53 protein-coding genes, 1 tRNA gene and 1 pseudogene (1 of these 55 only partly in view) are annotated in these 55,476 nt (G+C 60.3%); 29 read left to right on the top strand and 26 right to left on the bottom strand.

Annotation, left to right across the window (positions count from 1 at the left end; genetic code table 11):
- Positions 1-719, top strand: partial view of a cytochrome c oxidase subunit 3 gene (locus tag IB248_RS25875; protein WP_018858997.1) — the 3' portion only. Its footprint begins 160 nt before the window's first position; 719 of the gene's 879 nt are visible here — the last part of the coding sequence; its start codon lies off the left edge, out of view; its stop codon occupies positions 717-719.
- 62 nt (positions 720-781) lie between these two features.
- On the opposite strand, the gene IB248_RS25870 is transcribed toward IB248_RS25875, so the two are convergent.
- Positions 782-1,423, bottom strand: a complete 642-nt coding sequence (locus IB248_RS25870) for a chloramphenicol phosphotransferase (RefSeq protein WP_018858998.1) — start codon at positions 1,421-1,423, stop codon at positions 782-784.
- Between the two features lie 131 nt (positions 1,424-1,554).
- Between IB248_RS25870 and IB248_RS25865 the strand changes: the two genes are divergently transcribed.
- From IB248_RS25865 to IB248_RS25840, 6 genes are all read left to right on the top strand, one after another.
- Positions 1,555-1,938, top strand: a complete 384-nt coding sequence (locus IB248_RS25865) for a DUF983 domain-containing protein (RefSeq protein WP_192241879.1) — start codon at positions 1,555-1,557, stop codon at positions 1,936-1,938.
- Complete coding sequence (locus IB248_RS25860; RefSeq protein ID WP_025661099.1) at positions 1,931-2,680, top strand: SURF1 family protein; 750 nt, start codon at positions 1,931-1,933, stop codon at positions 2,678-2,680. Before IB248_RS25865 ends, IB248_RS25860 begins: the two co-directional genes overlap by 8 nt.
- A gap of 62 nt (positions 2,681-2,742) precedes the next feature.
- The gene (gene ispH / locus IB248_RS25855) at positions 2,743-3,744 is read left to right on the top strand and encodes a 4-hydroxy-3-methylbut-2-enyl diphosphate reductase (RefSeq protein WP_192241878.1); all 1,002 of its coding nucleotides are present in this window, start codon (positions 2,743-2,745) and stop codon (positions 3,742-3,744) included.
- Positions 3,745-3,851: 107 nt separating this feature from the next.
- Positions 3,852-4,817, top strand: coding sequence for a homoserine kinase (locus IB248_RS25850; protein ID WP_025661100.1), 966 nt, complete (start codon positions 3,852-3,854; stop codon positions 4,815-4,817).
- A complete protein-coding gene (gene rnhA, locus IB248_RS25845) occupies positions 4,814-5,254 on the top strand; it encodes a ribonuclease HI (protein ID WP_018859003.1) in 441 nt (146 codons plus the stop codon). Before IB248_RS25850 ends, rnhA begins: the two co-directional genes overlap by 4 nt.
- A 91-nt stretch (positions 5,255-5,345) precedes the next feature.
- Positions 5,346-6,149 (top strand): endonuclease/exonuclease/phosphatase family protein, encoded by an 804-nt coding sequence (locus IB248_RS25840; protein WP_192241877.1) that lies wholly within the window; start codon positions 5,346-5,348, stop codon positions 6,147-6,149.
- Positions 6,150-6,215: 66 nt separating this feature from the next.
- Here IB248_RS25840 and fdhA read toward each other — a convergent pair whose 3' ends face one another.
- Positions 6,216-7,406 (bottom strand): formaldehyde dehydrogenase, glutathione-independent, encoded by a 1,191-nt coding sequence (gene fdhA / locus IB248_RS25835; RefSeq protein ID WP_025661102.1) that lies wholly within the window; start codon positions 7,404-7,406, stop codon positions 6,216-6,218.
- Positions 7,407-7,664: 258 nt separating this feature from the next.
- Here fdhA and IB248_RS25830 point away from each other — a divergent pair, with 258 nt between their 5' ends.
- Positions 7,665-7,973: a Dabb family protein gene (locus tag IB248_RS25830; protein WP_018859006.1), complete on the top strand. Its 309-nt coding sequence runs from the start codon at positions 7,665-7,667 to the stop codon at positions 7,971-7,973.
- Between the two features lie 37 nt (positions 7,974-8,010).
- Here IB248_RS25830 and IB248_RS25825 read toward each other — a convergent pair whose 3' ends face one another.
- The 6 genes from IB248_RS25825 to IB248_RS25805 form a co-directional block, all read right to left on the bottom strand.
- A complete protein-coding gene (locus IB248_RS25825) occupies positions 8,011-8,910 on the bottom strand; it encodes a metal ABC transporter substrate-binding protein (RefSeq protein WP_192241876.1) in 900 nt (299 codons plus the stop codon).
- A 16-nt stretch (positions 8,911-8,926) separates the two neighbouring features.
- Positions 8,927-9,799, bottom strand: coding sequence for a metal ABC transporter permease (locus tag IB248_RS25820; RefSeq protein ID WP_025661105.1), 873 nt, complete (start codon positions 9,797-9,799; stop codon positions 8,927-8,929).
- The gene (locus IB248_RS25815; RefSeq protein ID WP_018859009.1) at positions 9,796-10,536 is read right to left on the bottom strand and encodes an ABC transporter ATP-binding protein; all 741 of its coding nucleotides are present in this window, start codon (positions 10,534-10,536) and stop codon (positions 9,796-9,798) included. The genes IB248_RS25820 and IB248_RS25815 overlap by 4 nt, the downstream gene beginning before the upstream one ends.
- On the bottom strand, positions 10,533-10,661 hold the full coding sequence (locus IB248_RS32230) for a hypothetical protein (protein ID WP_272481253.1): 129 nt from the start codon (positions 10,659-10,661) through the stop codon (positions 10,533-10,535). Before IB248_RS32230 ends, IB248_RS25815 begins: the two co-directional genes overlap by 4 nt.
- Before the next feature lie 135 nt (positions 10,662-10,796).
- On the bottom strand, positions 10,797-11,282 hold the full coding sequence (locus tag IB248_RS25810; protein ID WP_192241875.1) for a peroxiredoxin: 486 nt from the start codon (positions 11,280-11,282) through the stop codon (positions 10,797-10,799).
- Positions 11,283-11,344: 62 nt separating this feature from the next.
- Positions 11,345-12,181 (bottom strand): protein-disulfide reductase DsbD domain-containing protein, encoded by an 837-nt coding sequence (locus IB248_RS25805; RefSeq protein ID WP_018859012.1) that lies wholly within the window; start codon positions 12,179-12,181, stop codon positions 11,345-11,347.
- A gap of 140 nt (positions 12,182-12,321) precedes the next feature.
- Here IB248_RS25805 and IB248_RS25800 point away from each other — a divergent pair, with 140 nt between their 5' ends.
- Together IB248_RS25800 and IB248_RS25795 are read left to right on the top strand one after the other, a co-directional pair.
- On the top strand, positions 12,322-12,921 hold the full coding sequence (locus IB248_RS25800; RefSeq protein WP_018859013.1) for a YqgE/AlgH family protein: 600 nt from the start codon (positions 12,322-12,324) through the stop codon (positions 12,919-12,921).
- Positions 12,922-13,076: 155 nt separating this feature from the next.
- Positions 13,077-14,144 (top strand): putative zinc-binding metallopeptidase, encoded by a 1,068-nt coding sequence (locus tag IB248_RS25795; protein ID WP_192241874.1) that lies wholly within the window; start codon positions 13,077-13,079, stop codon positions 14,142-14,144.
- A gap of 29 nt (positions 14,145-14,173) precedes the next feature.
- Here the strand turns inward: IB248_RS25795 and IB248_RS25790 are convergent, their stop codons facing one another.
- From IB248_RS25790 to thrC, 4 genes are read right to left on the bottom strand one after another with little or no spacing between them, the layout of a single operon-like run.
- Entirely contained in the window at positions 14,174-17,086 is a 2,913-nt protein-coding gene (locus IB248_RS25790; protein WP_192241873.1) for an EAL domain-containing protein, read from the bottom strand.
- Entirely contained in the window at positions 17,083-17,697 is a 615-nt protein-coding gene (locus tag IB248_RS25785; RefSeq protein WP_062370482.1) for a GNAT family protein, read from the bottom strand. The genes IB248_RS25790 and IB248_RS25785 overlap by 4 nt, the downstream gene beginning before the upstream one ends.
- Positions 17,698-17,726: 29 nt before the next feature.
- Positions 17,727-19,025, bottom strand: coding sequence for a pitrilysin family protein (locus tag IB248_RS25780; RefSeq protein WP_025661111.1), 1,299 nt, complete (start codon positions 19,023-19,025; stop codon positions 17,727-17,729).
- Between the two features lie 26 nt (positions 19,026-19,051).
- Positions 19,052-20,452, bottom strand: a complete 1,401-nt coding sequence (thrC, locus tag IB248_RS25775; RefSeq protein WP_192241872.1) for a threonine synthase — start codon at positions 20,450-20,452, stop codon at positions 19,052-19,054.
- Positions 20,453-20,680: 228 nt separating this feature from the next.
- Between thrC and IB248_RS25770 the strand changes: the two genes are divergently transcribed.
- Together IB248_RS25770 and IB248_RS25765 are read left to right on the top strand one after the other, a co-directional pair.
- Entirely contained in the window at positions 20,681-21,325 is a 645-nt protein-coding gene (locus IB248_RS25770) for a hypothetical protein (protein ID WP_025661113.1), read from the top strand.
- Positions 21,326-21,374: 49 nt separating this feature from the next.
- Positions 21,375-22,295: a diacylglycerol kinase family protein gene (locus tag IB248_RS25765; RefSeq protein WP_025661114.1), complete on the top strand. Its 921-nt coding sequence runs from the start codon at positions 21,375-21,377 to the stop codon at positions 22,293-22,295.
- 43 nt (positions 22,296-22,338) lie between these two features.
- Here the strand turns inward: IB248_RS25765 and IB248_RS25760 are convergent, their stop codons facing one another.
- The 3 genes from IB248_RS25760 to IB248_RS25750 all read right to left on the bottom strand — a co-directional run bounded on the left by IB248_RS25760 (position 22,339) and on the right by IB248_RS25750 (position 24,907).
- Positions 22,339-23,220 (bottom strand): MBL fold metallo-hydrolase, encoded by an 882-nt coding sequence (locus IB248_RS25760; RefSeq protein ID WP_192241871.1) that lies wholly within the window; start codon positions 23,218-23,220, stop codon positions 22,339-22,341.
- A 190-nt stretch (positions 23,221-23,410) separates the two neighbouring features.
- Entirely contained in the window at positions 23,411-24,100 is a 690-nt protein-coding gene (locus tag IB248_RS25755) for an HAD family hydrolase (protein ID WP_018859022.1), read from the bottom strand.
- A gap of 120 nt (positions 24,101-24,220) precedes the next feature.
- The gene (locus tag IB248_RS25750) at positions 24,221-24,907 is read right to left on the bottom strand and encodes a helix-turn-helix transcriptional regulator (RefSeq protein WP_062370477.1); all 687 of its coding nucleotides are present in this window, start codon (positions 24,905-24,907) and stop codon (positions 24,221-24,223) included.
- 72 nt (positions 24,908-24,979) lie between these two features.
- Between IB248_RS25750 and IB248_RS25745 the strand changes: the two genes are divergently transcribed.
- The 4 genes from IB248_RS25745 to IB248_RS25730 all read left to right on the top strand — a co-directional run bounded on the left by IB248_RS25745 (position 24,980) and on the right by IB248_RS25730 (position 27,596).
- Entirely contained in the window at positions 24,980-25,309 is a 330-nt protein-coding gene (locus IB248_RS25745) for an NIPSNAP family protein (RefSeq protein WP_018859024.1), read from the top strand.
- The gene (locus IB248_RS25740; RefSeq protein WP_192241870.1) at positions 25,306-25,659 is read left to right on the top strand and encodes an antibiotic biosynthesis monooxygenase; all 354 of its coding nucleotides are present in this window, start codon (positions 25,306-25,308) and stop codon (positions 25,657-25,659) included. Before IB248_RS25745 ends, IB248_RS25740 begins: the two co-directional genes overlap by 4 nt.
- Positions 25,660-25,820: 161 nt before the next feature.
- On the top strand, positions 25,821-26,951 hold the full coding sequence (locus IB248_RS25735) for a site-specific DNA-methyltransferase (RefSeq protein WP_016553038.1): 1,131 nt from the start codon (positions 25,821-25,823) through the stop codon (positions 26,949-26,951).
- Between the two features lie 177 nt (positions 26,952-27,128).
- Complete coding sequence (locus tag IB248_RS25730; RefSeq protein WP_169682675.1) at positions 27,129-27,596, top strand: DUF6790 family protein; 468 nt, start codon at positions 27,129-27,131, stop codon at positions 27,594-27,596.
- On the opposite strand, the gene IB248_RS25725 is transcribed toward IB248_RS25730, so the two are convergent.
- The 3 genes from IB248_RS25725 to mutY are packed head-to-tail and all read right to left on the bottom strand — an operon-like array spanning position 27,584 to position 29,655.
- Positions 27,584-27,949 (bottom strand): nuclear transport factor 2 family protein, encoded by a 366-nt coding sequence (locus IB248_RS25725; RefSeq protein WP_025661121.1) that lies wholly within the window; start codon positions 27,947-27,949, stop codon positions 27,584-27,586. The genes IB248_RS25730 and IB248_RS25725 overlap by 13 nt on opposite strands.
- A gap of 2 nt (positions 27,950-27,951) precedes the next feature.
- Positions 27,952-28,560: an HAD family phosphatase gene (locus IB248_RS25720; protein WP_192241869.1), complete on the bottom strand. Its 609-nt coding sequence runs from the start codon at positions 28,558-28,560 to the stop codon at positions 27,952-27,954.
- Between the two features lie 3 nt (positions 28,561-28,563).
- Positions 28,564-29,655, bottom strand: a complete 1,092-nt coding sequence (mutY, locus tag IB248_RS25715; protein ID WP_026372017.1) for an A/G-specific adenine glycosylase — start codon at positions 29,653-29,655, stop codon at positions 28,564-28,566.
- Between the two features lie 97 nt (positions 29,656-29,752).
- Between mutY and IB248_RS25710 the strand changes: the two genes are divergently transcribed.
- The 4 genes from IB248_RS25710 to ppdK all read left to right on the top strand — a co-directional run bounded on the left by IB248_RS25710 (position 29,753) and on the right by ppdK (position 37,749).
- Positions 29,753-30,241: a DUF721 domain-containing protein gene (locus IB248_RS25710; RefSeq protein ID WP_192241868.1), complete on the top strand. Its 489-nt coding sequence runs from the start codon at positions 29,753-29,755 to the stop codon at positions 30,239-30,241.
- A 160-nt stretch (positions 30,242-30,401) separates the two neighbouring features.
- On the top strand, positions 30,402-31,094 hold the full coding sequence (locus IB248_RS25705) for a DsbA family protein (protein ID WP_169682671.1): 693 nt from the start codon (positions 30,402-30,404) through the stop codon (positions 31,092-31,094).
- Between the two features lie 78 nt (positions 31,095-31,172).
- Positions 31,173-34,634 carry a chromosome segregation SMC family protein gene (locus IB248_RS25700; RefSeq protein ID WP_113471807.1) on the top strand — a complete coding sequence of 1,154 codons (3,462 nt, stop codon included), beginning with the start codon at positions 31,173-31,175 and terminating at the stop codon, positions 34,632-34,634.
- Between the two features lie 397 nt (positions 34,635-35,031).
- Positions 35,032-37,749, top strand: a complete 2,718-nt coding sequence (ppdK, locus tag IB248_RS25695) for a pyruvate, phosphate dikinase (protein WP_018859032.1) — start codon at positions 35,032-35,034, stop codon at positions 37,747-37,749.
- Here ppdK and IB248_RS25690 read toward each other — a convergent pair.
- Positions 37,682-37,957 carry a hypothetical protein gene (locus tag IB248_RS25690; RefSeq protein ID WP_083929893.1) on the bottom strand — a complete coding sequence of 92 codons (276 nt, stop codon included), beginning with the start codon at positions 37,955-37,957 and terminating at the stop codon, positions 37,682-37,684. The genes ppdK and IB248_RS25690 overlap by 68 nt on opposite strands.
- 182 nt (positions 37,958-38,139) lie before the next feature.
- Here IB248_RS25690 and IB248_RS25685 point away from each other — a divergent pair, with 182 nt between their 5' ends.
- Positions 38,140-38,385, top strand: a complete 246-nt coding sequence (locus tag IB248_RS25685; protein WP_018116436.1) for a hypothetical protein — start codon at positions 38,140-38,142, stop codon at positions 38,383-38,385.
- A gap of 17 nt (positions 38,386-38,402) precedes the next feature.
- On the opposite strand, the gene IB248_RS25680 is transcribed toward IB248_RS25685, so the two are convergent.
- A complete protein-coding gene (locus IB248_RS25680) occupies positions 38,403-38,789 on the bottom strand; it encodes a hypothetical protein (protein WP_018860461.1) in 387 nt (128 codons plus the stop codon).
- A gap of 218 nt (positions 38,790-39,007) precedes the next feature.
- Here IB248_RS25680 and IB248_RS25675 point away from each other — a divergent pair, with 218 nt between their 5' ends.
- Complete coding sequence (locus IB248_RS25675; RefSeq protein ID WP_192241867.1) at positions 39,008-39,913, top strand: DUF1499 domain-containing protein; 906 nt, start codon at positions 39,008-39,010, stop codon at positions 39,911-39,913.
- 74 nt (positions 39,914-39,987) lie between these two features.
- Here the strand turns inward: IB248_RS25675 and IB248_RS25670 are convergent, their stop codons facing one another.
- Together IB248_RS25670 and IB248_RS25665 are read right to left on the bottom strand one after the other, a co-directional pair.
- Complete coding sequence (locus tag IB248_RS25670; protein ID WP_018860463.1) at positions 39,988-40,905, bottom strand: MBL fold metallo-hydrolase; 918 nt, start codon at positions 40,903-40,905, stop codon at positions 39,988-39,990.
- Positions 40,906-41,202: a cupin domain-containing protein gene (locus tag IB248_RS25665; RefSeq protein WP_018860464.1), complete on the bottom strand. Its 297-nt coding sequence runs from the start codon at positions 41,200-41,202 to the stop codon at positions 40,906-40,908.
- 161 nt (positions 41,203-41,363) lie between these two features.
- Between IB248_RS25665 and IB248_RS25660 the strand changes: the two genes are divergently transcribed.
- The 7 genes from IB248_RS25660 to IB248_RS25630 all read left to right on the top strand — a co-directional run bounded on the left by IB248_RS25660 (position 41,364) and on the right by IB248_RS25630 (position 49,931).
- A tRNA-Gln gene (locus tag IB248_RS25660) sits at positions 41,364-41,438 on the top strand.
- Between the two features lie 164 nt (positions 41,439-41,602).
- Positions 41,603-43,171, top strand: coding sequence for a class I SAM-dependent DNA methyltransferase (locus IB248_RS25655; RefSeq protein ID WP_192241866.1), 1,569 nt, complete (start codon positions 41,603-41,605; stop codon positions 43,169-43,171).
- Positions 43,152-44,447, top strand: a complete 1,296-nt coding sequence (locus IB248_RS25650) for a restriction endonuclease subunit S (RefSeq protein ID WP_192241865.1) — start codon at positions 43,152-43,154, stop codon at positions 44,445-44,447. The genes IB248_RS25655 and IB248_RS25650 overlap by 20 nt, the downstream gene beginning before the upstream one ends.
- Complete coding sequence (locus tag IB248_RS25645) at positions 44,444-44,833, top strand: hypothetical protein (protein WP_192241864.1); 390 nt, start codon at positions 44,444-44,446, stop codon at positions 44,831-44,833. The genes IB248_RS25650 and IB248_RS25645 overlap by 4 nt, the downstream gene beginning before the upstream one ends.
- Positions 44,830-45,261, top strand: a complete 432-nt coding sequence (locus tag IB248_RS25640) for a hypothetical protein (RefSeq protein WP_192241863.1) — start codon at positions 44,830-44,832, stop codon at positions 45,259-45,261. Before IB248_RS25645 ends, IB248_RS25640 begins: the two co-directional genes overlap by 4 nt.
- On the top strand, positions 45,261-48,452 hold the full coding sequence (locus IB248_RS25635; protein ID WP_192241884.1) for a type I restriction endonuclease subunit R: 3,192 nt from the start codon (positions 45,261-45,263) through the stop codon (positions 48,450-48,452). Before IB248_RS25640 ends, IB248_RS25635 begins: the two co-directional genes overlap by 1 nt.
- Positions 48,453-48,569: 117 nt before the next feature.
- Positions 48,570-49,931 carry a hypothetical protein gene (locus tag IB248_RS25630; RefSeq protein ID WP_192241862.1) on the top strand — a complete coding sequence of 454 codons (1,362 nt, stop codon included), beginning with the start codon at positions 48,570-48,572 and terminating at the stop codon, positions 49,929-49,931.
- A gap of 135 nt (positions 49,932-50,066) precedes the next feature.
- Here IB248_RS25630 and IB248_RS25625 read toward each other — a convergent pair whose 3' ends face one another.
- The 4 genes and pseudogenes from IB248_RS25625 to IB248_RS25610 form a co-directional block, all read right to left on the bottom strand.
- The gene (locus tag IB248_RS25625) at positions 50,067-50,693 is read right to left on the bottom strand and encodes a recombinase family protein (protein WP_192241883.1); all 627 of its coding nucleotides are present in this window, start codon (positions 50,691-50,693) and stop codon (positions 50,067-50,069) included.
- Between the two features lie 668 nt (positions 50,694-51,361).
- The gene (locus IB248_RS25620; RefSeq protein ID WP_192241861.1) at positions 51,362-52,006 is read right to left on the bottom strand and encodes a winged helix-turn-helix domain-containing protein; all 645 of its coding nucleotides are present in this window, start codon (positions 52,004-52,006) and stop codon (positions 51,362-51,364) included.
- Positions 52,007-53,366: 1,360 nt separating this feature from the next.
- Positions 53,367-54,926, bottom strand: a complete 1,560-nt coding sequence (locus IB248_RS25615) for a site-specific integrase (protein WP_192241860.1) — start codon at positions 54,924-54,926, stop codon at positions 53,367-53,369.
- A gap of 160 nt (positions 54,927-55,086) precedes the next feature.
- A pseudogene (locus IB248_RS25610) lies at positions 55,087-55,476 on the bottom strand (integrase); the annotation flags it as partial.

The raw sequence follows: 55,476 nt of genomic DNA, 5'->3' as shown, positions 1-55,476 counted from the left end.
CGCATCCGTGGCTGTTCTTCATCGGCCTCGCGCTCATCCTCTACGTCATGTTCGGCTGGTGGTCGGACACGGTGAAGGAAGCGAATGAGGGCGCTCATACGCGCGTCGTCTCGCTGCACCTTCGCTACGGCATGATCATGTTTATCGCTTCCGAAGTGATGTTCTTCGTCGCCTGGTTCTGGGCCTACTTCGACGCCAGCCTGTTCCCGAATGAAGCGATCCAGGCCTCGCGCGTTGCCTTCACCGGTGGCCAGTGGCCGCCGAAGGGCATCGAAGTCCTCGACCCCTGGCACCTGCCGATCTACAACACCGTCATCCTGCTGCTGTCGGGCACGACCGTCACCTGGGCGCATCACGCGCTGCTGCATAACGACCGCAGGGGCCTGATCCAGGGCCTGACGCTGACCGTTCTGCTCGGTGTCCTATTCTCGAGCGTGCAGGCCTACGAATACGCGCACGCTCCGTTCGCCTTCAAGAACTCGATCTACGGCGCGACCTTCTTCATGGCGACCGGTTTCCACGGCTTCCACGTTCTGGTCGGTACGATCTTCCTGCTGGTCTGCCTGCTGCGCGCGATCCGCGGCGACTTCACGCCGAAGCAGCATTTCGGCTTCGAAGCGGCGGCCTGGTACTGGCACTTCGTTGACGTCGTCTGGCTCTTCCTGTTCTTCTGCATCTACGTCTGGGGCGGCTGGGGCGCTCCGTTGGCGGCAGGCTGAGCGGGCTGTCTGGAATTTGAATAGGGCGGGTGCCACGGCACCCGCCCTATTCGTTTTGGGGATTAGCGCATGGCGGCGATGCGCTCGAACGCGGAGGGTTCCGGAATGCCGAGGTCCAGGCGTTGCCGGATCGCCTCGGCGCATTCGAAAGGCGTCAATACAGAGGTATCGACCTCCAGGTCGTAGATGCCGGGGATATGCACCTGCTCCTGCCAGAGCTGGACCGGATGGGGGACGGCGTCGTGTTCGTCGGCGCGCACATACAGCGTATGCCGTCCGGGCGCAGGAATGTTTCGCCTTTTCATGATGACCTTGATTGGACATTTGACGCCGACGAAAAGCACCGGCAATCCCTCAAGCCGACGCGCGCAATCGGAAAGAATACCGAGCGGCCGAGAGTAGCTGTCGTGATGACCGAGGTCAGCCACCACATTGAGCCCGAGGCCGGCATGGATTGCAATCGACTCGTAAAGCGCAGCATAGAAGAACGGCACCATCTCCTCGAGGTCGGGACGTTCCCCACCCGGGCGGAGCCCGATGCCCGGCAGATAGCGTTCCGGGGTCATGTCGTTGTAGGTGTCGACGCCGAGGTTCATCCAGGGACCGTCGAAGTGCTCCTGGATCGTGTTGGCGATCGACGATTTTCCACTGCGCGGGGCGCCGTTCAGAATGACGATCTGTCCGGCCGAGCTGTCGTATGTCATCAGTTTTCTTCTTCTGTTTGGCGCGAATCGCTGAGGCGAAAGAGCGCAGGTATTTCCTTTCCCTCTGCGAATACTTTATGGGTGAGTTAAGGCAGACGCACAGGTTGGCCATAGGCAATTGGAAGGATGGCATGAACGAGGACAGCGCGCATTTTCCACCGGTCGATCCGCTGAAGACAGGCATCAGGGGATGCTGCCCGCGCTGCGGCCAGGGGAAGCTCTTTGATGGCCTGCTCGCGCTGAAGCCCCGCTGCTCGGCCTGTGGTCTGGACTACGCCTTTGCCGATGCTGGCGATGGCCCCGCCGTGTTCGTCATTTTGATCGTCGGCTTCATTATCATCGGCTCGGTGTTGTGGCTGGAAGTCAACTACGCGCCGCCGATCTGGCTGCACATTATGCTGTTCGGCCCCCTGACCGTCATTCTCTCCCTGCTTGCCCTTCGCTGGTGCAAGGGGATTCTGATCGCGATGCAGTATCGCCACAACGCCAGCGAGGGGCGCATTTCCCGTGACTGAATTTCATGTTTCGGCGTCACGCCGAAAGCGACCGGTCCTCACCGGCATCGCGGTGGTCATTGCGCTTGCCATCCTCCTCTCGCTCGGCACCTGGCAGGTCGAACGGCTGCACTGGAAGGAAAAGCTGTTGGCCAATATCACCGAGCGCCGGCAGGCGTCGCCGGCATCGCTTGCCGATATCGAAGGAATGGCCGCGACGGGCGAGGATATCGACTATCGCCACATCACGGTCAGCGGCGAATACGTCAACAGCAAGGAGCGGCACTTCTTTGCGACCTGGCATGGCCAGACGGGTTTCTATGTCTACACCCCGCTGCAGTTTGCCGATCGTCGCTATCTCTTCGTCAACAGAGGTTTCGTTCCTTACGACAACAAGGAGCCGGAAATGCGGATGCAGGGCCAGCTCACCGATCAGCAAACGGTGACCGGCCTTGCTCGTGCAAAACTTCCGGGCAAGCCGTCCTGGGTGGTGCCTGATAATGATGTCGCCAAGAATATCTTCTACTGGAAGGACCTCGACGTGATGGCGTCGAGCGTCGGGCTCGACAAGGCCGAGGTGGTTCCGTTCTTCGTGGATGCGGATGATACCCCCAATCCGAAGGGGCTGCCGATCGGCGGGGTCACCGATGTCGATCTGCCCAACAACCACTTGCAATATGCCTTCACATGGTTTGGGCTTGCGGCAACGCTTGTCATCATCGTCGTAGTCGCGCGTTTCCGTAAGCGGGGTCCCGCGCAATAGTATCGCTTCAATTCTTGCCTATATTGGGCTAGAGAGCCCTATCCCTACGAACCGGAACAGACATGAATATTGCGGCGAAACCTCCCTTGACGATCAGGCTCTGCGGACCGCGCGGCTTTTGCGCAGGCGTCGACCGTGCCATCCAGATTGTCGTGCTGGCGCTGAAATCCTACGGTGCGCCTGTTTATGTCCGCCACGAGATCGTCCACAATCGCTATGTGGTCGAAGGCCTGGAAGCCAAGGGCGCCGTCTTCGTCGAGGAGCTCGACGAGATCCCGGAAGAGCACCGCGCTCAGCCGGTCGTCTTCTCCGCGCATGGCGTGCCAAAATCCGTGCCGGAGGATGCAAGCGCCCGCAACCTCTTCTATCTCGACGCCACATGCCCGCTGGTCTCCAAGGTGCACAAGCAAGCGATGCGCCACAACAAGCTCGGTCGCCATGTCGTTCTGATCGGCCACGCGGGCCACCCGGAAGTGATCGGCACGATGGGCCAACTGCCGGAGGGCACGGTCTCTCTCATCGAGACGGTCGAGGACGCCGACGTCTATCAGCCCGCCGATCCCGACAATCTCGGCTACGTGACGCAGACGACCCTGTCTGTGGACGATACGGCCGGCGTGATCGCGCGCCTGCAGGAACGTTTCCCCAATCTGACCGCACCGGCGGCCGACTCGATCTGTTACGCCACGACCAACCGGCAGGAAGTGGTGAAGCAGGCAGCCCCCGGCTGCGATCTCTTCATCATCGTTGGAGCGCCGAATTCCTCGAACTCCAAGCGGCTCGTCGAGGTGGCTTTGCGGGCAGGGGCCAAGAAATCGCTCCTTGTGCAACGCGCCTCGGAACTGGATTGGGACGAGATCGGCCCGATCTCCACGCTTGGTCTGTCAGCCGGTGCATCGGCGCCCGAGGTGATCGTCAACGAGATCATCGAGGCCTTCCGCGCGCGCTTCGACGCCAGGGTCGAGCTTGCCGAGACGGTTCAGGAAAACGAGCATTTCCTCGTCAACCGCGAACTGCGCAGCATAGAGCTGACGCATGAGGATATGGCGTGGGTGAACGGGTGAGCCGCAATCCCGGTTAGGGGAGCAGTCGTCGAGGGGACGATTGCGGTGGCTGCCAACGCTCTGCGGGGCGCTGGCGTTCGATTGATCAAGCTTTCGTGGGACGTAAATTGGCAGTCTATACCGATATTTCCGAAGACGATTTGAAGTGGTTCCTGACGGAGTACGACACCGGAACGCTGCTCTCCTACAAGGGGATCGCGGAAGGCGTCGAGAACTCGAACTTCCTGCTGCACACCACCAAGGATCCGTTGATCCTCACCCTTTACGAGAAGCGCGTCGAGAAGAACGATCTGCCGTTCTTTCTGGGGCTGATGCAGCATCTGGCCGCTCGCGGTCTGTCCTGCCCGCTGCCGTTGCCGCGAAAGGACGGGGCCTTGCTTGGTACGCTGTCCGATCGCCCGGCAGCGCTGATCTCGTTCCTGGAAGGCATGTGGCTGCGCAAGCCGGAAGCCAAGCATTGCCGCGAGGTCGGCAAGGCGCTGGCAAAGATGCACGTCGCTGGCGACGGCTTCGAGTTGAAGCGGCCCAATGCGCTGTCGGTCGATGGCTGGAAGGTACTCTGGGAGAAGTCCGAGGCTCGCGCCGACGAGGTGGAGAAGGGGCTGCAGAACGAGATCCGCACGGAGCTCGATTTTCTCGCGGCCCACTGGCCGAAGGACCTGCCTGACGGTGTCATCCATGCGGATCTTTTCCCCGACAACGTCTTCTTCCTCGGCGACGAGCTATCGGGCCTGATCGATTTCTATTTCGCCTGCAACGACCTCTTGGCCTACGACGTCTCGATTATCCTGAACGCCTGGTGCTTCGAGAAGGATGGCGCCTACAACATCACCAAGGGCATGGCGATGCTGGAAGGCTACCAGAGCGTCCGACCGCTCAGCGATGCCGAACTGGCAGCACTACCGATCCTTTCGCGCGGTTCGGCATTGCGCTTCTTCCTGACGCGCCTCTACGACTGGCTGACGACGCCGGAGGGGGCGCTGGTCACCAAGAAGGACCCGCTCGAATATCTGCGCAAGTTGCGCTTCCACCGGCAGATCGCCAACGCCGCGGAATACGGACTCTCGGCATGAAGCACGTCGATATCTACACCGACGGCGCCTGCTCCGGAAATCCCGGCCCCGGCGGCTGGGGCGCGGTGCTGCGCTATGGCGAAGTCGAAAAGGAACTGTCGGGCGGTGAGGCGGAGACGACCAACAACCGCATGGAGCTGCTGGCCGCCATCTCGGCGCTGACGGCGCTGAAGAGCGCGTGTGAGGTCGACCTCCACACCGACAGCAAATACGTAATGGACGGCATCTCCAAGTGGATCTTCGGCTGGAAGAAAAACGGCTGGAAGACCGCCGACAAGAAGCCGGTAAAGAACGGCGAACTTTGGCAGGCGCTAGACGCCGCCAACCAGCGCCACAAGGTCAAGTGGCACTGGGTCAAGGGCCACGCCGGCCATCCGGAAAACGAGCGCGCCGACGAGCTCGCCCGCAAGGGCATGGAGCCGTTCAAGAAGCGCTAGACTTGGTGCTCGGAATGGTGCGGAAACAAGGACATCGCGCGTTTCCCTGAATCTGCAAGGAAACGTTCGGCGTAGATCGGGGAGGGATGTGATGCGGATTGTCTCGCTGAATGCATGGGGCGGAAAGCTGCATGCGCCGCTCATTCCCTACCTCGCCGAGATCGACGCCGATGTTCTCTGCCTGCAGGAAATCACGCGCTCGGTAACCGTTTCCAGTGACTGGCTGGTCTACCGCGACCGCAGTCATATCCTGCCGCAACGCGCCAATCTGTTTGCCGAGATCAAGGCGATCCTTCCCGCCCATGATGCCCTCTACGCGCCGACCGCAAGGGGCGAACTTTTCGAAGGCGAGACCTCTGTCGTGTCGGAATTCGGGCTTGCAACCTTCGTGCGCCAATCGCATCCGGTCATTGGCCTGGCGATGGACTTCGTACACGGCGACTTCTCGAGCGATGGCTATGGCGCACACCCCCGCGCGCGCAACGCGCAGTGCCTTCGCCTGTTCGATTATCGCGCCAATCGTCCGATTACCATCGCCCAACTGCATGGCCTACGCGACCTTGCCGGCAAGGGCGACACGCCAGCGCGTCGCGGCCAGGCGGATGTCTTGGTCGCTCTCATCCGCCGCATATGGCGCGAGGGCGAGCCGCTCGTCGTCTGCGGCGACTTCAATGTGCTTCCTGACAACCTCATGTTCGACGCGCTTGCCGAATTCGGTCTCACCGACCTCGTGACCTCGCGCGGCCATAAGGATACTCGAACCTCGCACTACACCAAGGAAGGCCGCTACGCCGACTACATGTTGGTCACGGCAAATGTTGACGTCGTGGGGTTCGACGTCGTTGTACAGCCCGAGGTGTCCGACCATCGGGCTCTCTTGCTGGATATCGCGTAGGAATTTTGGGGTGGCGCAACGGATGCGGAATGCACCCGCTGCGCCGAGCCTCGGGAGGCTTGTTGACTACGCCGCCTTGGCGACTTCGCCGTGCGGGTCGAGCACGAACTTCATCGCAGCACCATGGTCGAAGCTTTCGTAGCCCTGTACCGCATCTTCAAGCGGGATGACCTTGGCGTTGACGATATCGGCGATCGGCAACCGGTCATGCAGGATCGCCTGCATGAGCTGGCGGTTATACTTCAGCACCGGCGTCTGGCCCGTATGGAAGGACTGCGCCTTTGCCCAACCGAGGCCGAAGCGGAGCGACAGGTTGCCGTGCTTGGCGGCGTTGTCGACGGCGCCCGGATCTTCGGTCACGTAGAGGCCGGGAATGCCGATCGAGCCGGCCGCGCGGGTGATTTCCATCATCTGGTTCAGAACGATCGCCGGCTGCTCGCCGCCCGAATGCCCGCGTGCCTCGAAGCCGACGGCGTCGATGGCGCTGTCCACTTCGTTAGTGCCGGTCACCTGCGCGATCATGTCGCCGAGCCGGTCGCTCTTCGACAGGTCGATCGGCTCGAAGCCGACCTTGGCGGCATGGGCAAGGCGATCCTTGTTGAAGTCGCCGATCATCACGACGGCAGCCCCGAGGATGCGGGCGGATGCAGCCGCCGCAAGCCCGACCGGACCGGCGCCGGCGACATAGACGGTGGATCCGACGCCAACACCGGCGCGCACCGCACCGTGGAAACCGGTCGGCAGGATGTCGGAGAGCATGGTCAGATCGCGGATCTTTTCCATCGCGCGGTCGCGGTCCGGGAATTTCAAGAGGTTGAAATCGGCATACGGAATGGTCACGTAGCGGGCCTGCCCGCCGATCCAGCCGCCCATGTCGACGTAGCCGTAGGCGCCGCCGGCGCGCGACGGGTTGACCGTCAGGCAGACGCCCGTGTCCTGCGATTTGCAGCAGCGGCAGCGGCCGCAGGCGACGTTGAACGGAACGGAGACGAGATCACCGATCTGCAGCATCTCGACATCGACACCCTTCTCGATCACCTCGCCGGTGATTTCGTGGCCGAGAACAAGGCCTGGCATCGCGGTAGTGCGGCCGCGAACCATATGCTGGTCCGATCCGCAGATGTTGGTGGAGATCACTTTCAGGATGACACCGTGCTCGATCTTGCGGCCATCGGGTGCCTCAAGTTTCGGATCGTCGATGTCGTGGATTTCGACCTTGCCGGGCCGCATGTAGACGACGCCTCGGTTCTTGCTCATTTCCATCTCCTCCGTTGAAAATGCTGCCTCGTGTGGGGCTCCTCTTCCCCGCGCACTGGATACCGACAGATTAGACGAGAATGTAGGACGCGCCGTTCCGTTTACGACTGTTTAGGGCGTCGAATTGGTCACGTCTCGCACGCGGGTCTTGCCGTGGCCATTCAGATGGGGATCTCTGCAAAACGGCACATCCTTGTCACTTGCCCCCGCGACGTTTCTCCTTATGCTCGCCTGAAAACGGATCCGGGAGGTCACCACATGATCCTGCACTGCGTGCTGATGCGGCTTAAGGCTGCCATGACAGGGGAAGAGAAGCAGTCCTTGTTTGACGCGATCGTCGCATTGAAGCAGGTGATCCCCGGCATCATCGACATCAAGTATGGCCCGAATGTCTCGCCCGAGGGGCTACATGCGGGCTACGTCGATGGTTTTGCGGTCACCTTTGAAAGCGCGGAAGCGCGCGACGTCTACCTCGTGCATCCCGAGCACGTCGGCGTCGGCGAGCGCATCGTGTCCTCGACCGACGGCGGCTTGGGCGGCCTGATCGTCTTCGATCTCAACTATTGAGGCCGGGCCGCGCCTTGGCGCGACCCAGCCGTCGCCGTCAGCTAGCTTTCGCCATCGCCGCCACGAGCTGGTCGACGTTGTAACGCAACATCTTCTCGTAGGTCGGAGCCGGCCCCTTGGTGTCGGAAAGAGACTCGACGTAAAGCTCGCCGCCGGGCTCTGCCCCCGTCGCCTTCGCGATCTGCCTGACGAGGCGCGGATCGTTGGAATTCTCGATGAAGTACGTCTTCACGTGCTCGGCCTTGATCTGCTCGATCAGCTTGGCGACATCGGCGGCGGAGGCTTCGCTCTCTGTCGAGACGCCGACCGGAGCGAGGAACTGCACGCCATATTCACGGCCGAAATAACCGAAGGCGTCGTGGCTGGTCAGGACCTTGCGATGGTCCTCAGGGATTTTGGCAAGCTCCGAGTGCGCGTAGGCATCGAGCGCATCAAGCTTCTTCAAATAGACTTCGGCGTTGGTCTTGAACGCCGCAGCATCGGCCGGCGCGGCCTTCGCAAGCGCCCCTTCGATGTTGGCGACCCAGACCTTGGCGTTGACCGGGCTGTTCCAGACATGCGGGTCGGTGACCGTCTGCCCATCCTCGTCCATGGTGCGGAACTTGATCCCTTCCGAGACGACGACCGGTTTGCCCTTGTAGCCCGAGGCGCTGATCAGGCGGTCCATCCAACCCTCCAGACCCTCACCGCTGACGAAGGCAAGCTGTGCAGCGTTGAGGTTCTTCGCGTCGCTTGGTGATGGTTCAAACTCATGGGGGTCGCCGTTCGGGCCGACGAGGCTTGTGACCGTGACGCGGTCGCCGCCGACCTGGCGGACGACGTCGGCAAGCACGGTGAACGATGCGACCACCTTGAGGGTTGCGGCAGAAGCCGACGTCGTCGAAAGCGCGACGAGTGCGGGAAGCATCATTGAGAAAAGCAGTCTGCGGGAAATCATTGGGGGTCTCCGGTTGTCAGCCCTTCAGATGCGGGCGAGGAAGATACCGCCGGGCAAGGCCCGACGGGGCGAGGAAGATCGAAATGGCGTAAAGCAGCGCCGCCGTCATGATGATCGTCGGTCCGGAGGCGAGTTCGAGATGGTAGGAGGCGATGAGCCCGAGATAGCCGGAGGCTGTGGCACTCGCCGCCGCGATTGCCATCATCGACGGGAGGCTAGGCGACCAGAGCTGCGCGATAGCGGCCGGCAGCATCATAAGGCCGACCGCCATCAACGTTCCCAGGGCCTGGAAGCTCGCGACCAGATTGAGTACGACCAGCAGCAGGAAGATAAAGTGATAGATCGGTCCGCGTCCGCCGATGGCTCGGAGAAAGCCGGGATCGAAGCATTCCGCGACCAGCGGCCGGTAGATGATCGCAAGCGTTGCCAGCGTCGCCGTGCTGATCGCGCCGATCTCGTAAAGGGCGGATGCATCGATCGCGAGGATGGTGCCGAAGAGAACGTGCAACAGGTCGATATTCGAACCGCGCAGCGAAACGATGAGCACGCCGAGCGCCAGCGAGGAGAGGTAGAAGCTGGCGAAGCTCGCATCCTCCTGTAAGGAGGTCGCGCGGCTGACCATGCCCGACAAAAGTGCAACTGAAAGCCCGGCAACGAGCCCGCCCAATCCCATTGCCGTAAGCGAGAGCGAACCGGCAATAAGATAGCCGATGGCGGCGCCGGGCAGAACGGCATGGCTCATGGCATCGCCGACGAGGCTCATTCGCCGCAGCATCAGGAACACACCGATCGGCCCGGAGCCAAGCCCCAGGCACAGGCAGGCGACGAGCGCGCGGCGCATGAAGCCATAATCCGCGAAGGGCGCGAGGAGGAGATCGTAGGCGGTCATCTGGCGGGCTCGCAAATGCCGGCGCTCTCGTCCCATCGCTCGGCCATCGCCCGCGCTTTGCGAAGGTTCGCCTCGGACATGACATCCGCCGTTGCGCCCCAGCCGATGACGTCGCGCGCAAGCAGGAGTGTCTGCGGAAAGTGGGCGCGGACCTGCGCGAAATCGTGAAGGACAGCAAGCACCGTTCGGCCTTCGCCATGCCAGTTGGCAACGATATCCAGAAGATCCCGCGTGGTGCGGCCATCGATAGCCGTGAACGGCTCGTCGAGAAGGATGACATTCGCATCCTGCAGCAGCAGCCTTGCAAAGAGCACGCGCTGAAACTGGCCAGCCGACAGCGATCCGATGCCGCGCCGTTCGAAGCCTCCCAGCCCAACTGCCTCCAGAGCGTCGTGCGCTTTCTGCCACTCCGCTGATGCAATGTGCCCTAAGGCCCCAGACTGTCGCCAGGCTCCCAGCAGAACCGTGTCGAGTACCGAGATAGGAAAGCGGCGGTTGATGTTGGCTGCCTGTGGCAGATAGCCGAAATCCGTGCTCTTCAGCCGGTGCCTTATCATGCCGGAGGAGGGACGGAGTTCTCCGATAATCGCCTTCAGCAGGCTCGATTTGCCGGCTCCGTTTGGGCCGGCGATCGCCGTCAGGCTTCCGGCCGCGATGGTTCCGGTCACATGATGCACGGCTGGATGCCGCTGATAGGCGACCGTTAGATCTTCAAGCTCGATCGCAATGGCGCTCATGGCAGTAGCGTCGCCCAATGGATTGCCGCCCAGAGCGGGATGCCGATCAAGGCAACATAGAAGACGCGACGGCCGGCAGAGAGCGCCATCAGGCCTGAAGAATGTCGAAGCTCCCAAAAAGTCATAGCAACACCAAAATGTAATAACATTACAGTTATGTTATAACAAATGAGGCAAAAAAGTGGCGTGCTGTGAACTTTGACGACGAAAAACAAAAGCGGCCGCATGGGCCGCTTTCAGTTTGGTTGAGGCTCGAAGCCTTACAGCTGTTCCAGCATCCTGGCGGCGCCGGAAACCGTAGCCTGACCTGGGCTTTCTTCGACGTTCAGTGATATCACGACGCCGTCTTCGACGAGCATCGAGTAACGCTTCGAGCGAACGCCGAGACCTCCTGCCGAGAGATCGGTGTCGAGGCCAAGCGCCTTGGTAAAGCCCGCGTCCCAGTCGGCGAGGAAGTGGATCTTGCCCATGCCGCCGGAAGACTGGGCCCAGGCACCCATCACGTGCCAATCGTTGACGGCGACGACGGCGATGTCATCGACGCCTTTGGAAAGGATGGTGTCGCGGTTCTCGAGATAACCCGGCAGGTGGTTCAGCGAGCAGGTGGGCGTGAACGCACCGGGGACCGCAAAGAGAACAACGCGCTTGCCGTTGAAAAGCTGCTCCGTCGAAATTTCGACCGGGCGATCCGACGTCTTCTCCTTGAAAGTGGCCGCAGGAAGCTTGTCGCCGATTGCGATGGTCATGGACGTCTCCTTGTCATATGGCGGCACTAATGCCGCGATTTTGGCGCGACTATAGAACGCGATCACTCAAAGGCAAGCGGTGTCTCGATGGCGCGCGAGCCGTCGATGACAAGAGCGCTCCATGTCTTTCCGCTGAGGTCATATGCCTTGGGAAGCTTGTCCACGGACAGCGTCGTCGTGAAGTTGCGACCGTCGCGATGGGTTGCCGTCTGTTTGGTAAAGACGCGCCCGCTCGGGCCTGTGACGATCACCTCAGGCGCGCTCTCGCCACTCTCCGGCAGGGTAATGCTGAGGGAAAGTTGCTTCATGTCGGCCGACAGCGCGTGGTCGTCGACTTTGAATGCGGAGGAGGCGGCTTGTGGCAAGGCTGCCTCGGCATCCCTGAGAATGGCCTCTTCGGCCGGCCGCGACTGGGCCAATGGTTTAAAGGTCAGCGATAGCTCTGCCTGGAAGGGGATGCAGATTTCCTCGCAGATGCCGATAAAGGCGTTTGCCTTGAGCTCATGAAGAGCAGGGTCTTTCGCCGTCAGTTGCAGCGGGAAGGTGACAGGCGCGTCGTAGGCAACCTCATCGATCTTGTCGGCGACAATGTGCTTTGGGACGGGGTAGCTCATCTTGTCGAGCGACACGCCTTCGGAGGAGAGAGTGACTTGAGGCGGGATGCCGCTGTTGCCCGGTTCGCGCCAATAGGTGATCCAGCCTGGCTTCGGCTCGATCTGCAATCCGGCGCGAATATTTCCGTTTGCATCGGGCGGAAGCGCGATCAGGCGCATCCGACCGCCCTCGTTGTCGGCCCAGGCGCTCATCTCCGCCCTGGCGGGCTGAGAAAACTGCAGCACGGCGACGAACAGGCACAGGGCGGAACCGCATTGGCGGATGGTGAGTGAAATAGTCTGCATGGATCAATGATGTATTGAAAATCCCTATGCTCGGCTAGAACTCGCGTACATTTAAGTTTTCATTTTCAGTTGATTGATCTGTGACATTGGCTCATGCTCATGGTGTCGGGGCCTAGCGCGGTCTGGCAGAAGGAGGAGTGATGTCCTTGGCGACCGTGAAAAACAAAAGAGAACGCGGCTTCTTCGATGGCCAGTTTCTCATTGCCATGCCGGGCATGGAGGATCGCAATTTCGCCCGCACGGTGATCTACATCTGCGCCCATTCGGATGCCGGCGCGATGGGGTTCGTGATCAACCGCCCGCAAGAGCTGACCTTTACTGACGTTCTCCTGCATCTCGAAATGATCAAGGACGAAGAAGCTATCCTCCTTCCTCAGCATGATTGCCCGATCCAGACGGGTGGGCCCGTGGAAAGCGGCCGCGGCTTCGTGCTGCACTCCGATGACTATCTCTGCGAATCCAGCATTCCCGTCAGTGACGATATCTGCATGACGGCAACGCTCGACATCATCCGCGCCATTTCCAATGGCAAGGGACCGAAGCGGGCGACCATGCTGCTCGGCTATGCCGGCTGGGGTGCGGGACAGCTGGAAGCCGAAGTCGGCAACAATGGCTGGCTCACATGCGCGGCGAATGAGGAGCTGATTTTCGATCGCAGCCTCGACGACAAGTACGAGCGAGCACTGGCCGCAATGGGTATCAATGCCGCCATGCTTTCAGCCGAAGCCGGCCACGCCTGATCGGCGGAACGATCTGCAAAAAAAGCGCGTTCTCTGCTGGCGCGGGCAATAAGGCCCAGTCACGAGAAGCAGGTTGATGGAAACCACGACCGGAAATTGCCCGCCGTCCATGTTGCACGATGGGTTTTTGATCCCTATCCCGAGGGAGGCGCGCGTTGAGGCTCTTTGTATGTGACAACTGCGACCAGGTTGTTCATTTCGACAATCGCCAGTGTGTTCGGTGCGGTCATCGCCTTGGCTTCCTGTCGAATAGTCTGCGCATGCATGCAGTTCAGCAGCAGGACGGCGATGTCTGGCAATACGTGGCTCAGCCGGATCTGGTGCGCTTCTGTGCCAATGCCGGCCTCGACGTCTGCAACTGGCTGGTGGAGGACGGAGACGCGGGGGATTACTGCGTCGCCTGCCGGCATAACAGGCTTGTGCCGAATTCAGCGACGCAGGATGGCGTCGATCGGTGGCGCCGCATCAGCCAGGCACAGCGGCACCTCTTCTACTCCCTCTTGCGTTGGCGGCTGCCGCACCCGGACCGCACGCAGGATCCCGTAGGCGGCCTGGTTTTCGACTTCCTCGAAGACACCGTCAAGGAAGACGGCAGCGTCGTGCCAGCGATGACGGGACACGAGGAGGGCCTTATCGCAATTCGGGCCGCCGAGGCCGACGACGTCACGCGCGAACAGGCTCGCACCTCAATGAACGAACCTTACCGGACGCTGCTTGGTCATTTCCGCCACGAGACGGGTCATTTCATCTGGAACCGCCTCGTGCGCGATAGGAACGCCTTCGATGGATTCCGAGCGGTGTTCGGCGATGAGCGCAAAGACTACAGCGAAGCCCTTGCACGGCACTACGCGAATGGCGCTCCGCCCGGCTGGCAAGAGAGTTTCGTCAGTGCTTATGCCAGCGTTCATCCCTGGGAGGACTTCGCTGAGTGTTTTGCTCATTACCTTCACATTGTCGATACCTTGGAGACCGCTCGCGCCTTCGGCGTTGCAATTGATCCCCGCGGTCACGAAGAGATGGCGGCCGAGGTGGATTTCGACCCCTACAGGGCAGCAAGTGCCGATCAGCTTGTCGACGAGTGGGTGCCGCTCAGCGTTGCGATCAACTCGATACAGCGCAGCATGGGACAGCCCGATTCCTATCCGTTCGTGCTCTCAGCGCCGGTGGTCACCAAGCTTGAATACATGCATCAGGTGATAGCGGGAGCCGCTGCGCCGCAATAGGGAGCGGCATAGCTTGGGTCGCGGGTCGGCTAGGCGCGCTTCGTCAGCGGGAACCGCTCCTTCAGCAGCCGCAAGACGGACTCCGATGCCATCGGCGGTCCGAACAGATAGCTTTGCCCGAAGGTGCAGCCCATCTTGGCGAGTTCCATCGCATCCTCGTTGGACTCGATCCCCTCGGCAACGACCTTCATATCCAGTTCGCGCGCCATGGCGATCACGGAGCGAATCACGGTCGCCTTCTTGTCGCTAGTGTCGCACACTATCGTCTTGTCGAGCTTGATCGTGTCGAACGGGAAGCGCGTCAGATAGGCAAGCGACGAATAGCCGGATCCGAAATCATCCAGAGCAAGGCCAAGGCCCATTTCGCGCAGCTTCTCGAGAACGAGGCGCGCCTGTTCCGGGTTCTCCATGACCATGGATTCCGTCAGCTCGAGTTTCAGGCGTGACGGATCGCAATGGGTCTTCGCCAGCACCGAGCGGACGTCGTCGAAAAGCTCGTTGTTAAGCAGCTGCGCACTGGAGAGGTTGATCGAGACGAAGATCGGCAGTTCGCCCGTCTGGTTCTCCCAGCCCATCAGGTCGTTCGTCGCCTGCTCCAGCGCAAAGCGGCCGAGCATGTCGATAATGTCGGATGCCTCCGCGATCGGTATGAACTCCGAAGGCGGAATGCTGCCGCGTTTCGGATGGTCCCATCGCATCAAAGCTTCGAAGCCGGCGATCTCCACGTCTTCAAGCCCTGCGATCGGCTGGTAGACCATCGACAGTTCCTTGCGCTCGATGGCGCGGCGCAGGTCGGATTCGAGCTGCAGCCGGTCGGCGCCGAAATCGCGGAAGGCGGGCTGGAACGGCTCGACGCGATTGCCGCCGGCGCGCTTTGCCCGGTACATCGCGAGCTCCGCGTCGCTGAGCATGCCCGCAGCACTTTCCTGCTGATCGACGAAGGAGGCCAGCCCGATCGACGCCGTCAGGATGATCTCGCGATTGGAGAAGTTGATCGGCACCATGATCGCCTTGCTGATCGCATCGGCAAAATCGGCCACCTTCGTCGGATCGCGTTCGGACGTCAGGATGAGACCGAACTGATCGCCGGAGAGGCGCGCGAGCGTATCCTGCGGCTTGAGGAGGCGGCGCAGGCGGCGCGTGAGCGCGATCAGGATATTGTCGCCGGCGGCGATCCCGAGCGTATCGTTCACCAGCTTATAGCGGTCGATATCGATCACCATCACCGTCGGGCGCAGCGTCTCGCCACCGGGCGCCAATGCCAGCACGGCCTGCAGGCGATCGAGGAACAGCTGGCGGTTCGGCAAGCCGGTCAGGTTGTCGTGCAGTGCGTCGTGGAGCAGCCGCTCGACGGAGTTCTTCTGTTCGGTGACGTCGATGATGGTGCCGACGCAGCGGATGATCTCACCGTTCGAGCCAAGCACAGGCCGCGCGCGGATGAGAAGCCAGTGGAAATGACCGTCTTCCGCGCGGATGCGGAACTCGTGGTTTAGTCGCCCGCGGCGATGTTCAAGGAGCACATCAAGCGTCGCGCGGAAGCGGTCGCGATCGTCGGGATGCAGCCGCGGCAGCCAATTGCGCGCGGCGCCATGCATAGCGCCGGGCGGGAGGCCGAGCTTGACGGAGACATCGGGTATCGTGACGATACGATCGCGCGCCACATCCCAGTCCCAAACCGTATCACCCGAGCCCGTTAGAGCCAGCGATTGACGCTCGAGATCGGAAAACAGCCCTTGCTGGAACGCGCCGCCAGCAAAGGCGTGCTGCATCACGGTAAAGCCGATCAGCAGGACGATGAGAACAAGGCCGCCGCCGAGTGCGGGCTGGATGATGTCGTTATCGAGCCGGCCGGTAATCGTCAGCCATGCACCGAAGATCCAGACAAGGATCAAGGCCCAGGCCGGGACCAGCAGGATCGCGCGGTCATAGCGGTTGAGCCCGAGGTAGACGATCAGCAGAAGGCCCAACGTCGCGGTCAGCGCGAAGGAGAGGCGCGCGATGCCTGCGGCAATTGCCGGGTCGTAGATCGCGACGCCGAAAAGCAACGCCAGGCCGAGCACCCAGGCGAGCGTCACGTAGCCGAGGTGCGTGTGCCACCGGTTGAGGTTGAGATAGGTGAACAGAAAGATGACGAAGCTGGAGGCAAGGGCGACTTCCGCACAGGCGCGCCATATTCGCTGGTCGGTCGACGCAATGCTGATCAGTTTACCGAGAAAGCCGAAGTCGACGCAAATGTAGCCGAGGACGGCCCAGGCGAGTGCCGCGGTTGCCGGCAGCATCGACGTGCCCTTGACGACGAAAAGGATAGTCAGGAACACCGCCAGCAGGCCGGCAATGCCGAGCACGATGCCGCGATAGAGCGTGAACGCGTTGATCGTGTCCTTGTAGGCGTCGGGTTCCCAGAGGTAGATCTGCGGCAGCTCCGGCGTCGTCAGCTCAGCAACGAAGGTGATGACGGCGCCGGGGTTGAGCGTGATGCGAAACACGTCCGCCTCGTCGCTCGGCTGCCGGTCGAGCGCAAAGCCTTCGCTCGGCGTAATGGCGATAACGCGCTGCGAACCGAGGTCCGGCCAGAAAAGCTTGGAATTCACGAGGCGGAAGTGGGGGGCCACGATCACGCGCTCAAGCTGCTCGTCGGAGACGTTGGCAAGCGCGAAGACGGCCCAGTCGCCCTGGTGGTTGTCGGAGCTGGCACGTACCTCAATACGGCGACGGATACCGTCGGCACCGGCAGCGGTCGAGACCTGAAAGGCTTCGCCCTGGTTGGCGTAGATCTCCGTCGTGGCAGTCAGGTCGAGTGCCGTGTCGTCGCGGGAAATCTTGACCGGTTCGGCGGCCTGAACGTGGCCAGCCACTAGCAGGATGGCTGACAGCAAGAGAGCTGCGATCACCGCGATCGATCGCCTGGCCGGTGATGAGAGCAGCATGCGGTTGTTGGTCATCGGCTGTCGGTTATCCTGCCTTTATCCGTGTCGGTGGCGAGCAATGAGAACATTACATGGTCGTGCCAATGACCGTTGATTTTCAAGTATCCGCGCAGATAGCCTTCCCGCTGAAACCCGGCTTTTTCAAGCAGGCGGATGCTCCGAGCATTGTCTGGAATACAGGCTGCTTCGATACGGTGCAACTCAAGCCCTGCGAAGATGTAGGGTATAACCAATTGAAGTGCGGCGAACATATGACCCTGACCGGCATAAGCCTCGCCCATCCAGTAGCCGATCATGCAGCTTTGTGCCGCCCCGCGCCTGATGTAGCCGATCGTGATGCCGCCGAGCAGCGTCATGCCCTGTTTGTGAAACAGAAGGAGCGGAATGGCCTGGCCGGAAGCGTACTCCTGCTTGCCGCGGATGACACGGGCGCGATAGGAGCCCTCCGTCAGCTCGTCGCGGCGCCATGTCGGCTCCCACGGTTCCAAGAACTGCCGGCTCGCCGCCCGCAGCTTGTGCCACTGGTTGAAATCCTGGTAGCGCGGCAGGCGCAGCACATAGTGCTCGTTCTCGAGCTCGACCGAATCCGGCTGTCGCGACAGAAACCGAAAAACCGATTTTGGCATCGATCACTCCCGGCAGGATGGATCTGGGATCAGACGAGGGCTTGCTTGCCCTGGTGATCGGGCGAGGAAAGAGACGCGGTAATATCCTCCATCGGGGCCAGATGTTCGAGCGGTCCAATGGCCGAGAGCGTCGGCACGGTATCGAAGAACAGGCGTCCCGCAAGATCCGTAAGGCGCTCGACCGTGATCCCCTCGAGGCGTTCCATCATCTCCTGGTTGGAGATGGGGCGGCCGTAGAGCATCATCTGCCTTGCGATCTGGCCGGCGCGGGCGGCGGGGCTTTCCTGGCCCATCAGCAGCTGGGCGCGGATCTGGGCGCGGGCGCGTTCGATTTCCTTCTGTTCGATCGTCGCCGCCGACTTGTGTAGTTCGTTAATGATAACAGGCACCAGCTCCGGCAGGTTCTCGCCACCGGTGGCGGCATGGATGCCGAAGATCCCGGTATCGGAGAAACCCCAGTGGAAGGCGTAGATGGAATAGCAGAGGCCGCGGATCTCGCGCACCTCCTGGAACAGCCGGGATGACATGCCGCCGCCGAGGATGTTGGCGAGGATCTGCGAACAGTAGAAGTCGCGGGCGTGATAGGCCTTGCCTTCGAAGCCGAGCAGGATCTGCGCATCCATCAGGTCGCGCGTCTCGCGGATATTGCCGCCGATGTATTTTGCAGGCTCCATGACGGGCGTCGCCGATGGCGAGGTGGGAAGGCTCGCGAAGCGCTCCTCGACCATGCGAGCGAACTCGTCGTGCCGGACGGCGCCGGTCGCAACGACGAACATCCGGTCGGTCGTGTAATTGCGGCTGAGATAGCCGCGGATCTGCTGCGGCGTGAACGACACCACGGTCTGCGGCGTGCCGAGGATCGCCCGGCCGAGGGTCTGGTCGCGATAGGCGGTCTCGGAAAACTTGTCGAAAACGACGTCGTCAGGCGTGTCGTTTGCCGCGTTGATTTCCTGCAGGATGACCTGTTTCTCACGCTCGAGTTCTTCCTCCTCGAAGGCGGACTCCGTCAGGATATCGGCCAGAATGTCGACAGCGAGCGGGACATGATCCTTAAGCACGCGGGCATAGTAGGAGGTCGTTTCGGTGGATGTTGCGGCATTGACCTCGCCGCCGACATCCTCGATTTCTTCAGCGATTTCGCGCGCGCTGCGGCGTGCCGTGCCCTTGAAGGCCATGTGCTCGAGCAGGTGAGCGATGCCATGCTCGTCTGTCGTCTCGTTGCGCGATCCTGATTTGATCCAAACTCCCAGCGCAACGCTTTCCAGATGCGGCATGGTCTGTGTGACTACTGTCAGCCCGGATTTGAGCCGGGTGCACTCAACTGTCATTGGCTATCTTTCTGCGCCTGCGTTACTTAGGCCCGAGTATGCTCGCCGATGAAGGTCTCAATGGCTTTGAGCTCAGGCTTCACAATCTGAAAGCGCTCCTCCTTGTGCATCAGATCAGCAAGCCACGTCGGAAGCGCGGGGTCAATACCGGAGGCCGATTTTACGGCGGCGGGGAATTTTGCCGGGTGTGCGGTGGCAAGCGTCACCATCGGCGCGTTCGGCTTCTCGTGTTTACCTGCAACGAAGACGCCGATTGCCGAATGCGGATCGAGAAGATAGCCGGTGTCGGCATGGGTTTTCTTGATCGTCAGGGCGACCTGCTTTTCGCTGGCGCGCCCGGCGCGGAAGTCCTTTTTGATGAAGGCGAGGGCGTCCTTTGCAATCTCGAAGCCGTTGGACTGCTTGAGGCTGTTCATCGCCGCGCGAACCTTCGATGCGTCGCGATCATAGGCCTCGAACAGCAGCCGCTCGAAGTTCGAGGAGATCTGGATGTCCATCGACGGCGAAGTCGTCGCTTTCACGGGTTTCATCTCGTAGCGGCCGGTCTTGAGCGTGCGGTCGAGGATATCATTCTCGTTGGTGGCGACCACCAGCTTGCCGATCGGCAGGCCCATGCGCTTGGCGCAGTAACCGGCAAAGATGTCGCCGAAATTGCCCGTCGGCACGGTAAACGAAATCTTACGGTCCGGTCCGCCAAGCGCGATCGACGTCGTGAAGTAGTAGACGATCTGGGCCATGATGCGGGCCCAGTTGATCGAGTTGACGCCGGAGAGTTTAACGCGGTCGCGGAAAGGTGCATCGTTGAACATTGCTTTGACGAGGTTCTGGCAGTCGTCGAAATTGCCTTCGACGGCAAGCGCGTGAACGTTGGAGGCCGTGGAGGTCGTCATCTGGCGCTGCTGCACCGGCGAGACCTTGCCGTTCGGGAAGAGGATGAATATGTCGGTGCGTTCGCGACCGGCAAATGCGTCGATCGCCGCGCCGCCAGTGTCGCCGGAGGTGGCGCCGACAATGGTCGCGCGCTCGCCACGCTTCTCCAGGGCATAATCCATCAGCCGGGCGAGCAGCTGCATCGCGACATCCTTGAACGCCAGCGTCGTGCCGTGGAACAGCTCCATGACGAAGCTGTTCGGGCCGGTCTGGACGAGCGGGGCGATCGCAGGGTGACGGAAGGTACCATAAGCCTCGTCGATCATGGAGCGGAACGTCTCGTCGGGAATCTCGCCGTTGGTGAAAGGCGAAAGGATCGTAAAGGCGACCTCCTGGTAGCTCTTGCCCCGAAGCGCGCGGATTTCCTTTTTCGTGAAATGCGGCCACTTACGCGGCACGTAGAGACCGCCGTCGCGCGCCAGGCCGGCCAGCAAAGCATCACAAAAACCGAGGGGAGGGGCTTCGCCGCGGGTCGAGATATAATCCACTGTCGTCATCCTTGATGTGCCGGCCGGAGGAAATCCGGGTTGGAGGGGAAGTCTGCCTGTCGCCGCATCTCGCTTGCCCTGCCGGCCGTGGCCCGCGATCCCGAAATGTGCATCAAAACGGTTCTTACCCAATCGATTTTTGTTTGCGCCGCTGATATAGACCATCGCAAACTGTCACGAAAGGCCTGCCATCAAGTGATTGGGCCTGCCAAAAAACTTTGTGAAGAGGGTGGAATAATCGTGCTTGGCAAGGTCTCGCGTCTCATCGTTTCGGCTTCTTTTGCGGCAATTCTTGCCGGCTGCAACTCGCTCGGTGTGGGCGGGGGAGACAGCGCAACAGCACCGGCCCAGCCGAATGGCAATGCGCAGATCATGCCGATGGCGCCGGCCAATCCCTCGTCCAATAACGCATCGATCGGCACCGCCAAGACCGCGTCGGGCAACACTGCCCCTGTCGTCCAGGGAGCATGCCCGCAGATCTTCATGAAGGACAAGGACGCGATCTTCCGCACCTATGCCGGCGGCGCCAAGACCGGCGATGCGGACAAACTCGCCTTCCAGGCATCGATCGGTGACTATACGCGCCAGTGCAGCCTGAACGATGCAAACCTGACGATGACTGTTGTCGCCCAGCTTCGGGTTCTCGCCGGCCCGAACGGTTCGCCCGGTAAGGTCACGCTCCCGGTTCGCATCACGGTCTTTGACGGCGAGGATGCGCTTTATTCCGAAGTAACGAATTTCCCGGTCGAGGTCGGCTCCGGAGCCACCCAGGCGCTGTTCCGCAAGGACGGTATCAAGCTTCCGGTCGGTTCCGGCTCAATGGTGCGCGTGAACATCGGTTTCGACCAGGGGCCGGTTTCGACGAAAAAGAAGAAGGCCTGAGGAACGTTTCCGTATCGCTAAGCTGATCGGCGCGGGGAGAGCAGATCGCTTGAAAATCGGCATCGTATTGAATCCGGCGTCGGGTCGACGCGGAAAGAAGCTGTTCTGGTCGGCGCTGCGGCGCGCCATAGAGGCGAGATTTACCAATCTCAGCCTGCGTGAAACCAAGGGGCACGGCGATGCCGAACGGTTCGGGCGCGAACTGGCGGATGACGGCGCCGATCTGGTGATCGCCGTCGGTGGCGACGGGACGATCGGCGAAGTGGCCGGCGGCATTTTGAAGTCGCATCGGCCGGGCACGGCCTTCTCCTTTATTGCGACCGGCACCGGATGCGACTTCGCCCGCAATTTTCCGGTGTCACGCGATCCTGCTACGATCGCCAACCGCCTGACCTCTCCAACGGTACGGCAGATCGATGCCGGATTGCTCACCTGCGACGACGAGGATGGGGACACCGTCAGCCGCCACTTCGCCAACATCGCGAGCTTCGGCGTTTCCGGTCACATCGTGCAGGCCGTCAACGAGGCGCCCAAGGGCAGGCGTCTGCCGGGACCGATGGTCTTCTTCTTCCACAGCCTGCTTCAAATCCTGCGTTACACGCCACGCGACATCCGTCTCAGGCTGGACGGCGAGGATATCTATGAAGGGCCGATCACCGCGGTTGCCGTTGCCAACGGCGCATGGTTCGGCGGCGGCATGAAGGTCGCTCCGGATGCCGATGTTGCCGATGGCCTGTTCGACGTAGTCATCATCCGCGGCGCCGGCAGGCTGAAGGTCCTGACGCTGATGAACAGCATCTACAGCGGCGGCCATCTGAAAAGCCCGCTCGTCAGCATCCATCGCGCAAGGCTCGTCGAGGCTTGGTCGATCGGCAGGGAGCCGGTGCCGATCGACAGCGACGGCGAAGCCCCTGGGCAGCTTCCGGCGCGCTTCGAGATTATGGTCGGTGCGCTAAGCCTGAAAATCTAGCAATTGCAGGATAACAAAGGGACGATCGGCAAGGCCGTGGCTCTCATGCGACGTTCAACCCTTCCAGGCGTGCTTGAATCGTCGCCCCGAGATTGGTTTCGTGAAACGTCTCGTATAAGGCCACCGCTTCCGGCGACATGTCGGCCGGGATGGCCACGAAATCCTGAAGTCGAAGGCTCACCAATTTTCCCAATTCCGGGTTTGCGAGTTCAGTCGCGCTTAGGTTTTCGACCCGGGCCACCAGTGCTCGGAAATAAGACAGGTTGTCGTCAACAGTGGACGGCGAGATCGTCCGTCCATGTGCGGGGATGACGAACTTGGGGTGCAAGTCGCGGATCCGTTCGAGCGATGAACAGATCAGCCGAAGGTCGTTGGAGCTTTTACTCCAGACCTCCGGAATGGGCGTCTCGACGGCGTCGACAGCCAGGCAGACACGGATCTCCGGAATCCAGATGGCAACATGGTCAGGCGTGTGCCCCGGTGTGTGGATGAGCTCCAGAGTGAGGTCGCCGCCATGAAGGGCCATCGAATCTGAAAAGGTAATATCGGGCGCGATGAGTTCGACGTTTCGGAACCGCGGCTCCTCACGCATCTTCTCGTCCAGAACTTGACGGCAGGAAGTGTCGCTCAGACGTGCACGCGCAGCCGTATGGGCAATGATCGGGGCCTTGCCGGCAATCGCGGCGTTGCCCCAGAAGTGATCCCAGTCCATGTGGGAATTGACAACGATGAGAGGACGAGCGCGCATGTCGTCGTCAAGCAACTCCAATGCCATCCGGCATAACTCAGGCGTTTCGAGAGTGTCGACGAGGACGTTGAATCTCTCTGTGCGGACGAAGACGGCGTCAACCTCTTCTCCCGCCCTGAGGATGGAAATCCGATCGTCGAGTTCGAGATGGGTGCACAATTCCACGGAAATAGTCATGCGAGACAACCAGCATTCAGACACAGACAGTTACTTTGATAGCTGAATGAGTTCGTTTTGTCGCGATGCTATGCGGGGACCCCGGTCCCCATAGCAAGATCGGTCGCAGAGTTTCGACTCTGCGACCGATCTTGGAGCTGAACTTCAAATGAGGACTGTTCCGGCGGCTGCTGCTCGAGAGTAACCGGAGTTACACTGCGCCTTCCCACTCGGCGAGCGCGGCGACGACGCCGGGCAGATCGTTCATGCGGGAGATGACGGTTTCAGCGCCGGCATCGGTCAGCTTGTCGGCATGTGACGGATAGGTGTGCGAGGCACCGGTAAAGCCGATGACTCGCATGCCTGCTGCGCGTGCAGCGTGGATGCCGTGAACGGAGTCTTCAACCACAACAACACGCTCGGTCGAAACGCCCATCTGCTTGGCGCCGTGCAGGAAGATATCCGGCTTCGGCTTCACGCGATCGGCCCCGAGATCCTTTGCCGAGAAGATGTGGGGCGCGAAGAGGCGCTTCAGGCCAACTTTGCCAAGCATCATGTCGAGGCGCGCGGTGCTGGAGTTGGAGCAGATGCAGCGCTTCAGATTCAGACGCGAAAGAGCGGCTTCGACGCCCGCTATCGCCTGCACGTCTTGCTCCAGGCGCATATCGAGGAGCTTCTCGGACTTGTCGAGCAGCGAGGCTGATATCGGGATGCTGGCCTCGCGCTCGACCTGGAAGAGAATATTCTGCCACGTCATGCCGGCGAAGCGTTCGCCCATTTCCTCGATGCTGATCGGATAGCCTGCTTCGGTGAGAAGCTTGGATTCGACATCCGCAGCGATGATTTCCGAATCGACCAGAACGCCGTCGCAGTCGAAGATAATGAGGTCGAAGCCTTCCATTTACTCACGCCTTGTTTGGGATGATGCCCCTTTACACGATGCCTCGCAGAAGCTCAACCGACAGCGGGGCATGGCTGGATTGCGTGTCGCGGGCGGCTTCGATTTTACGGGTGTTCGCGGCTATTTGGTGGCTGGAAACAGTGCAAGAAACTGCCGTTCGCCTTCCGGGGAAAAGACCACGGAGCGGCTTTCCGCAGTGCGGCGGGCCCAGCCCTTCTCGAGGAAATTCGAAAGCAGGGCCTTGCCGAGGCTGCCGGCGAGGTGCGCCCGCCGTTCACTCCAATCCAAACAGGAGCGGCAGAGCGGCCGACGCGACGATTTCAGGGCGTGGACGTCGATTCCGATAGTTTTGAGCTCGGTTTCGCCGCTCTCCGTCAGGGCAAGACCGTCGCCCATGGCATCGATCGCTCCCTTGGCAATCAGGCTGTCGAGCATGCGAACGCCGTAGTCGCCGGCGAGGTGATCGTAGCAGATGCGGGCCTTGCGCAATGCCGGTTCCTTTGGCCCTGGCTTGTGGCGCAGATGGCCGCGCCCTGCCGCAAAGCCCATGATGCTCTCCAGGAACTTGCCGACGCTGTCATCCGCCAGCGTGAAATAGCGATGGCGGCCCTGTTTGCGCTGCACGAGCAGATTGCCCGCTTCCAGCTTGGCAAGGTGCGTGCTCGCCGTCTGCACGGTAACACCGCCCGCCGCTGCAAGCTCGGTCGCCGTCAACGCCTTGCCGCCCATCAATGCAGTCAGCATGTTGGCGCGGGCGGGGTCGCCGATCAGTGCGCCGATCTGAGCTATATCAGGTCCTTCCTTCATACTTCGATCATAACCGAAGCATCGTCGTCGGACAATGTGCGAAAACTATCTCCAGACAACAAGGAGACGACGATGATTACTTGCTTCATCCGCTACGAGATCGATCCGTTCAAGAAGGAAGCCTTTGCCGAGTATGCCCGCAACTGGGGCCAGGCGATCCCGCGCAACGGTGCAGACCTGATCGGCTATTTCGCACCGCATGAGGGTTCGGCCACGACGGCTTACGGCGTGTACAATATCGAAAGCCTCGTCGCCTACGAGGCCTATCGCGCCCGTCTTGCCGCCGATACGCTCGGCAAGGAAAACTACGAGTTCGCCAAACGCGAACGTTTCATTCTCAAGGAAGATCGTATCTTCCTCAAAAACACTTCCCTTCCTCATGCAAAGCTGGTGATGCCATGATCGCTGTTATCTTCGAAGTCCTGCCCTTCATGGGCGAACGCCACACCTATCTCGATCTCGCCGGCGAGCTTCGCGGTGAACTGGAAAAGATCGACGGCTTCATCTCGATCGAGCGCTTCGAAAGCCTCACCAATCGTGGCAAGCTGCTTTCGCTTTCCTTCTGGCGTGACGAGGAGGCTGTGAAGACGTGGAGAAACCTGGAGGCGCACCGCGCCGCCCAGCACGCCGGCCGCAACGGCGTCTTCGCGGACTATCGGCTGCGCATCGGCCACATCGTCCGCGACTACGGCATGAACGACCGTGCCGAAGCGCCGGCGGATAGCCGCAAGGTGCACGACGTGGCGGCCTAACGAGAGCAGCCGTAAGGGCAGGGGCCGCTGCCCAACTCCTTCGGCGTCAAAGCGCCTGCGACTTATTTTCCCGAAATCGCTCATGCCTTCAGGCTTTGGTAACCAAACTGAGTAACCATAACAGACAGTAAAAAGCGTAATGTGTATGAGCGAGTTTCCAGATGGCGTCAGTATTTCCGCTTGCCGATCTCAAGGCCTCCGCAAAGCCGGACTCCTGGATCGACACGATCATCAAGGGCGATTGCGTTGCTGCCCTTGAAGCCCTGCCGAACCACTCCGTAGACGTAATTTTCGCCGATCCGCCGTACAATCTGCAGCTTGGCGGCACGCTGCATCGTCCCGATCAATCGCTGGTCGATGCCGTCGATGACGAGTGGGATCAGTTCGCCTCGTTCGAAGCCTATGACGCCTTCACCCGCGCCTGGCTGCTCGCGTGCCGCCGTGTCCTGAAGCCGACGGGCACGATCTGGGTGATCGGCTCCTATCACAATATCTTCCGCGTCGGCGCCACGCTGCAGGATCTGAACTTCTGGATCCTGAACGACATCGTTTGGCGCAAGACCAACCCGATGCCGAACTTCAAGGGCCGTCGTTTCCAGAACGCGCACGAGACGATGATCTGGGCGAGCCCGAACGCCAAGGCCAAGGGTTACACCTTCAACTACGACGCCATGAAGGCTGCCAACGACGACGTGCAGATGCGTTCCGACTGGCTGTTTCCGATCTGCAGCGGCAACGAGCGCCTGAAGGGCGACGACGGCAAGAAGGTGCACCCGACGCAGAAGCCGGAAGCGCTGCTTGCCCGCGTCATCATGGCTTCCTCGAAGCCCGGTGACATCATCCTTGACCCGTTCTTCGGCTCCGGCACGACGGGCGCCGTCGCCAAGCGCCTCGGCCGCCACTTCGTCGGCATCGAGCGCGAGCAGGACTACATCGACGCGGCCTCCGCCCGCATCGAAGCGGTGGAGCCGCTGGGCAAGGCTGAACTCACCGTCATGACCGGCAAAAAGCAGGAAGTCCGCGTGGCGTTCAACGTGCTGGTCGAAAGCGGCCTGATCAAGCCCGGCCAGGTGCTGACTGATGCGCGCCGTCGCTACAGTGCGATCGTTCGTGCTGACGGCACGGTCGCCTCCGGTGGCGAGGCCGGCTCCATTCATCGCCTTGGGGCAAAGGTTCAGGGCCTTGATGCATGCAACGGATGGACATTCTGGCACTTCGACGACGGGCAGTCCCTGCGCCCGATCGACGAATTGCGGTCCGTGATCCGCAGTGATCTGGCAAAGGCGGAATGACGCGCGCCTCGACCTGATCGAGACTCCCTTCTTCCGGTGTTTTGTACCTCCAGTTACGGAAGAAGGCCTGGCGCCCGGGATCAACACCCCGGGCGCTCTTCATTTTGGCTCGCGCGGCAGCGCAATTCCGTGTCATGTATCGGCGGCTGATGATCCGAAAGAGGCAAGGACCCCGCCATGTATCTTGCGATCATACTGTTGCTGATGCTTGTCCTGCCGCTGGGTTCGGTTGCCGCCGAAGCCCATTGGAGCGCGGACGCCAACGTCGTCTTCCTCGTCGGGAAATGGTTCGTCTTTTGGGGCGTCGGCCTGCGACTGCTCGTGGCAAGCCTGAAGCAGATCATCAACCCGGCCTTCACTGCGGAGACGATCTTCGGTGTCACCGATCACAAGGCGCAGGCATTGGTGCAGGAGATCGGCTTCGGCAATCTCTCGATCGGCATGCTTGGCATATTCAGCCTCTTCGAGCCGCGGTGGATTGTCCCGGCAGCGATCACCGCCTGCCTTTTCTACGGGCTCGCCGGTCTGAAGCATCTTCTCGAGCGGCCGAGAAACAGGTCGAGGAAGATCGCGATGTTCTCCGACCTGTGGCTCTTCTTCGTGCTCGCTTTTTATCTTTCCGCAGCGTTCTTTCAAAACGCCTGATAGTCCGTTACCTCGACGTGAGTGACACGACCGTCGTCGTTGAAGGTGATCGTCTCTTCGCCTTCCCGGACGAGTGGCTTGCCCGTCTTGCTGTGCGTTGCGCGAACGGACCACACGGCGCGGCCGGCATTCGGGCTGACCTTCTCGACCAGCGTGTTGATTGCCGTCTGGTCCGGGTAGTCCTCGAAATACTTGCGGAAGGCGACCATGATCTCAGCCCGCCCCGACAGGCTTCCGACCCCGTTCGAGACATAGGTCGCGTCGTCCGCGAAATAGTCCTCGATCATATCGAAGTCGAGCGCGTTGATCGCGCCGTGAAAACGTTTGATTTCCTCAACCGGATCGAATGCCATCGTCAGAGCCTCACGCCGCGCGCTGCAAGATCGGCGCGCAGCTTGTCGGCGCCGGTGAAGAGAACCGCATCCCAGCCGGCCGCCTTGGCGCCATCGATGTTGGGGGCGGAGTCATCGATGAAGATTGTCGCCGCCGGATTGAGGCCGAAGCTCTTGGCGTGTGTTTCGTAGATCGCAATGTCGGGCTTGATGAGACCGACGTCCCCGGAAACGGTAACGCCGCGCGGCTTCGTCAGGAACGGAAAGCGGACCTGCGCTTCGCGGAAGGTGTCGGAAGCGAAGTTCGTCAGCATCGTCACGTCCTGGCCATTGGCAATCAGGCCTTCCATGATGGTGACGCTGTCGTCGTAGGAGTGGGGGACCATCTCGTGCCAGTATTTGCGGAAGGCCCGGATATGCTCCTCGCGATCCGGATGAACCTCGATCAGCAGGGCTTCAGCTTCCTCCCAGGTGCGGCCGCGATCCTGCTCGACGTTCCAGTCATGAGTGCAGACATTCTCGAAAAACCACTTGCGTTCGGCCTCATCTGGAATGAGGCGGCTGAACGGAATATTCGGATCGTAATGGATGAGAACTTTTCCGATGTCGAAAACAATATGGTCGATGGGCATCGATTAATCCTTGGCATGTTTGAACGCGAGCGGGATAGCCGCGGTGATTGCTTTTTTCATGACGGTCGGCAGTGCCTGCGAGTCTAGATTTGTAACCGGCTCCCACCAACCGTTATCCACTTGAATTCGCGAGGGGATCGCGACGCGGTAGATCGAGAGCCTGAGCTCGAAATGGGTGAAGACGTGGGTGACGGTCCCGCAAGGCTCCCAGGCAGCCGGGAAAGGCGCAGCATCGGCCGAGCTTTCCCCGTCCTGCCGCGCCGTCCAATTGGTCGTCGGCACTTCCGTCATGCCGCCGAGCAGGCCGCTCTCGATGCGCCGCCGCAACATGAGGTCGCCATCCGCCGTGACCGCGATAAAGGCTGCGCCCTGACGGATCGGCTTTTCCTTCGTGGCTGCCTTGACCGGAAAGCGCTCGGGATCGTGCAGGCGCAGCGCCTCGCAGGATCCCCTGAAGGGACAGAGCGAACAGGCGGGCCGCTTCGGCGTGCAGATCGTGGCGCCGAGATCCATCATTGCCTGCGCAAAGTCGCCGGGCCGATCCTGCGGCGTCAGCAGAGCCACCTTCTGTTTCATCAATGGTTTGGCAGCGGGTAGGGGCGTAGCGATCGCGTAAAGGCGCGAGATCACCCGCTCGACGTTGCCATCCATCACGGCTGCCTGCCGGTTGAAGGCTATCGCCGCCACCGCGGCCGCCGTATAGTCCCCGATGCCGGGAAGCGACTTCAGCCCCTCCTCGGTATCTGGAAAGATGCCGTTATGATCGGACGCGACGGCCTCCGCGCATTTCTTGAGGTTGCGGGCGCGGGCGTAGTATCCAAGCCCGGCCCAGGCCGCCATAACGTCTTCGCTGGCGGCATCGGCGAGGTCACGCACGCTCGGCCAGCGTGCCAGGAAATTGGCGAAGTAGGGTTTCACCGCCGGCACCGTCGTCTGCTGCAGCATCACCTCGGAAAGCCAGACGTGATAGGGATCGGCCTTGATGCCGCGCGCCGCCATCGGCGGCGAGACGCGCCATGGCAGATCGCGATGGTGGCGGTCGTACCAGTCGAGAAGGGGCTTGGCGGCAGGCGCGTCCAGTGTCGTCGATGTCATCATTTGCCGTCGTGAGGGGAAGTGCCCTATACTTGGCGAAGCAATGCCGCGCGATCAAGGCAGTGGTGCTTGAACGCAGGGCGATCTGAAGGTTTCGATGAGTTATCCACGCAAAGGTGAAAAGCAGATCTCCGAATTGGCCAACGGGCTGATCGATCCCGTGCTGGCGCGCCGTGCCGGAATCAACACTGCGCTGCTTGGCTCGTGGGATGAAATCGCCGGTGCGGAGTTCGCCGATTGCACGCGTCCGGAAAAGATCGCCTGGGCGCGCGGCAACGACGAGGGCAGCTTTCGGCCCGGTGTGCTCACGATTGCCTGCGAGGGCGCCCGCGCGCTGTTCCTGACCCATGCGCAAGGCGAGTTGATCCAGCGGGTCAACAGCTTCTTCGGATTTGCCGCCGTCCACCAGATCCGTGTCGTCCAGAAACCCGTCTATCCGGCGGTGAAGCGCTCCCGCACGCCTCCTCCCTTGAAGGGGGCGGCTGCGGCAAAGCTGGAGGATATGATGGAGGGGATCGAGGGCGATAAGCTGCGCGAAGCCGTGAAGCGGCTCGGCACGGCCGTGCTGGGCAAGCGCGGTCGCTAACGCCTTGCAAGTGTTGGCGCGGCAATTCTGTCCGCAATTTAATCGGGCTGTCCAACCAAGGTCACAATTCTTTGAAGAAAGTTCGCGAGCCGTGTCTTGTTCAGGACTTCGAGGCGCTATATCGGACTCACAGCCATTACTCTCATTTATGGGGACCTTCATGCCGATTTCTGAAATGCAACTGACGAAACGCCAGCTTCTGGGCGGCGTGGCTGCCGCGACCGCGACCCTGGCGGTTTTCAGTAGCGCGCATGCCGCTGTCGAAGTGCCTCAGCCCGATGGCGAGGTCGACATGGCCGCCGTGCTGAAGCCGGGCCCGCTGCCGGAAATGGTGCTTGGCAAGGAAGACGCCCCGGTAACGATCGTCGAATACATGTCGATGACCTGCCCGCACTGCGCTCACTTCCACACGACGACCTTCGACGCGATCAGGAAGAAGTATGTCGACACCGGCAAGGTCCGCTTCATCATCCGCGAATTCCCCTTTGATCCGCGCGCCGCTGCCGCCTTCATGCTGGCCCGCTGCAATCCGCAGAAGCCGGAAGAAATGAGCACGCCGGAACAGTATTTCGCGATGGTATCCATGCTCTTCAAGCAGCAGCAGACCTGGGCCGCTGCCGATGATGGCCGCGCTGCACTGCTGCAGATGGCCAAACTTGCTGGATTTACTGAGGATAGTTTCACGAAGTGCTTGACGAACCAGAAGCTGCTGGATGAAGTGAACGCAACGCGGGAACGAGGTTCCAAGGAGTTTGGCGTCAATGCCACGCCGACGTTCCTCATCAACGGCAAGCGCTTTTCTGGAGACATGACGGTTGACACCATGTCGGCCCTTATCGACAGCCTGCTCTAATCTGAACCGTATCCGATCGACGGGCGACGGCGGAAGCCGTACGCCCGTCTTTTGCTTTATCAGGCGCGGGGACGCGGCATGAAGTTCAACAAGCTTCGCGTCGTCGGCTTCAAGTCCTTCGTCGAACCCACCGAATTCATCATCGAGCGCGGACTGACCGGTATCGTCGGCCCGAACGGCTGCGGCAAGTCGAACCTCGTCGAAGCGCTCCGCTGGGTGATGGGCGAGAATTCCTACAAGAACATGCGCGCGTCCGGCATGGACGATGTCATCTTCTCCGGCTCCGGCAATCGTCCCGCCCGCAACACGGCTGAAGTAGCACTCTATCTCGACAATGCCGAGCGTACGGCGCCCGCTGCCTTCAACGACAGCGACGAGATCCAGGTCACGCGCCGCATCGAGCGGGAGCAGGGATCGATCTACCGCATCAACGGCAAGGAAAGCCGCGCCAAGGACGTGCAGCTTCTCTTTGCTGACGCCTCCACCGGCGCCCGTTCGCCGTCCATGGTCGGGCAAGGACGGATCGGCGAGTTGATCTCGGCAAAGCCGCAGGCCCGCCGCCAGTTGCTTGAAGAGGCAGCCGGCATATCTGGCCTGCATTCGCGCCGTCACGAAGCCGAGCTTCGCCTGCGTGCCGCCGAAAGCAATCTCGAACGTCTCGACGACGTGACTTCTCAACTGGAGAGCCAGATCGAGAGCCTGAAGCGTCAGGCCCGCCAGGCAAGCCGTTTCAAGTCGCTGTCCGCGGATATACGCGCCCGCGAGGCGCTGCTTCTGCACATCCGCTGGGTTCAGGCCAAGGAGGCCGAAGCCGAGGCCGATAGCGCGCTCAATCAGGCCACCGTCGTCGTCGCCGAAAAGGCGCAGATGCAGATGGAGGCCGCCAAGGTTCAGGGCATTACAAGCCTGAAGCTGCCGGAATTGCGGGACGCCGAAGCACGCGCCGCTGCCGCGTTGCAGCGCCTGCAGATCGCCAAGACCCAGCTCGAGGAGGATGCCAACCGCATCCTGCGCCGTCGTGACGAACTGACCCGCCGTCTTGCGCAGCTCGGCGAGGATATCCGCCGCGAGGAGCGGCTGGTTGCCGATAACGCCGAAATCCTGGCGCGGCTGGATGCCGAAGAGAGCGAGATCACTGAGATCCTTGCCGATTCCGGCCGTTTTGCCGAGGAGACACGCGAGGCCTTCGAGGAGGCTGCCGCAAAGCTCGCCGACAGTGAGCGCACTTTTACCGCGTTGACAGCCGAACGCGCCGAGGCTGCAGCCGGGCGCAACCAGCTCGAGCGCGCCATTCGCGACCTTGCCGATCGCAAGATGCGCCTTGAACGGCAGATGGATGAGGCCAACCGCGAGCTGTCGGCCATCGGGGAGAAGATTTCCAGCCTGCCCGATCCGGACGAGAAGCGGGACGTGGTCGAGGCGGGCGAGCAGGCTCTTGCCGAGGCGGAAGCCGCAATCCAGGGCGTCGAGCAGGCCTTGGCCGCTGCCCGCCAGACTGAGGCTCTTTCCCGATCGCCTGTCGATCAGGCGCGTGCGAAGCTGAACGCCATCGAAACGGAAGCCCGGACCATTTCGCGCATGCTGGCTGCCGGTGCCGCGGCAGGCGAATTTGCACCCGTTGCCGATGAACTTCGCGTCGATCGCGGCTTTGAGACGGCGCTCGGTGCGGCCCTTGGCGACGACATCGAATCCCCGCTCGATCCGAAGGCGCCGGTGCATTGGTCCGGCCATGGTGACGGTGCCGCCGACCCGGCATTGCCGGCTGGCGCGACGCCGCTGATCGACCATGTGCGCGCTCCTGCCGCACTGATGCGCCGCCTGAAGCAGATCGGCCTCGTCTCCGGTTCGGATGCGGCAACCCTGATGAGGGACCTCAAGCCAGGCCAACGCCTGGTGACCAAGGAGGGCGCCGTCTATCGATGGGACGGCCATGTCACCGGCGCGGATGCGCCGAGTGCGGCGGCACTCCGGCTGGCACAGAAGAACCGGCTCGCCGAACTGGAAAGCGAAGCCGCGCTTGCCCGCGACATACTTGATGAAGCGGAGGAACGCCTGGCGAGTGCGGCCGATGCCATCCGACTTCAGGAACAGCGCCTCGCCGAGGCGCGCGAGAAGAGCCGTATATCCGCGCGGCAACTCGCCGAGGCGCGCGAAGCGCTGGCAGCGGCCGAGCGGGCCTCTGGCGATCTCATCCGCCGCCGTGATGTCATTGCAGAATCTGTCAGCCAGCTTCAGATCCAGCTTGAAGATCTCTCGATCCAGGAAGAGAACGCTCGGATCGAGTTGGAAGACGCCCCTGATTTGACGGCGATCGACGTACGGCTTCGAGCGCAGCAGGCGGAAGTCGCGACCGATCGTGGCGCACTTGCAGAAGCGCGGGCACGCCATGAAAGCCTGAACCGCGAGAACGAAGCCCGTCAGCGCCGCATCATTGCCATCGGGCAGGAGCGCGAGACCTGGCGCCAGCGCGCTGCCAGCGCCGAGGACCACATCGCGACACTTCGCGACCGCGAGGAGGAGGCGCGGGAGGAAGCGTCTGAGCTCGAAATGGCGCCCGATGAGTTCGACGACAAGCGCCGCGCGCTCTTGATCGAACTCCAGAAGGCCGAGGAAGCACGTCGCCACGCGGCCGATGTGCTTGCTGAAGCCGAACTCGTCCAGCGTGACGCCGACCGCAAGGCGGCGACAGCGCTTTCCGAACTCGCCGAAAGCCGCGAGCGCCGCGGTCGCGCCGAAGAGCGGCTAGTCTCGGCGCGCGAAAAGCGACAGGAAACCGAGGCCCGAATTCGTGAGGCGCTAAACGTTGCGCCGCACGAGGCGCTTCGGCTTGCCGGACTTGAGTCGCTGCAGGCAGCACCCGATCTTCGCGAGGTCGAGCGCGAACTCGAACGCCTCAAGATGGAGCGCGAGCGCCTTGGCGCCGTGAACCTGCGCGCCGAGGAAGAACAGAAGGAACTGAGCGGGAAGCTCGAGGCGCTGATCAAGGAACGCGACGACGTGATCGATGCGATCCGCAAGTTGCGTGGCGCGATCCAGAGCCTCAATCGCGAGGGTCGCGAGCGCCTGCTCGCCGCGTTCGACGTGGTCAACGGCCAGTTCCAGCGCCTTTTCACCCATCTTTTCGGCGGAGGAACGGCCGAACTGCAACTGATCGAATCCGATGATCCGCTCGAGGCAGGCCTGGAAATTCTCGCCCGTCCGCCGGGCAAGAAGCCGCAGACGATGACGCTCCTTTCGGGCGGCGAGCAGGCGCTGACGGCAATGGCACTGATCTTTGCCGTCTTCCTGACCAATCCGGCCCCGATCTGCGTGCTGGACGAAGTGGACGCCCCGCTCGATGACCACAATGTCGAGCGCTATTGCAACCTGATGGACGAAATGGCCGCCTCCACCGAGACGCGTTTCGTCATCATCACACATAATCCGATCACCATGGCGCGCATGAACAGGCTGTTCGGCGTGACGATGGCGGAGCAGGGGGTATCGCAGCTCGTGTCGGTCGATCTTCAGACCGCCGAACAACTGCGCGAGATTGCCTGAGCCAAAGGCTGGGAAAAGCCCAAAAAAAGTCTGCCAGAATGGGCTGACTCCACCATTCAGGTAATGTTTTCCTACCGATCTTGTATTAGAGATTGCTTCATGGTGTCGCCGAATTACCGCGAAAAGGTATCGGCTGCATGGTTTCCTGCGCGACGCGCTCGGAGCAATATGGTTTTGGCTCTGACAGTCCGTATGGACGGAACCCCCCGTCCGGTTTTCCTGGCTGGACGGACATAAGGCTTTGCGGGACTTTGTTGCAGTCCCGCAAAGCTTTTTCTCCCCTCAATCGCTTCAGTCTGTCGCAGTTATTGTGCGCCGCAACATTTCGGCCGCATTTGTCGATTTTCATTTCAACACCAAGGGATTAAGTTGATCCGGATTTGGTGTTGGGGGGAATATGACCAAGTGGGTCTATACATTTGGCAATGGTCAGGCAGAGGGTAGTGCCCTTGAGGGCGAGCGTTTGGGCGGCAAAGGCGCAAACCTCGCGGAAATGTGCAACCTGGGTCTGCCTGTCCCTCCTGGTCTGACGATCATCGCCGGCGCCTGCTCTGCCTACTACAAGAACGGACGGCAGATTGCAGAAGAGCTGAAGGCACAGGTCCGCGCGGGCATTCAAGGGATCGAAGAAATTACCGGCCGGCGGTTCGGCGCGGGCGATCGGCCGCTGCTCTTGTCCGTGCGCTCGGGAGCGCGCGTTTCGATGCCGGGGATGATGGACACCGTCCTCAATCTCGGCCTCAACGATGAAACCGTACAAGCGCTCGGCCACGATGCCGGCGACGCACGGTTCGCCTGGGACAGCTACCGCCGTTTCATCCAGATGTATGCCGACGTCGTCATGCGTCTCGATCACGAGGTGTTCGAGGAGATCCTCGAGGACGAGAAGGCGCGGCTCGGCTATGAGTTTGATACCGAACTGACCGCCAACGAATGGCAGCACGTTGTCTCGCTCTACAAGAGCCTGATTGAGGAGGAGCTGGGCGAGGAGTTTCCTCAAGATCCCGAGGTGCAGCTATGGGGCGCTGTAGGCGCCGTCTTCGCCAGCTGGATGAGCGTCCGCGCAGTCACCTATCGCCAGCTTCACAATATTCCCGAAGGCTGGGGCACGGCGGTCAACATCCAGGCGATGGTCTTCGGAAACCACGGTAATTCGTCCGCGACCGGTGTTGCCTTCACGCGCAATCCGTCGACGGGCAATAAATCGCTCTATGGCGAATTCCTCGTCAATGCGCAGGGCGAGGATGTGGTTGCCGGCATCCGCACGCCGCAGAGCATTACCGAGGAGGGACGCATCAGCTCCGGTTCCGAACGACCGTCGATGGAAAAGCTGATGCCGGATGCCTTCAAGGAGCTGTCAGGCATCTGTTCCGAGCTTGAAACGCATTATCGCGAGATGCAGGACATCGAGTTCACCATCGAGCGCGGAAAGCTCTGGATGCTGCAGACCCGCGCGGGCAAGCGCTCGACGCGCGCTGCGATGAAGATCGCCGTCGACATGGTAGACGAGAAACTCATCACCGAAGAAGAAGCGGTGCTTCGCATCGAACCTTCGTCACTGGACCAGCTCCTGCACCCGACGATTGACCCGCGTGTTACCCGCGAGATCATCGGCACCGGCCTGCCGGCCTCGCCCGGCGCGGCGACCGGCGAGATCGTCTTCACCGCCGAGGAGGCCGTGACAGCGTCCGAGGAGGGGCGCAAGGTTATCCTGCTGCGTGTCGAGACCAGTCCAGAAGACATCCACGGCATGCACGCGGCCGAGGGCATTCTGACGACACGTGGCGGCATGACCAGCCATGCCGCCGTTGTCGCACGCGGCATGGGCATCCCCTGCGTGGTCGGCGCTGGTGGCATGCGCATCGACGCCCGCAACGAGCGGCTGATCGGCGTCGGCGTCACGCTGAAGAAGGGCGACGTCATCACCATCGACGGTTCGGCCGGGCAGGTGTTGAAGGGTGACGTGCAGATGATCCAGCCGGAGCTCTCCGGCGATTTCGGGCGCATCATGCAATGGGCCGATCGGGCGCGGCGCATGACCGTGCGCACCAATGCCGATACGCCGGCTGATGCGCGCGCGGCTCGCTCCTTCGGTGCCGAGGGCATCGGCCTTTGCCGCACCGAGCACATGTTCTTCGAGGGCGACCGCATTCATCTGATGCGCGAGATGATCCTGGCGGAGGATGAAACCGGCCGCCGCGCCGCTCTCGATAGCCTGCTGCCGGTCCAGCGCCACGATTTCACCAGCCTGTTCAACGTCATGCACGGCCTGCCGGTGACGATCCGTCTGCTCGATCCGCCGTTGCACGAATTCCTGCCGAAGACGGACGAGGAGATCGCCGACGTTTCCGCCGCAATGGGCATGGACGCTGCAGCACTGCGCCAGCGCGTCGATGCGCTGCATGAGTTCAATCCGATGCTCGGCCATCGCGGCTGCCGACTGGCGATTTCCTACCCTGAAATTGTCGAGATGCAGGCGCGCGCCATTTTCGAGGCGGCGGTCGCGGCAGCCCATGAAACGGGTGCTGCCGTCGTGCCCGAGATCATGGTGCCCCTGGTTGGGTTGCGCTCCGAGCTGGACTACGTCAAGGAGCGCATCGACGCCATCGCCGGGGACGTCATGGCGGAGGCCGGCATGCGGATCGACTACCTGGTCGGCACAATGATCGAACTGCCGCGCGCAGCCCTCAGGGCCCATATCATCGCCGAAGCGGCGGAGTTCTTCTCCTTCGGCACCAACGACCTGACGCAGACAACCTTCGGCATCTCGCGCGACGATGCATCCGCCTTTATTCCGACCTATCAGCGCAAGGGGATCATCGAGCACGATCCCTTCATTTCGCTGGATTTCGACGGTGTCGGGGAGTTGATCCGCATTGCCGCCGAACGCGGTCGGCGCACGCGCAATGACATGAAGCTCGGGATTTGCGGCGAACATGGCGGCGATCCGGTATCCATCCATTTCTGCGAGGAAATCGGATTGGACTACGTGTCCTGTTCACCCTTCCGCGTGCCGATTGCCCGGCTTGCCGCCGCGCAGGCGGTCATTACCAATGGCGCCCGTATCCGCGACCGTAGTAAGGACGGTCGAGATCATAGGACATCTGCAACATGAGCATATCGCTGTCGTAACGCGCCTGGGCACGGCGATAGAGATCGATGCGCTGCATGCAGGTCGCGAAGCCCTCCGTGCCGCGCCGGAAGCCATAGCGTAAGCATTGAGCCTCGTCGGCGGCGCGCCGCTCTTCCGGCGTCATTGTTTGGCAGGCCGAGAGGCCGATTGATAGCGCGGCAAGCGCGAGAGCTAAAACGAGCGTACGCATCGACATGTCTCTGCAATCAAAACTCTGCGCCATCAGATGACGCCAATCGGCGGTTACAGTCAACCAAAAGAATAACTTAGGCCGAAGCGGTGCGCTTGCATCGCTGCTTTCAACGCCTGTGGCCTTCCGTCTGTGGAGGATCGTCTGTAAGAAGACGGCTCGGACGACATTGGAAGATAAACATGGCACTACGCGATCGATTCTCGAAGAAACTGACCTGCCCGCAATGCGGCAACGCCGGCTTTGCGGAAGCGTCCGAGACGGATGATCCGAAGCGCAAGCATCCGGGCTTTAGCGTCGATCATCTACCGCGCGGCTTCTTCATCCAGCGCGCGTCCAACCATCAGGAAACTTCCATGATCAAGTGTGAGTGCGGGCGCAAATTCCCGTTCCGCAGCCTGGCTGAAGCAGCGGCGCAACGCGATTAGAGCCGAAAGGCTCTAGGTCAGAACCGTTCAAGAACCTTGATGAAGGCGTCGGCGAAGCGGATGAGGTGGGCCGTCGCAGGATCCGGCGCTTCCATGCGGATTTCCGTGCCGCTGTGATCCAGCACGGCAAGAACGACACGCATCTGTTCGCTCATGGACGGGATGCGCAGCACTGCAATGCGCTTGCAATCGTCCATCAATCCCTCGGCGGGAAGATCAAACAGGAATTCTCCGCCAGCCTTGGCGGATGCTACGCGGACGGTTTCGCAGAAGTCGGATTTGCCATCGTATCCGTCGAGCGACAATTCCAGTTCCAGAAGCTCTATCGGCAGAAGCGGATCTGCATGATCGGCTGCGCCCAGCGTCGGCGACTGGGTTCCCGATGCGGGCTCCGGTGCAATCATTGCCCTTCTCCTGTTGGTCGGTTGCGACCCAAACCATACAACTGCAAATCAAGGAATATCAGAAAATGCTTACGCATGCCATTGTCGTCTTCCCCGTGGATTGCGCCCATCGGAATGACACAACAGTTTCAATTTAGGCGAATCTTGCACTAAACAAGTGGAGGGCGATTTTGCGCGTTCATGCGGGACGCGCCGCTTGCGAGTAACCGGTAAGTTTGATGGCAATCCGTTTCGACCGCCCTGTTTCAAATGCTGCCCGCTTCTCGCGGCGCTTCGCAGCGTTTGCCCTGGTTCTCTGCCTTGCGGCTCTGGTTGGTCATCGCTTCGCCGGCCTTTCTACGCCATACCTTGTGCTGGTTCTGCTCGTCTCCGCGGGCTTCGCGCTGCTTGGGACCTTGCTTGCCGTTGCCGGGCTGCGCAGCCTCTGGCTGACGGGTGCCGAAGGCGGGCTCGATGCCTTGAAAGCCTTGATTTATGTGGCCCTTCCGCTCGCCATCGGCGGGATTGCCGCCGAACGCTATTTCGCGCTGCCGGCGATCTACGACGTGTCAACCGATATCGTCTCGGCGCCGGACTGGCTGAAGACGCCGAACGCAGATCAGATCTGGCTGAAGCGAGAGCCGGCGGTCACGCCTGAGGACCGCGAAAAGCAGCTCGAAGCCTACCCGGAACTCACAGGCCGTCGCTACGACGGCGCTATCGACCGCGTGCTCGAAGCCGTCAAGAAGGTCGCCAAGGAGAATGGCATCCGCATTACCCGCGCCGACGGTGACAGCGAGCCAAGCCCCGATCTCGAGAAGCGACCGGCGAAGCCGCAGCCAGATGACGCCGCGGTTGCTGAGGCGCCAGAAGCCGTGCCGGTCCCGACGCCACGGCCCTACGACGACGTTGCGCAGCTGATTCGCCGGGCCAATGGCGTAACGCTGCAGGGCGAAACCCGCACCTTGGTTCTCGGCCTGCGTTTCGACATCGTCATCCGCTTGCGGGAGGAAGCGGAAACCACCTTCGTCGACGTCAGGGTCGCCTCGCGCTACGGCCCGCATGATCTCGGCCTCAGCGCCGATATCGCGGAGAACTACCTCAAGGCGCTCGATTCCGAATTGCTCGGCATCGCTGGCAGCTAGCCTCGTTCGCCTCAATATCTGCCATCGAAGACGATGACAGGCTTGTCGTCGGCAAATACAGGCGCCGACGTAAGCTATTTCCGTGTTGCAGGTCGGTAGGAGCCGAAAAGGGCAGGCGGTCCATCCGTTTCGATCTCACCCCGCTCCACCAGATCCTCGATATGGGCAAGAACCGAAAGCGCGGCAGCGCCATGCAGGCGCGGATCCGTCTCGCGATAGATCACCTTCACCATGTCGGGGATGTTCGTATCGCCAGCGCGGATGCGGCCGAGCACGGCGCGTTCGCGCATCCGCCGATGCGTCTTCAGGGCTCGCATGAAAGAGATCGGCTTGCGGACGGGGCCGCCATGTCCGGGAAGCAGCAGGCGGTCGTGCCTCTCGATCAGCTTGTCGAGGGAGGCCATGTAGTCGGCCATCGAGCCATCGGGCGGCGCGACGATGGAGGTAGCCCACCCCATGACATGATCGGCGGAAAACAGGATCCCGGTTCCCTCGAGCGCGAAGGCCGCGTGATTGGCGGTATGCCCGGGCGTCAACACGCCCGTCAGCCCCCAGCCGTCGCCCTCGATCGTCTCGCCGTCGCCGATTGTGACGTCGGGCCGGAATTCCAGGTCCGAGCTTTCGGCGAAGGGATTGATCTCGCCCTGATGCAGTGGCCGGGCAGCGCGGTGTGGTCCCTCGGCGACGATCCGCGCCCCGGTCGCCGCCTGCAGGCGCCGAGACAGCGGGGAGTGGTCGCGATGGGTATGACTGATGAAGATATGGGTGACCTCGCGTCCATCGAGCGCTGCCATCAATGCCTGCAAGTGTGCCTCGTCCTCCGGCCCAGGATCGATGACCGCCACGGAGCGATCCCCGACGATGTAGCTGTTCGTGCCGTGAAACGTGAAGGCGCTCGGATTGTTGACCGTAATGCGCTGCACGTCTGAGGCAACAGGCACGGCCTGGCCATAGGCGGGCTCGAAGGCCAAATTGAACTCGGGACTTGCCATTTACTTGTATTCGATCTCGATGAAGGACATCGGCTGATCGCCGGCATTGACGACATTGTGCTCGATTCCGGCGTCGCGGCGGTAGGCAGCGCCCTTGGCAATATCGACCCTGCGGCTGCCGTCCTTTTCCTCCAGCAGGAACTGGCAATCGGTCATCGGCACGACGACATAGCCCATCCCATGTGTATGGATGCCCGTATCGGCTCCCGGCTCGAAGTCCCAGCGCGTGATCCGAACCACGGCATCGTCGAGCAGTAGCGTTGCGAGGGCAGGCGGGCGGGCGCGGTACTGGCTCATCGTTACTCCATCGTCCTGGACGGCTGACGCGAGACCTAGCATGGTGACGCAAAATGCGCACAGAAATATGCAATGGCCAGAAACTTAATGATTGTGACGTCAAGCGAGCTTTGCTAAGCAGGCGTCGATTTGGCAAGCGGGTCTCCGCTTTCAAGCTCTGGTGGGGCGTCGCCAAGCGGTAAGGCACCGGTTTTTGGTACCGGCATTCCCAGGTTCGAATCCTGGCGCCCCAGCCATATTCTATTTTCGCAATAAATTCAGTTATTTAGGTGACGTTGTGTGTCGCCGGTGGTACACGTCAGTGGTACACGCTGGGTGAACAACTGAGACTTGCGCTTTATCCTTTACACCCGTCATGTCGGCATCCTATCGTCAGCGTCACTGATTTGGGGGCGCATACGTGGCGAAAGAAGTGAATGGTGACCTCAGCTTCACGGCTGAGCTTTTTAAGGCAGCTGACAAACTCCGGGGCAATCTGGAGCCCTCCGAATACAAGCATGTCGCGCTCGGTCTCATCTTCCTGAAATACATCTCGGATGCTTTTGACGGACTACATGCCAAGCTCGAAGCGGACGAGTACGCGGATGCGGAAGACCCGGAGGAGTATCTCGCGGAGAATGTCTTCTGGGTGCCGAAGGAGGCGCGCTGGAGCTATCTGCAGGCGAGTGCCAAGCGGCCTGAGATCGGGAAGCTGATCGACGAGGCGATGGAGGCGATCGAAAAGGCGCCCTCGAATGAGGGGCTAAAGGGCGTGCTGCCGAAGAACTATGCACGCCCGACGCTCAACAAGACGATGCTCGGCGAATTGATCGACCTTTTCTCCAACATCGGCATGCATGACAGCAATGACAAGGCGAAGGACCTTCTGGGCCGTGTCTACGAGTACTTCCTCTCCGGCTTTGCGAGTTCGGAAGGCAAGCGTGGTGGCGAGTTCTTCACGCCTCGCTCAGTGGTGTGCACGCTGGTCGAGATGCTGGAGCCCTACAAGGGCCGCGTTTACGATCCCTGCTGCGGCTCGGGCGGTATGTTCGTGCAGTCGGAGAAGTTTATCGAGGAGCACGGCGGCAGGCGGAACGATATCGCCGTCTATGGCCAGGAGATCAACCACACGACGTGGCGGCTCGCCAAGATGAATCTCGCTGTGCAGGGCATCGACGCGGACATCCGCTGGAACAACGAAGGCAGTTTTCATCGCGACGAGTTCCAGGACCTGAAGGCCGACTTCATACTCGCCAACCCGCCCTTCAACATCTCCGACTGGGGCGGAGACCGGCTGGCGGAGGACGCTCGCTGGAAGTTTGGCACGCCGCCCAAGAGCAATGCCAACTTCGGCTGGCTGCAGCACATCATCCACCATCTCGCTCCAAGGGGCTCGGCTGGCGTGGTGTTGGCCAATGGCTCCATGTCCTCGCAGCAGTCGGGCGAAGGCGACATTCGCAAGGCGATGATCGAGGCCGATCAAGTGGATTGCATGGTGGCATTGCCGGGCCAGCTCTTCTATTCCACGCCAATCCCAGCCTGCCTGTGGATACTCGCTCGCGACAAGAGCGCCAATGGCCACCGTGACCGGCGCGGCGAAATCCTGTTCATTGACGCCCGCAAACTTGGTCACGTCGAGGACAGGATAAGGCGGGTCTTTTCAGACGAGGAGATAGGGAAAGTTGCAAGCACCTATCACAGTTGGCGAGCTAAGCCGGAAACGCGGCAGGTCAATGGATGGTCTGAATACCAAGATGTGCCCGGCTTCTGCAGTGCAGTTAAGATTGAGCAGGTCCGGCAGCATGGATGCGTTCTAACGCCAGGACGCTACATCGGCACGGCAGCCGATACAGACGAAGACCTTGGATTTGTTGAAAAGTTCGACGAGCTACGAGTGCGCCTGAGAGAGCAAATGGCTGTCTCTCAGCGTCTCGACAGTGCTTTATTTGCTATGCTTGACATGATGGCAGATGAGAATTCCGATGCGTGAAGTGGTTCTTGGTGAGGTCGCGCAAGAAGAAAAGCGACGACATGGATCGGTTGCCTACGAAGGAGCGGTATTCGGTGTCGACAAGGCGTCGGGCCTGACCGCTGAGCCAAGATACCAGTCAAAGGACCTCTCTCGCTACAAATTGGTTGGCACCGGGATGTTCGCATATAACCCGATGCGACTGAATATCGGCTCGATCGGATTTCTCTTCCAAGGGCGGCCAGAAGGCATCGTCAGTCCTGATTATGTAGTGTTTTCTTGTACCCAAGGTTTGCTCGTACCAGACTACTTTTACTACCACACGAAATCTGACGTATGGCGCAATTGGATCGAAAGCGCGGGCGAGGGATCGGTCCGAGAACGTATTTATTTCAGTAAATTGGCGACCTACAGGTTTATGCTTCCGAGTTTAAGCTATCAGGAACAGGCCGTTTGCATACTATCAGCCCTCGATGACAAGATCGAACTGAACCGGCAGATGAACGAGACGCTGGAGGCGATGGCCCAGGCGATCTTCCGTGACTGGTTCGTCGACTTCGGCCCGACCCGCCGCAGACAACAGGGTGTAACGGATTTCATCGAGATCATGGGGGGCCTCGTCACCGATGCCGAACGGGCGCAACGACTGGCTGATCTCTTCCCGGCAAAGTTCGGGGAGAACGGGCTGCCAGAGGGTTGGAGAGAGGGCGACCTGAGCCAGTTCGCCGGTCTTAACATCGAGAGCTGGGGTGCGCGGACCGCGCCGTCCGAGATCAAGTATGTTGACCTGTCCAACACAAAGTGGGGCGCGATCGAAAGTACGACCCTCTTCACCTGGACTGAAGCGCCAAGTCGGGCGCGACGGGTGTTAAGAGAGGGCGATACTATCGTCGGCACAGTGCGGCCAGGCAATGGCTCGTACGCTTACATAGGTAGCGATGGGTTGACGGGCAGCACAGGCTTCGCCGTGCTTCGCCCAACGAGACGAGAACATTCTGAGATTGTCTACTGTGCTGCTACCTCACGCGACAACATTGAGCGACTTGAGAAGCTGGCTGACGGTGGAGCTTACCCCGCGGTTCGGCCGGATGTGATCTTGGCAACGCCGATGCCCGCCATTCCGCCTAAGATGGCAGATGGGTTCTCCAGCATCACTGCCCCGATGATCGCAAAGATCGAACATAACAAGCGGGAGAGCCACACCCTCGTCGCGACCCGAGACCTCCTGCTCCCGAAGCTTATGTCCGGCGAAATCCGGCTTCAAGAAGCGGATGAAGTGTTGGACGCGGCGCAATGACAGCACAGGCAGAGCTGATCAAGAAGCAGGCAACAGCGAGGCTCGACAAGGAGGCTGCTGTCCACCGGTCCAATCATCAGAACATTCACGCCCGCCGATATGTCATGCCCAATTCCGCGCTCGGCGGGGTCGAGGTGGTGATCATCGTAAAGGGTAGCAATCTGCAGCTATGGTGCGAGGCGAGGGCTATTTCTGGCTTGGGGGCGCGGGCGCTCGGCGGGGAGGGGCGGCCGGGAGGCGAGACCTACAGCGAACCCGGCAAATATGGTCGCCACTCTGCACTCAAAACAATGGATCGACTGCATCGCGGGGACGCGTGGCGTTTCGTGCCGAAGACGGTTGGAGATCTGGATGCCATCCTGGATGCAGTGAAGGGCGCAAGATGATGGACACCTCCAGCGCTCGCTACGATCTGGAGTGTGCAGCTCAGTCCACCCTGTTTCGGCTTGCCGCAGAGTACAATCAGCGTGCTGCGAGGCGGATCATCTACGCCCTCCAGCGTAGGCAGGCTTCTGGCGTCTTTGGTGGCGACTACGAGCACAAGAGCCTTTGGGATGAGCTTTGCCACGATGCGCAAAGCGGCCCGCACTTTGATGACGATGAGCCGTGGGACAGCATTCTGGATGCCCTTCTTCAGAAAGAAGTTGAGCGACTGACCGCGGCAGAGTTTGAGGCCCTTTGGCTCGCCGCAATTCCTGATGTGGACCACTTGACTACCGCCTCCCGCGATGCCGGTGTGATCAAAGAAGAGTTTCGATCCGCGCTGCGGCAGCAAGCCGGGGAGCGCAACCTTGAACGTTTTGAGGTCTGGTGATGGACGATGTCCTCTACACGCAGTCAGCTTCCGAACACAGCAAGAGTGGCTTCAACGAAGGCCTTGTCGAAGAGGCTGTAATTGGCACCTTCCGAGACCTTGGTTACGCATACGAGAACGCTGCGACCATTTCTCCTGATGGCACCGCACCCGCCCGTGAGGCCTATGGCGATGTGCTGCTGATCGAACGCCTGCGGTCGGTAGTTGCGCGGCTGAACTCGACAATCCCGGCTGATGCTCGCGAGCAGGCGATCAGGCAATTGCTGGTGACCGAAACGCCTTCCCTGGTGGAGGAAAACCGGCGTATTCACAGGCTAATCGCGGAAGGTGTCGATGTCGAGTTCGGCATCGGCGATGGCGAAGTGAAGGGGGACAAGGTCTGGCTGATCGACCTCGACAACCCTGCCAACAACGACTGGCTCGTGACCAACCAGTTCACAGTCGTCGAAGGCAAGTTTACCCGTCGCCCGGACGTGATGGTCTTCGTCAACGGCCTGCCACTCGGTATCATCGAACTAAAGAACGCGGGCAGCGAGACGGCGACGATCGACCACGCCTTCCAGCAGCTCCAGACCTACAAGGCGCAGGTGCCCTCGCTCTTTCGCGCCAATGCGGTGCTGGTCGCCTCTGATGGCATGCTGGCGCGCATTGGCTCGCTAACGGCGGACGAGGAGCGTTTTATGCCTTGGCGCTCTGTCACCGGGGCTGAGGGCGACTTCACGCCGCATGGTCCTTACGAGATGGATACGCTGCTGCGGGGCGTGTTCGACAAAGAGCGGTTCCTGGCGCTTATCCGCGACTTCATCGTGTTCGGTGACCAGGGGGCGGGACCGTTCAAGATCATCGGCGGCTATCATCAGTTCCACGGTGCCCGCAAGGCGATTGCCAGTGCCATCGAGGCGGCGAAGCCGGACGGCAACCGCAAGATCGGCGTGATCTGGCATACCCAGGGCTCCGGCAAAAGCTTCCTGATGGCCTTTCTCGGCGGATTGATCATCCGTTCTCGGGAACTGGAAAACCCAACGCTAATAGTCCTGACCGACCGTAACGACCTCGACGATCAGCTCTTCGGTACATTCAATCTCTGCCGCGACCTCATCCGCCAGACGCCCGAACAGGCCAACAGCCGGGACGATCTGCGGCGGCTTTTGAACCGAGCGTCCGGCGGAGTGATTTTCACGACGGTACAGAAATTCACGCCCGAGGCAGGCGAGGAGCGCTTCCCGATGCTGACGGATCGCCGCAACGTGATCGTCATGGCGGACGAGGCGCACCGCAGCCAATACGGGTTCGACGCTAAGCTGGATAAGGAAACCGGCAGGCGGCGCTATGGGTATGCTCACTACATCCGCGAGGCGCTGCCGAACGCCTCCTTCATCGGCTTTACCGGAACGCCAATTGAGGCAGAGGATGTCAACACGCCCGCAATCTTCGGCGAATACATCGATATCTACGACATCAGCCGGGCGGTCGAAGACAAGGCGACGGTCCCGATTTATTACGAGAGCCGGCTGGCCCGCATTGAGCTGAACGAGGACGAGAAGCCGAAGATCGATGCAGAGATCGAGGCCATGCTCGAAGACGAGACCCTGAGCGAGCAGGAGAAGCAGAAGGCCAAGTGGACGACCGTCGAGCGGCTGGTCGGTTCGAAGAAGCGCCTCTCGCAGATCGCGGCCGATCTCGTCGCTCACCTGGAGCATCGCATCGAGGGCATGGATGGCAAGGCGATGGCGGTCTCCATGAGCCGCCGCATATGCGTCGACCTCTACAATGAAATCATTGCACTTCGCCCTGAGTGGCATTCGGACGATGACGACAAGGGCGCGATCAAGATCGTGATGACCGGCTCCGCCTCCGACCCTCTCGAATGGCAGCCGCACATCGGCAGCAAGAAGCGGCGCGACGATCTCGCGAAGCGTGCCCGCAAGCTCGATGATCCGTTGAAGTTGGTGATCGTGCGCGACATGTGGCTGACTGGCTTCGACGCGCCTTGCATGCATACCATGTACGTCGACAAGCCCATGCATGGCCACGGCCTGATGCAGGCGATCGCCCGCGTCAACCGCGTCTTCAAGGACAAGCCGGGTGGGTTGATCGTCGACTACATCGGCATCGCCCAGAATCTGAAGAAGGCATTGGCGCAATACTCCCAGTCTGACCGAGACAAGACAGGCATCGACGAGGATGAAGCGGTTGCGGTTCTCCTGGAGAAGTACGAGATCGTGCGCGCCATGTTCAACGCCCACGACTATAGTCTCGGCATCGTGGGCGCCCCGCAGCAACGCTTGAGGGCCCTGGCTGATGGTATCGATTGGATACTGAAGTGGCAGGAGAAGGAGGCCGCGAAAGTCGAGGGCATTGAGGCCAAGAAGAAGGCGCACCGCCGTTACCAGGATGCGGTGCTGGAATTGAGCAAGGCATATGCATTAGCCTCGGCAAGCGACGCGGCAGCGGATATTCGCGACGAGGTCGGCTTCTTCCAGGCCGTGCGTGCCGCGCTCGTGAAGACGACTGCCACCGGCAAGATGTCGGACAAGGCCAAGTCGCTGGCCGTCGAGCAGTTGCTCAATCAGGTGGTGGCCAATGCCGAGATCGTCGACATTCTCAAAGCCGCCGGGCTGCAATCGCCGGACATCTCCGTCCTGTCTGATGAGTTCCTCGCTGACATTCAGCGCATGGAGAGGAAAAACCTCGCGTTGGAGGCCCTAAAGAAACTGCTGAATGGTGAGATCAAGAGCCGCTCGCAATCCAACGTGGTCCAGTCCAAGGCATTCTCTAAGCGGCTGGAAGAGGCGATGGCTCGCTACCATGCAAATGCGATCTCTACCGTCGAGATGATCCAGGAATTGATCGCGCTGGCCAAGGAGATGCAGGCGGCTGCGGCGAGGGGTGAAGAACTGGGCCTCTCTCAAGAAGAAATCGCCTTCTATGATGCACTTGCCGCCAATGATAGTGCTGTTCAGGCCATGGGCAGCGAACAATTGCGGGTGATTGCGCACGAGTTGGTCGAGCAGATGCGCAAGTCGGTCACTGTCGATTGGCAGCACAAGGCGAGCGCCCGCGCCCGAATGCGGGTACTTGTGAAAAAAATCCTGAAGAGATTTGGCTACCCGCCGGATTTGGAACAGGAGGCGGTTCAAACAGTATTAGCGCAGGCCGAGGTGCTTCTAAGAGAGATCGCTGTCCACTAAGCGCGCGGCCTACGCAGCCAAACCAGCGGTTTCCGCCTGGCGAGCCGATGCCCGAGCGTGTGAAATCCTGAAGTTGGTTGTGCAACAAATGACCGAGGCCGGAGGGGGCATCCAACCGTGACACTGTTCAATTCACCTGAGTTCACGCTTTTAGCTCGTGATACAGCTGATACCTTTCAATCAGTGCATAGGACTTGGGTGGCAGTCCGCCATGGCATCAGTTGGGAGGTGCGGTTTTGTCGCGTCCTGTTTGGGGCGTTTCCTCCAATCAACCTGGCCCCTGAGAAGACTGTGACGACGAGTTCCATTCGGGCCTATAGTGGCATTCAATCACTCGATGACCCACGCGCCGCTGTCGAAGAAACTCTCGCCGACCCGTTTGTCGCTGTCGAGGCAGCGGTGGGACATGTATTTCGAGGCGGCACAGAGACGAATGCGACATTTCATCGCCTCTACCCACCTGAATATCCAGACGCTCGACGATTTCCTACCTTGCGGCTGGAAGCCCCGAGTCTAAGTGGCTTTGGAACGACCGAACAGATGCAGCTTGATCTGGAACTGCTGTCTCACATCGAGCCGTATGAAAATATGCTCGACCTCTTCGAGGACTTCAGTATCCCAGTTCAATTTGCCTCTGAGGGTGGAAAGTGCATCACCGAGGTAGTGCTTGCGCCTGTCAGCGAGATCGAGCCACTGTCAAAAATCGAAAGTGGGCTGTTGAAGGTGGGCATCGTCGCCGCCCCAAGGGCTCAAATTAGCAAGATCACATTGGGCGTGAAAGCTTTTACCCGAGATGGCGTCCGCCGCTTTACCGTTGCTGGCGACCAGTTCACGTGGAAGCAGGAACCCCACCGATTAGTGGGAGCCCTTGATCTGCCGCTGGCGAATACGCCACTGGCCTTGACTTCCTTGAGATACGGGTCGGAGCATATTCAAAAGTGGTGGGTGAGGGATCAGACCCAAACGTTCAATCGCCTCCTCGACGTGCACATCGCGATCGATCCCGCCCGTAGCCTCGTCGTCGATGATTTGTCGGGACAGCGCACGGACTTTGAGGAACGGGTTGGCTTACTATTTTCCCTTTTGGGGCTGCGCGTGCTGAAATACGGACAGATACCCAAACTCACCGATGCTCCAGATATCCTCGCGCTCTCAGACCGAGATCACCTCTATGTTGTCGAATGCACTACAGGAGACATTAACGCCAAAGGAAAACTCCAGAAGCTGGCCGATAGGACTAAGGCCATAGCTCACAGCCTTTCGGCCTCGGTGTCTCGCCCCTCTTCGATTTTGCCTGTGGTTGCGACCAGCCTGTCCCGACAAGAGACGGCTGCTCATCGTCTGCAAGCTGAAGTCCTGGGTGTGGCGTTGCTGTGCAAGGAAGACCTTATGAACCTTGTTGGCCAGGTAGAGGCGCCCCCCTCAGCTGATCGACTGTTCGACTTCACCAGGAGCCTCGTACCCAATTCGCAGCCGTAAATGAAATGGCGTGGCATCCTGAGCGAATACTGTTCCTCTGTCTGAGCTGGACCAGATACGAAATAGTCCCATTGAGGGAGAGGATGGATGAAGCCAAAACACATAATCAGGGTAGAAGAGACGCGCGCCCGAGAATTAGGTAGGTGCCTGACCTGCTATACGTTTCGCGAGCCGAGCCAATGTAGACCGTGAGCAGCCGGTGGCAGCGACGATGGTGTTCCAGCTCATGCCGCTCTCCAGCATCTTGACGATGCCAGCGTTACGCTCCCCGTCCTCGGGGCGTCCCCTATAAGCTCCTCGCGCCTTGGCGGTTACAATGCCTTGAGCCTGCCGCCGTCTGCGGTCCTCGTAGTCTTTGCGGGCAATCGCTGCCAGCATGTCCAGCATCATTCCGTTAATGGCATCGAGCATGCGGCTTTGGATATCATCCTTGCCGGCCGTGGCCATCATCCAAGAGGTTGGTAGGTCGAGTGCAACCACCTTCACCCTACGGCTCTGTATCTCGGCCTTAAGGCGCTCCCAATCCTCAGCGTTCAAACGGCTAAGCCGGTCAACCTGCTCCACGAGAAGGATATCGCCCGGGTGGCAGTCATTCAGAAGGCGGAACAGCTCGGGACGCTTTAGGGATGCCCCGCTTTCGTTCTCCACGTAGCTGGCAGCGATCTTCAGCCCGCGCTCCTCAGCGAACCTGAAAAGGTCGTCCTTAGCGCGGTTGGCGTCTTGGTCTTTGGTGCTGGCACGAAGGTAAGCGCGGACATGCATTGAAACCATCTCAGTTCGTTTTGGATGGTTCGCTTATCGTCGGTTCGCTTTGGGTTGTCAAGACTAATTTATCGAACCAATGGGCGACGGTTCGAAAGAGGTGTACTCCAATGACACCGGCTTGCTGGAATACTGCGCTGGCCTCTCGACACCCCGCCTGGGGCTCAGTGCCAGCGGGAGAGGTACGGGCAGCACAAGCCTGCGCAAGCTGGCACCTCCCTCATGCCGATGTTCAAAGCCGGTGCAGGGCACGGGGGGACTGGCCGGAAGCCTTATATCTGATCTGCCCCCAGAAATTTTTTTCCCAGATATTTCGGGCTGGCCCCTCGGGCGAAGACAATGTGACAGGAGCGCAGGTAACCACAACATGCGAAAACGAACGACATGCGGCTCAAATTTGAGCTGCAAGCCAGCGCACTCTCAGGTGTGGATGAGGTTTCTAATCACCTCCATCTATCATAAAGACCACCTGAGATAATCTGATTACATCAGCCCCACCTCAGTCAGCCTTTATTCAGTCTCCATCCCTGGTCTCCCCGACGAGGGGCTGGAGGTGGTCGATGGTGAAGATGATCCTGGGTCGTCACCACCATCACTTTGCCTTGGCTCGCTTATGCTTTTAATTATGCATATTTGCCATTTCTTTGTCTTAGCAATCCCTAATGTGCCTAAGCAGCCGATTTGAGCCGCCTGACATGGTAGCTCACGGATTGCTGCGAGTAGCCAGTCAGCTCGACGATCGCCGCCTGAGTGCGACCTTCTTCAAGGAAGTGCTTGACGATGTCGCGGGCCTTGTCTCCACGAGGGACGTGGCCGAGTTTCGTGGAAAGCAGCTTCTGTCCGTCGGGCGTAATCAGGATCATACTAATACGCCGCTCCTCAACTTCGATAGAGCGGCTCACAGTGATCGGGATGCAGTAGCCTCCCTCGATAGCCAGGCGCGTGGCTACAGGCCGACGAAGGTATCGTGGCTTCCGTAGATCAGGGGCACAGATCATCGGGACACTCTCCACCGACAGGACACGGTCCACCCATCGCAGCATTTCCATCTGGTCGATGAGCTTGGGTGATGTCGTGTTGAGGTGGTCAGCGAGCTTGGTAATGGTGAGGCATTTCGTGGCGATCTCCCCCGTGATCGGGTTGACGATTTCACCGTGCTTCCAGCCGATGCAGTTCCTGATGTGGCTCCAGCCTTCCCGCTCCGCACGGATGAAGTAGCCTTCGTCGACCCTGCTCGGTGGATTGATCGAGCGGCCTCCACGCGCACGTGAAGCTTCCTTATGGCCTTCCAGCCAGTCACGATAATTGGTCATTCTTGTCTCTTGCAATGGATGAGGTTGGTCTGGAAGAGGGCGTGGGAGAGGCCAGAAGCCGAGAGCTACGAATTGGCGCTTCTGTCTCTTCCAGATGAACGAGGATCAACGACGCTCAGTAGGCAGTGTGCATAGAGGGCGCTGTAGTTGGTGATGATCTCAGCACTTCCTCTTGGAAGTGACAGAACCCCGGCAATCGCTGAGATCACCAACCCGGTAGAACCAACTCCCCGATATCGGCTCGCCCATCCTTCCGCTGAGCGGTCGCGGGGGTGTGGTTCACACAAGCGCGTATTTATCTTCAAGGTGGGGGTAATTAAGGGTTGCGTCGTTGAGACTAATTCAACCGCACACTATTCTTCCTCCTCTTAAGGGAGGGGTAATCTGGGATTGCACTCATCGAGAATTGCTCAACCAGAACTGCCAGCTCCTAAACCCCGTGATAAGAACGGTGCTATTCGCCTCGTAGGCGTCGCTGACGCGCTTCGGGGGCGTCCGGCTATACTCACTGTACGCGGCTGTGGCAGCCCCTATCGAAGCTGATACCAAGACGGGACGGTCTTGCAGATTGCTACGCTGCGTTATCGCTTCGAGCAATCAGCCAGTCTTGAGGTGCTGCTTCTGTCGAGCCGAGACGCGCGCCACTGGGTGACACCCAAAGGCAATGTTGAGGTGCGTACGTGGGCTAAAATAACCTGCTCAAATCAGCTCATATACCTGAGATCGACTCTTCCAAAATCTCAACTCGCGCCTCGCGTAGTCGCAGATAACCAGCTCACCCTGCAGTTCCGCAACACCTCTGACCCAGACGGCAACTACAGAACCATCTTCGTACTGAAGGTGCAGAATGGTGTGCGTTTCTTGCAGGTGAACCTCCGCTCTGGTTACCACCGCTATAGCTTTTCCGGATGTAGAGGTTCCGTTGAGATAAGTATCCGCAGCGATGCTCGGCCCCACGCCGCTTTCGCGGGGGAAGCATTTTTCGTGTCTCGGCCAAGGCGGGCCTGGAGGGGGGTCAATCCACACACTTCCGCCGTTGTGGCGAATGAACAGCACTCGATCTCCGCAGCGAGGACAATTCGTGAGACGGCAGTAACTGTCGCTTGAGTAGTTCTTGTACCCCGGGCGGGCAGACGAGGGAGAGGTGGAGCAGCTTCCATTCAAGTGGATTGGGATCGCCCTGCCACCCATCCGCCGTATGATGATCTCTCCGCCGCAGTGGTCACAGTTAGGCATCTGATGCTCATCATCCGTCGATAAGAAGGACGACATTGGTGCCAGACGGCGTTGCCGAGATCAAGGCCAAACGTCGCGACTTCAGGCCCTCCTGACGGCTTCCTACCGCCGAGATCGAATGTGCTTATGCCGCAGCCCCGAGTTCCCTCTCAATCCCTGGATATTTGATCGCCTCGACAACCTGTTGCAGGGCTTGGATATCCAATCCCTCCGGATTGTAGGTGCCGAACGTTATGCCCTCGCGATCATGGCCGACAACCTGCGCGGCCTCGGTTTGAGGAAGTCTGGCGCGCTCAAGAACTTTGATTGCACTGCGTCGAAACGAATGGAAGTCAACACGGTCTTTGCCTGTTCGCTCGTCAGGCCGTGTGATTTTTAACGCTCGCCTGTGTTCGGTAAAGCGTTTCGAGATGTACCATGATCGCTTGCCGTCAGGGCCGCCCGGTTTCAACGCGGGAAAAAGCCATTCGCTCTGGTGATGGCGGATGAAGTCGAGCAAGCCAGCAGCAATAAGACGGCTATGAATGGGCACCTTCCGATCACCCGCTTCCGACTTGGCATTGGTGATGTCGAAGTACCAGATGCCGTCCTCTTGCTTGATATCAGCCACCTTGCGGTCACACATCTCGTTCAACCGCATGCCGCTGTAAGCAGAGATGTGGCAAAGCCACGCGAGCGTGTTGGGGTGGCTTTGTTGCTCGGGGCGGACCTCCGGCTGTGTGGCGAGGAGTACCTTCAATTCATCGATGGAGTACGGCAGTTTCTGCGTCTTCCGTTTTTCCCCGATTTTACGATATTGATCCTCCCACGGGTTTTCGCGCGTCAATAGTCCCCGTCGCTTAGCCCACTGCCAAACCATGGACAGGGCCGTGGCATATCGATTGATCGTCCTGTTACTGAGGCCGATCTTGTGATTGCCAAAATCTCTGATGATTTCGCTGAATGTCCGCTGCTTAGTGTGCGGGCTTCGCCCCCAGTGAGGGTCAAACGTGGCAATCTTGTCGAGAAATTCCGCCGCTTGCTTGCGATCAACGTCATCCAGGCTCGGCATACCGGCCCACTGGTCGAACAAACGATACACCGCTTCGTACTGGCCCCGTGTTTGCTCTGTGAGCTTCGCGGATGCGTCTCGTTGGATTTCCTCGATATAGCGGCGGGCTGCGTCGGCGAACGCTTCTCCAGTTTTTCGCTTCTTAGCGGTCACCGGCTGGAGGGTTTCCATGTCGATGCCGTTACGTCCGAAGGCGACTGGTAGGGCAAAGGTTCTCCCGTCCATCGCTGCTCTGCGTCCCGCTGCCGCTGCAATACGGGCCGAAACAAGGGCATGGTCGAGATCAGATAGGTTCCCTCCCTCCAACTTCTCGGCCTCAAGCTCAGCGAAGATGTCGACGTTCTCCCCGCTCTCATTGTACTCCGCAAGCATCTTAAGGGTGTCTTGGTATTCCCCCTGTGCCTTCTCCTCGATCTCGGCAGGCGTCCATGTACGCGTGCCACGGAGCACTTCAAACTGGGTGTTCCAGCTTACGACCAGGGGCCATCGATCTCTCTGCGCCTGAGTAAGATCACGGGTGCGCAGCGATTTAACGATGTCCGACCTGCCCATTTTGTCGATGAGATCAGCGGGAACCTTCATCGCGAAGTACCAGCCCTGCCGTCGCTGTTTCAGGTATCGAGTATCTGCCATTTGCACTCCGGTAGTACACATCAGTAGTACACGTTAGTAGCTCACGGCATCGAAATAGGTCAACAATAATAATAATTTCTGACAGTTATCCAGAAATTGGTGGGGCTCCTGGCGCCCCAGCCATTGAATTCCGGTCCGTTCTGGACACATAGGTTACGTTTTATTCCTGAGACATAGGTAACACTTTTGGACCGAAAGGGTTCGGCAAAGGTTCAAGCCTGCATGTCTCGTCATCGAAGTATCCCAGATCGTAGTCCATAAAGCTTGTCAGCCAGATATGGTCTTCGACCTGTTTGATGCCGACGGCCTGACCGGCGAAGACCAGACTGAGATTGATCTTCTTCCGCTTGTAGCAGATGCGTCCGCATGTTGTGACGGTGACTGTCTGGTCGTGGAACGGGTAGTCGAGATCGGGTAGGCCGCGGTAGGCGCGCGGTGACGCGTCGTAGCGCTCTGCCGGGTAGGCCATGTTGAGCGCCTGGTGGGGCCGCTCGCTGTTGAACTCCTCGACGAAGTCGTCGAAGCGGGCTTGCTGCTGCAGGAAATTGTC

The sequence above is a fragment of the Rhizobium sp. RHZ01 genome (assembly GCF_014851595.1).
GTDB lineage: Bacteria > Pseudomonadota > Alphaproteobacteria > Rhizobiales > Rhizobiaceae > Rhizobium > Rhizobium altiplani.
This window is presented reverse-complemented; position numbering and strand designations above follow the sequence as displayed.

What these genes read in the sequence shown, in the direction of transcription:
- IB248_RS25705 (WP_169682671.1), top strand. Translation starts at nt 30,402, where the DNA reads ATGCCGATTTCTGAAATGCAACTGACGAAACGCCAGCTTCTGGGCGGC.
- rnhA (WP_018859003.1), top strand. Translation starts at nt 4,814, where the DNA reads ATGAAGCACGTCGATATCTACACCGACGGCGCCTGCTCCGGAAATCCC.
- ppdK (WP_018859032.1), top strand. Translation starts at nt 35,032, where the DNA reads ATGACCAAGTGGGTCTATACATTTGGCAATGGTCAGGCAGAGGGTAGT.
- IB248_RS25710 (WP_192241868.1), top strand. Translation starts at nt 29,753, where the DNA reads ATGAGTTATCCACGCAAAGGTGAAAAGCAGATCTCCGAATTGGCCAAC.
- IB248_RS25750 (WP_062370477.1), bottom strand. Translation starts at nt 24,907, where the DNA reads ATGAAGGAAGGACCTGATATAGCTCAGATCGGCGCACTGATCGGCGAC.
- IB248_RS25675 (WP_192241867.1), top strand. Translation starts at nt 39,008, where the DNA reads ATGGCAATCCGTTTCGACCGCCCTGTTTCAAATGCTGCCCGCTTCTCG.
- IB248_RS25825 (WP_192241876.1), bottom strand. Translation starts at nt 8,910, where the DNA reads ATGATTTCCCGCAGACTGCTTTTCTCAATGATGCTTCCCGCACTCGTC.
- IB248_RS25670 (WP_018860463.1), bottom strand. Translation starts at nt 40,905, where the DNA reads ATGGCAAGTCCCGAGTTCAATTTGGCCTTCGAGCCCGCCTATGGCCAG.
- IB248_RS25800 (WP_018859013.1), top strand. Translation starts at nt 12,322, where the DNA reads ATGTCCTTGGCGACCGTGAAAAACAAAAGAGAACGCGGCTTCTTCGAT.
- IB248_RS25790 (WP_192241873.1), bottom strand. Translation starts at nt 17,086, where the DNA reads ATGACCAACAACCGCATGCTGCTCTCATCACCGGCCAGGCGATCGATC.
- IB248_RS25740 (WP_192241870.1), top strand. Translation starts at nt 25,306, where the DNA reads ATGATCGCTGTTATCTTCGAAGTCCTGCCCTTCATGGGCGAACGCCAC.
- IB248_RS25650 (WP_192241865.1), top strand. Translation starts at nt 43,152, where the DNA reads ATGAGAATTCCGATGCGTGAAGTGGTTCTTGGTGAGGTCGCGCAAGAA.
- IB248_RS25810 (WP_192241875.1), bottom strand. Translation starts at nt 11,282, where the DNA reads ATGACCATCGCAATCGGCGACAAGCTTCCTGCGGCCACTTTCAAGGAG.
- mutY (WP_026372017.1), bottom strand. Translation starts at nt 29,655, where the DNA reads ATGACATCGACGACACTGGACGCGCCTGCCGCCAAGCCCCTTCTCGAC.
- IB248_RS25680 (WP_018860461.1), bottom strand. Translation starts at nt 38,789, where the DNA reads ATGATTGCACCGGAGCCCGCATCGGGAACCCAGTCGCCGACGCTGGGC.
- IB248_RS32230 (WP_272481253.1), bottom strand. Translation starts at nt 10,661, where the DNA reads ATGACTTTTTGGGAGCTTCGACATTCTTCAGGCCTGATGGCGCTCTCT.
- IB248_RS25665 (WP_018860464.1), bottom strand. Translation starts at nt 41,202, where the DNA reads ATGAGCCAGTACCGCGCCCGCCCGCCTGCCCTCGCAACGCTACTGCTC.
- IB248_RS25735 (WP_016553038.1), top strand. Translation starts at nt 25,821, where the DNA reads ATGGCGTCAGTATTTCCGCTTGCCGATCTCAAGGCCTCCGCAAAGCCG.
- IB248_RS25760 (WP_192241871.1), bottom strand. Translation starts at nt 23,220, where the DNA reads ATGACTATTTCCGTGGAATTGTGCACCCATCTCGAACTCGACGATCGG.
- IB248_RS25645 (WP_192241864.1), top strand. Translation starts at nt 44,444, where the DNA reads ATGACAGCACAGGCAGAGCTGATCAAGAAGCAGGCAACAGCGAGGCTC.
- IB248_RS25640 (WP_192241863.1), top strand. Translation starts at nt 44,830, where the DNA reads ATGATGGACACCTCCAGCGCTCGCTACGATCTGGAGTGTGCAGCTCAG.
- IB248_RS25745 (WP_018859024.1), top strand. Translation starts at nt 24,980, where the DNA reads ATGATTACTTGCTTCATCCGCTACGAGATCGATCCGTTCAAGAAGGAA.
- IB248_RS25730 (WP_169682675.1), top strand. Translation starts at nt 27,129, where the DNA reads ATGTATCTTGCGATCATACTGTTGCTGATGCTTGTCCTGCCGCTGGGT.
- IB248_RS25780 (WP_025661111.1), bottom strand. Translation starts at nt 19,025, where the DNA reads ATGACAGTTGAGTGCACCCGGCTCAAATCCGGGCTGACAGTAGTCACA.
- IB248_RS25785 (WP_062370482.1), bottom strand. Translation starts at nt 17,697, where the DNA reads ATGCCAAAATCGGTTTTTCGGTTTCTGTCGCGACAGCCGGATTCGGTC.
- IB248_RS25830 (WP_018859006.1), top strand. Translation starts at nt 7,665, where the DNA reads ATGATCCTGCACTGCGTGCTGATGCGGCTTAAGGCTGCCATGACAGGG.
- IB248_RS25620 (WP_192241861.1), bottom strand. Translation starts at nt 52,006, where the DNA reads ATGACCAATTATCGTGACTGGCTGGAAGGCCATAAGGAAGCTTCACGT.
- thrC (WP_192241872.1), bottom strand. Translation starts at nt 20,452, where the DNA reads ATGACGACAGTGGATTATATCTCGACCCGCGGCGAAGCCCCTCCCCTC.
- IB248_RS25755 (WP_018859022.1), bottom strand. Translation starts at nt 24,100, where the DNA reads ATGGAAGGCTTCGACCTCATTATCTTCGACTGCGACGGCGTTCTGGTC.
- IB248_RS25615 (WP_192241860.1), bottom strand. Translation starts at nt 54,926, where the DNA reads ATGGCAGATACTCGATACCTGAAACAGCGACGGCAGGGCTGGTACTTC.
- ispH (WP_192241878.1), top strand. Translation starts at nt 2,743, where the DNA reads ATGAATATTGCGGCGAAACCTCCCTTGACGATCAGGCTCTGCGGACCG.
- IB248_RS25805 (WP_018859012.1), bottom strand. Translation starts at nt 12,181, where the DNA reads ATGCAGACTATTTCACTCACCATCCGCCAATGCGGTTCCGCCCTGTGC.
- IB248_RS25690 (WP_083929893.1), bottom strand. Translation starts at nt 37,957, where the DNA reads ATGCGTACGCTCGTTTTAGCTCTCGCGCTTGCCGCGCTATCAATCGGC.
- IB248_RS25815 (WP_018859009.1), bottom strand. Translation starts at nt 10,536, where the DNA reads ATGAGCGCCATTGCGATCGAGCTTGAAGATCTAACGGTCGCCTATCAG.
- IB248_RS25820 (WP_025661105.1), bottom strand. Translation starts at nt 9,799, where the DNA reads ATGACCGCCTACGATCTCCTCCTCGCGCCCTTCGCGGATTATGGCTTC.
- fdhA (WP_025661102.1), bottom strand. Translation starts at nt 7,406, where the DNA reads ATGAGCAAGAACCGAGGCGTCGTCTACATGCGGCCCGGCAAGGTCGAA.
- IB248_RS25720 (WP_192241869.1), bottom strand. Translation starts at nt 28,560, where the DNA reads ATGCCCATCGACCATATTGTTTTCGACATCGGAAAAGTTCTCATCCAT.
- IB248_RS25870 (WP_018858998.1), bottom strand. Translation starts at nt 1,423, where the DNA reads ATGACATACGACAGCTCGGCCGGACAGATCGTCATTCTGAACGGCGCC.
- IB248_RS25840 (WP_192241877.1), top strand. Translation starts at nt 5,346, where the DNA reads ATGCGGATTGTCTCGCTGAATGCATGGGGCGGAAAGCTGCATGCGCCG.
- IB248_RS25625 (WP_192241883.1), bottom strand. Translation starts at nt 50,693, where the DNA reads ATGCATGTCCGCGCTTACCTTCGTGCCAGCACCAAAGACCAAGACGCC.
- IB248_RS25700 (WP_113471807.1), top strand. Translation starts at nt 31,173, where the DNA reads ATGAAGTTCAACAAGCTTCGCGTCGTCGGCTTCAAGTCCTTCGTCGAA.
- IB248_RS25685 (WP_018116436.1), top strand. Translation starts at nt 38,140, where the DNA reads ATGGCACTACGCGATCGATTCTCGAAGAAACTGACCTGCCCGCAATGC.
- IB248_RS25635 (WP_192241884.1), top strand. Translation starts at nt 45,261, where the DNA reads ATGGACGATGTCCTCTACACGCAGTCAGCTTCCGAACACAGCAAGAGT.
- IB248_RS25725 (WP_025661121.1), bottom strand. Translation starts at nt 27,949, where the DNA reads ATGGCATTCGATCCGGTTGAGGAAATCAAACGTTTTCACGGCGCGATC.
- IB248_RS25865 (WP_192241879.1), top strand. Translation starts at nt 1,555, where the DNA reads ATGAACGAGGACAGCGCGCATTTTCCACCGGTCGATCCGCTGAAGACA.